The organism is Ruegeria sp. ABM4_193 (genome assembly GCF_056158705.1).
On sequence record NZ_JBSWTT010000003.1, the window covers coordinates 921912 to 979582 of the forward strand.

Consider the following 57671-nt stretch of genomic DNA (forward strand, 5'->3'; position numbering starts at 1 on the left):
TCGTGTTCGCGGTTGCGATCTTGGCACTTGTTCTTGTTCTGCCTTTCATGCGCGCCCCTCAGACCGCCAGCAAGGCGGAACTGCATGAAAGCATGGGAGAGATTTTAGGGAAGGCATTCCGTGATCCTTCCTATGCGCTGATCTTTCTGGGGTTTTTTAGCTGCGGGTATCAGCTTGGGTTTATCACCGCGCATTTCCCGGCATTTGTGACCGAGATGTGCGGCCCGATCCAACCTGGTGGCGTTTTGCATTCCGTTGGCATCACCTCAACCTCAGCGCTTGGGGCCGTGTCGATTTCGCTGATTGGTCTGGCCAATATCGGTGGTACGTTGCTGGCCGGCTGGGCAGGAAATCACTTTCCCAAGAAATACCTGCTGGCTGCAGTGTATACAGGCAGAACATTGGCTGCAGCCTTGTTCATCCTGCTGCCGATCACCCCAATCTCGGTTATTGTGTTTTCTCTGGTGATGGGATCACTTTGGTTGGCCACTGTGCCACTGACCTCGGGCCTTGTAGCGCACCTTTACGGCTTGCGGTATATGGGCACGCTATACGGCATTATCTTTTTCAGCCATCAGCTTGGCAGCTTTCTGGGTGTCTGGCTGGGCGGTCGTATGTATGACCAGTTCGGTGATTACAGCATGGTTTGGTGGATCGGCGTGGCAATTGGCGCGTTCAGCGCGATCGTGCATTTGCCCATCCGTGAGAACCGCACGGCTGTTCCGGCCTGACGCATTTTGTCCTGATCTGCCAACGGAAAGAGAGCCGGGGCAGATCAAGAACCTTTGTGTTTACGCTGACAAGCGACATACGGCTTGTGCGGGATTAGCTAGCCAGCCCTGTCCGGGAACAAGCCCGCTAAACCTTCTGCAGAGGCTTCGCACACGCCACGCTCGGTAATCAGCCCGGTTACCAACCGGTTGGGGGTAACATCAAAGGCAGGATTGCCCCCTTCTGTCCCTACCGGAGTCACGCGAACATCTGTTATGGCCGAATTCTCATCCACGCCAAGGACATGTGTCACTTCCCTTGCGTCGCGTTCCTCAATTGGGATTTCAGCCACACCGTCACGCACCGTCCAGTCAATAGTTGGGGATGGTAAGGCGACGTAAAAGGGCACTCCGTTGTCATGCGCGGCCAAAGCTTTGAGGTAGGTGCCGATCTTGTTGCACACGTCGCCCTGAGCAGTCGTGCGGTCTGTGCCTGTGATGACCAGATCAACCAACCCATGCTGCATCAGGTGCCCCCCGGCATTGTCCACGATGTAGCGATGGGGGATGCCATGCTCTCCCAGTTCCCATGAGGTTAGCGCACCCTGATTGCGGGGCCGGGTTTCATCCACCCAAACATGCAGAGGGATGCCTTCGTTATGCGCATGATACATCGGGCTTGTGGCTGTGCCCCAATCTACCGTCGCCAGCCAACCCGCATTGCAATGGGTCAAAAGCCGTACCGGTTCGCCAGCGGGCTTGCGCGCGGCGATCTCCTTGATCAACGCTAACCCGTGTCGACCAATCGCCGCGTTGATTTCGACATCTTCGTCCGCGATCTCTTGTGCCAAGGCCCAGGCGCGTTCGGCACGATCGGACGCAGCCAGCGGCATCAGAGCCTCTCGGCATCTGTCCAAAGCCCAACGCAGGTTGATTGCGGTGGGCCGCGTTGCGTGCAGAACATCATATGCAGCATCAAACGATGCTTCGGAACTGTCACGGGACATCTGCTCAGCTATGCCAAAAGCGGCCGTCGCGCCGATCAAAGGTGCACCTCTGACCCACATATCCCGAATTGCCGCAGCGAACTCGTCCAGAGTTTTCAGGGTCACGACCCGGAAATCATGCGGCAACCAGCGTTGATCGATGATCCGAACCTCACCCTCCGACTTGTCCCACCAAATCGATCGATAGTGAGTGCCCTGTACTTGCATAATGCAGTCTCCGTGTTCGAATGGTCTGATCAGAATTCAAACACAAGGTGCGTTCTTACGCAGGGCTTGTAAACGGGCGTTTCCAATTTTGCGACAGTATTTTCAACGGTTGCTGGTCGAACTAACCGCGCAGAGCAGCACGAATTTCCCGTTCCAATGCATCCAGAAACCGAGACCGATCAGCTTTACCGAACGGTCGTCCCCCACCACCCGCACCAAGCGGGTTGGCCGCACGCAGGTCTGCCATAAGGTCACGCATCGCCAGTTGCTGACCAATATTTGCGACTGTGAAGGCTTCACCGTTCGGGCGCAGAACCCGCGCGCCTGCCTCGACACATTTGGCAGCCAGAGGGATGTCGGATGTAATCACGACATCTCCGGTGCCGCAGCGCTCGGCAATCCACTTGTCGGCCTCATCAGCGCCTTCCGATACGACGACAACCTGCACCAGCGGATTGGTCGACGGGCGCAGCCCGCCATTGGACACCAGTGCTATGGGCACTTTGTGTCGCGTTGCAACCCGTTCAGCTTCGGCTTTTACAGGACAGGCATCGCCATCGACATAAAGCGTGGTCACGCCTTCTTGGCCTCTTTCCTGGCGGGTTCAGCCGGTTTTTTGCGCACCTTGAACTCTTCAGGGATCGGCATCCGATTGAACGCATCCAGCCCAGCGATCTTGTAAGCCTCTGCCAGTGTCGGATAGTTGAAGGTGTTCTGGACGAAATAATCCACCGTGCCCTTAAGGTTCAACACAGCCTGCGCAATATGGATCAGCTCTGTCGCGCCTTCGCCGACGATCTGCACACCCAAGACCCGGCGGGTTTTGAGCGAGAACAGCATTTTCAGCATCCCGTGCTCCAACCCCATGATATGCCCGCGCGATGTTTCGCGGAACCGGGCGACGCCGACCTCATAGGGTATACCGCGTTCCTGCAGTTCTTCTTCGGACATGCCGCAGGTTGAAATCTCGGGAACCGAGTAGATGCCGTAGGGATACCACGGGCTTTCCGGCAGTGTGGGTGTTTCAAGTGCGTGACAGGCCGCCACGCGTCCTTGTTGCAGAGACGTCGAGGCCAGAGATGGGTGCCCGATCACGTCGCCGGTCGCATAGATATGCGGCACTGCTGTCTGGTATGTCTTACGATCCACCTTGATCCGGTTGCGGTGATCTGTTTCCAACCCAACAGCATCGAGATTGAGTTTTGATGTCGCGCCCATACGCCCGGCCGCAAACAAAAGCATTTCTGCCCGAACATGGCGACCGTTTTCCAATGTCACTTCCACGTGCTCACCAGCATCTTCGATCTTCTCAACAGCAGATCCCAACCGCAGGTCAACGCCGTTTTCACGGATCTGGTGGGTGAAATCGTGAATCAAACGGCTGTCGATGAAGTCCAGAAACGTGTCGCGCGGTTCGATCAATGTCACCCGCACGTCCAGGGCGGAAAACATCGTGGCGTATTCGACCCCGATAACGCCCGCGCCAATGACGACCAGCGACCGCGGGATCTCGGCCATTTCCAGAAACTCGTCCCCGTCAACCACGGTCTTGCCGTTGAAGGGTACGTACTCGGGGCGATAGGTCTTAGTTCCTGTGGCAATCAGAAACTTGTTGGCCGTCACCCGCGTGGTCTCACCGGCATCGGTGGCGACTTCAACCTCATGGGGTCCGACGAACTTGGCCAGACCATCCAATGTATCGACGTGATTGCGGTTGAACTGGTGCTCAAGCACATCGACCTCATGGTCGAGTGTCATATGCAGACGGGCTTTCAGATCTTCGGCGCGGATCTGGTCCTTGACCCGATAGGAACGGCCGTAAAAGCTGCGTTCGCGCCAGCCCGAGAGGTTCAGCACAGTCTCGCGCAAGGTCTTGGACGGGATGGTGCCGGTATGAACCGACACGCCGCCGAAGCGATCCTTGCGGTCGATGACCAGAACGCGACGTTTTAGTTTTCCCGCCTGAATGGCCGCTGACCGACCCGAGGGGCCAGACCCGATGATGATCAGGTCGTAATCGTATTTGCTCATGCCTCAGTCTCCGTACAGCGCTTCAGCATGGAATGTGATGTGGTCTTCCATAAACGTGGAAACGAAGAAGTACGAATGGTCATAGCCGGGCTGGAAGCGATAGGTTGCCTGCTGACGGCGTTCGGCGATGGCTTGGGCCAGCGCTTCGGGGCGCAGCAGGTCCATGAACTGGTCATTAGCGCCCGTGTCGATCAGGATCGGACCGTCGAAGCCTTTGTCCTTCATCAACAACGACGCATCATGCTTGGCCCACAGGGTCTCGTCGTCACCGAGATAAGCGCTCAACTGTTTGCGCCCCCAATCTGCACCCGTAGGGTTCGAAATCGGAGCAAAGGCCGAAACCGAGCGGAACCGGCCGGGCAGGTTCATCGCCAGTGTCAGGGCCCCGTGACCGCCCATGGAATGCCCGGTGATGGCCTGGCGTTCGCTGTCGATTGCGAAGTTTTCAACCAGCAAGGCGGGCAGTTCTTCTGCGATGTAGTCCCACATCTGGAAATGTGGAGCCCATGGATCTTGCGTCGCGTTCACATAGAACCCCGCGCCCTGTCCCAGATCATAGTCTTCATGGTCCGCGACCCCCTCGCCACGCGGGGAAGTATCAGGGAATACGATGGCGATCCCTTGTTCTGCAGCCCAGGCCTGTGCACCCGCTTTGGTCATGGCGTTTTCATGTGTGCAGGTCAGGCCGGACAGATACCACAGGATGGGAACCGGCCCGTCCTTCGCTTCAGCCGGAAGAAAAAGGCCAAAAGTCATGTCGCATTGGCAGACCGAAGAGGCATGGCGGTACACGCCCTGCACTCCACCGAAACAGGCGTTTTCCGAGAGGGTTTCCATCAGGCATCGTCCTTACATTAGAGTCGCGACATGGCTAACGATCCAGAGACGCGGCGTAAAGTCCGCGACCGCTGGTCGCGAGAGTATTTTTCGAAAAGGTGAAGGTCAGAGACCACTCAGCCAAGCGATGACCAAGGGTACAGTTAGGATGCTGGTTGCAGTCGAGAGCAGAATGGCCGCCGAGACCCGCTGTGGCGCGACGCCGTAATGGGCGGCCAGCATGTAAACATTGCCAGCAACAGGCAAAGCGGCTGCCGCGATTGCAACGGTGGCTGGAAAAATATCGATCGGCATCAGCCATAACAGGACAACGGCAACGCAAACCGGGTGTATCACCAGCTTGCAAAAGCTCAACCAAGCGGCGATTTCGATACGTTCGGCCGATTTACCAGCCAGAGACGCCCCTATGGCGAACAAAGCGCCGGGGGTGGCTGCGCCGCCCAGAATAGTCAGAAAGTCGTAGAAAGGCCCGGGCACAGGGAGTTCCAACGACGACCAGACCAACCCGGCCGAGATGGACAAGATCATCGGATTTTTAACCAGCCCAAAACCGATCAGCTTGAACGTGCCCAAGGTAAGCTTACCGTCGCGGCCTCCGTTGATCAGGATTACAATGAGAGAGGAAAATACAACGAGATCCACGGTAAGGACCACCATCACCGGTCCGATGGCGGCTTCGCTGAACAAGAGCGCCAGCATCGGTAGTCCCAAAAAGCCTACGTTGCCAATGGCTGCGCATTGTGCCTCGACTGCTGCTGTTGGAACATCCAGCCCTCGCAGCCAGGCAACGCATGTTGCCAAAACGTAAACAGCAACTGTACCGCTCAGATATCCAAGCACCAGACGAGCATTGAAGATTTCGGCAAACGGCAAGGTGGCCGCAAAGCGAAACAGCATGGCTGAAAGCGCAAAGAAGAAGACAAATTTGGTAAGGTAAGCAGTAGCCTCGGCGGTAAAAAACCGAGTGCGACCCGCCCAATATCCCAGGCCGATAATCGCAAAAAAGGGAAGGGTGCGCAGAAAAACTTCGACCATGGACAAACTCCTAACATGGTTTGTCTGCGCCGCAAGCCTTTGACATCACGGCGCGCGCCCTGGGTTACGGTTTCATGGAGTGCGAAAATCGTTGTATCTGAACTGAACGGTTTATAAACTACAGCAAAGACCAATCCCGGAGATGACATGACCCAAACTGCCACCATCCTGCGCACAGGCCGTAAGTTCGATCAGGTTTTGCGCGGGGCTCGAGAGGTTTTTATGGCAGATGGGTTCGAAGGTGCAAGCGTAGACGACATTGCCCGCGCAGCAGGCGTGTCAAAGGCAACGTTATACAGCTATTTCCCGGACAAGCGCCTGTTGTTCATGGAAGTTGCGCAAACAGAATGTCGTCTGATGTCTGAGCGCATTTTGTCAATGATTGATGAGAGCAAACCTGCGCGCGAGGTGCTGCAGATCGCGGCCACGCAGCTCACTGCTTTTTTTGTATCCGAATTCGCACAACAAGTATTTCGGATCTGCGTAGCCGAACGGGACCGGTTCCCCGAATTGGGCCGCGCCTTTTATGAGGCAGGTCCGCAAAACGGCCAAAGGCAGATGGCAGCGTATCTTGAAAAGGCGGTGGCAAAAGGCGAACTGTGCATCGAAAATGTGAACATCGCGGCGGAACAGTTTTCCGAGCTCTGCAAAGTACGCATCTGGGCGCGTGCTGCATTTGGAATTCAAAACAGCTTTAACCAGAGTGAGATCGATGAGGTCGCGACGCAAGCGGTGGATATGTTCTTGGCCAGCTACGGCTGCGAAAATTCGAAAAAATGATGGCCCGCGGCCCGAACAGGCACGCAGACCATCGCTCACTCACCAAAGCACTCGATACTAATAGGCTTTATTCCAAAAGTCTTTTGAAAGCCTTTACTCGATAAATGTTCGCGCAAGGCGTTCACTTATGGGCTGGGCCAGATAGGCAATAACAGCGCGTTCGCCGGTGGTGACAAACAAGTCTGCCGGCATGCCGGGCACCAGATCCAAGGCCGCTACCTCTTTGGATTGCTGATCATCCAGTTTGACCCGCGCTTTGTAGTAGGCCTCGCCCGTGCGTTCGTCTTCCAGCGCGTCGGCAGAGATATCGACAATGGCTCCTTGCGCTTCGGGAACGTCGGCTTGGGCGAAGGCAGACAAACGGATACGCGTGGCCTGACCGATCTTCAGCTTGTCGATGTCGCCGGGTTTCACGCGCGCTTCGACAATCAAAGCTTGGTCTGCGGGCACGATTTCCATGATGTGTTCACCGGGTCTGATCACCCCTCCTGTGGTCGAAGCGGCAAGGTTCACGACACGGCCACTGACTGGTGCAAGGATTTCGATCCGTTTACGGCGCTCCACGGTCCCTGAGAACTGCGGGCGCAGCAGATCAAGCTGGGCATCGACGACAGCCAGTTCTCCGGCCAGAACTTCATCGCGCAGCTTTTTCTGACTGATTATTGTCAGTTTCAACTCGCTGACCTGGTTTTCTGCTTGGGCTATCTGTGTCCGAAGCGACGCATCGACACCTGAAAGCCGTTCAACCTCGATCTGGCGGGCGCTGACCCGCGTGATTGCAACCAGGCCTTTGTCCAGAAGGGTCTGCAGGTTTTCCAACTCTGCACGTGTGATGGTCATCTGGTTTTGCGTACTGATCCGCTGCTCGTTTAGACCTTCAATCTGATCCCGCAGCGCCGAAATGCGCTGTGCGTTGATCTCCGCTTCGGTCGCGCGGGCGCGGTGTTCGGCGTCAAACAGTTGTTTTTGAGTCAGAAAAGCTGAGGTCCAGTGAAGATGCTTCATATCTTCTTCAAAGTTCTGGAAGGCGGTGGCTTCGTCAAATTGAGTCTGTCCCTGTAGCTGCGCAATCAATCGCGCGCGACGGACAGAAAGTTCGCCGATCTGGCTGCCCAGCACGCTGAGGTCGACGTCAATCTCGGTGCTGTCCAGCCGGATCAGAGGTTGCCCCTGTTCAACGGCCTCACCATCGGCGACCAGAATGGACCGGACGATGCCACCGTCGAGATGCTCAACCGTTTTGCGATCCCCTTCGACCACAAATGACGCAGGGGCCACGACGGCGCCGTCAAGTCTGGATGCGAAGGCCCAGTAGATGCTGCCGCCGACAAACGCGAGCAATGTGAAGAGGCCAAGTAAAACATACAGCCGGATGCCGGGTGTCGCTTCGGTCACGTCAACAACCCGCGCACTGTAAAGGTCTGGTGTTGAGTTGTTTGAAGCATAGGGAACGATACGGGTCATTGTGCGGCTCCTGTAATGCGGGCGTTTTCTGATAGTTGCAGGGTGGGCTTGCCGGAGGTTGCGCGTTGTGCGGGCGATTTGAGAACGTGTTGAGTTTTGACCTTCAAAACGTCACCCTTGTCGCCAAACTGGGCTTGTGATCCGTTGCGAAGAACCATGACCTTGTTGGCTGCCTGCAACGTGGCAGGACGGTGGGTCATGACGATGCTGATTGATCCCCGTGCCTGAGCTGTCAAAATCGCGTCGCGAAGGGCCTTTTCGCCATCTGCATCCAAATCCGAGTTCGGTTCGTCCAGCACCAGGACAAACGGATCACCATAAAGCGCGCGGGCCAGGGCAAGGCGCTGTCGTTGTCCGCCAGACAGGAAGAATCCCTGACCGATGCGTGTTTCATACCCATCTGGCAGGCTGCTGATCAGCTCATGCACTCCGGCCTCGCGCGCGGCGCGCAGAACCTCGGCATCATCGATGGCGACGGCAAAGCGACCTATGTTTTCACGGATCGTGCCGTCAAACAGGTCCACATCCTGCGGCAGATAGCCGATCTGCTTGCCCAGATCCTCATGGTTCCATTTCGACATCGGGCTGCTGTCCAGCAGAACCTCACCCCGTTGCGGGTGCCAGATGCCTGTCAGCATCTTGCCCAGTGTTGTTTTCCCGGAACCGCTGGGGCCGATGATTGCCAGCACATCGCCAGCAGCCAAGCTGAAATCAATGCTGCGCAGAGTGGCATTGACCGCGCGTGGCGGACCCGCTTGCGCAATTCTGACATCCAGAGATTTGAACGCACGAGGCAGGTGTAGATTGGCAGGCGTTTCCGCGAAATCCTCGGTGAGTTTTGTGATTTTGGCGTACGAGCCGCGTGCGGCAAGGAATGTGCGCCATTGCCCAATCAACTGATCGATTGGGGCAAGAGCGCGGGCCAAAACAATGGTCGCCGCGATCATGACGCCAGCTGTGGTTTCACCAGTAATCGCTAGCGCCGCGCCAAGGCCAAGAGCTGCGGATTGCAACCCCATGCGCAAAGTTTTGGACATGACCGAGAAACTGGCGATCCGGTCGGCCACACGGGTCTTCTGACGATGCGCATCGACCTGAAGGGCAGTCCAGCGCCGAACCAGATCGGACTTCATGCCCAGCGCGTGGACCAGTTCGGCATAGCTGTCTCCAGTTCGAAACAGTGCCTCTGCACGGCCGCGCGCTTGCGCTGCCTGCTGCATCGGCTTGTGTGCACGGGCGTTGTTGATCAGAGCCATTACTGTCAGCGTCAGAGCTCCGGCCAGTCCAAGCAGCCCAAGAAGGGGATGCAAGACATACAGGACCAACAGATACAGCGGTATCCACGGTGCATCGAAAAAGGCGGTCAGTGTTGTGCCTGATATGAACTCGCGAAAGCCGTTTACGTCCTCGACCAGATTGTCGCCGGGGGTGGATTCCCCCTGCACACGGCGGTTCATGGCTGCCCCCAGAACGGGCGCTCCGACTTTCATCTCGAACCGGGCAGCCAAGCGGCCCAGGATGCGCATCCGTATCAGATCAAGGCAGGCAATCACCACAAAGACCCCCGCCAGCAGAAGCGACAGGGCGATCAGTGTGTCGGCATTCTGGCTAGTCAGGACACGGTCATAGACCTGCAGCATATAGATCGGTCCGGCCAGCATCAGCAGGTTCAGAAACAGACTAAAAAAGGCAACTGTGACAAATCCTTTGCGTAGCGACCCCCAGGCGGCTTTGACGGGATTGGTTTTCTGCAACATCGTGTTGATCCTTTCCGGTTTGGAAAAACGGGGCGACCACAAGCCGCCCCGCCAACTGTTTGCTTATGCAACGAAATCGTCGTCGTTCAGTTCGGCGACATTGATGCCAACCAGGCGGACCGAACCCTCATCTCCGAAGCTGATTACGGCATCGCCACCGTCCTGAGCCACGTTGACTTGCGCCCCGAAGTCTGGACCGAAGTCACCAAATTGCAGCTGATCCAGACCTACTTCGAAGTCCTCGATGGTGTCGTTGCCGAAGTTCGCGCCAAACTGGAACGTATCCGCCCCGGCGCCGCCGATGAGGACGTCGTTGCCGCCTTCACCATTCAGCAGATCATCACCGTCCGCGCCATTCAGCACATTGGTCTGATCGCTGCCGAAGATCACGTCGCCATCATCGGATCCGACAACGTTTTCAATGGACTGCAGGATGTCGGTTTCGATCTGATTTTCGATGACGTCCTGCCCAATGACACCAGTTCCACCCTGCGCATCCACATCAAGTGTGGCACCTGCATCGACCAGCGTGTCCTGCACGACCGGGCCATTCTGACCGGCAGGTGCGTTGTGCAGATGGATGGCGGAAACGACACCGGGGATCGGCGTGTTCAGGTCGGCTTCGTTCAGGCCCACAACACTCAGGTCGCTGGAATAGCTGACTTCGCCCGTTGCCAGATTTTGAGTGATGACAACAGTTGCCTCGCCCGTCGCTAGGCTGTCCGAAGTTGGCCCAGGCTCCTGTGCCGCGTCCAGACTGCCGCTGAGAGACACTGTGCGAATACCGTTTTCGGTTACATCGCTGTCGACCAGCAACTGTCCGCGGATTTCACCAGCAGGGAAATCGGTCGTGTGGATGTTGTAGTACAGGTTGCCCTGAACCGCTTCCTCTACAAACCAAGCGCCGTCCGGAATGTTTGCTCCGAATTGGTCCGGCGCCGCGACTACCGCATCCGTGATTGACACGTTGAAACCGGTATCGCGTGTGGCGGTGCCGTTACCATTGGCGTCCAGACGAACATTGACTGCGACATCCAGATCCGAAAAGTCTGCGGTGTCGATGCCTTCTCCACCGTCGATGAAGTCATTGCCCAGACCACCGGTCAGAACGTTGTCTGCATCGCCGGCGATCAGAACATCATCGCCTGCGCCACCGTCGATATCGCCATTGGTGGTGCCCAGATCAACAAAGATGTCATCACCGTCGCTCAGTAGAACATTGCCGTTGATCACACCTTCGTCGTCGTTGACGATTGTAACGGTGCCTGCATCAGACGCATCGATGGCATTAACCGTACCACGGATTTCACCTTCATTCAGGATTGCACCCAGCAGATTCAGGCCGCCATCCACGCGGATACCGGCGGCGGCATCCGAACCTTCGGACCCTGCGATCAGACCTTCGTTGACCACAATACCGGCAAAAGAAGCGTCATCCTGGCTGGTGAACAGGCGCAGGCCATCGCCAACCTGATTGCCTTCGGCCGCGTCACCACGACCTTGCAGCGTACCTTCGTTCACAACAACCGCCGATACAACGTCGCCCGACACGTCACCGGTTTGCAAAGACACGGCAGAGCCATTGTTGCCTTCGCCCGCATCCACCAAGCCGGTGTTTGTGAACGCGTAGTTGTCGGCTGTGCCATCCGCATAAACAGTGCCATTGCGCTGATTTCCGGTGCCAATGATTTGGCCTTCGTTGAGCACCTCAAGCCCAACGCCATCGATGTTCAGCGCGCGGCTGTCCGAGGTGACGAGACCGCGGTTAACGAACGATCCGCCGGAATGGTCACCGGTTCCAAAGTAGACGCCGTTCTGACCGCCTGCGAACACACCAGTTTCTTCATTGATCAACCGGCCTTGGAAATTGACATTGTTCACTGCCCGGAACGCGCCAACCGTACCGTTTCCACCTTCGGACGTGACACTCCCGCTGTTGGTGATGGTGCCAGTAAACGAGGCAGGCGCAAAGCCACTGTCCTGACGCACACCTTCCAGACGAATGCCGTCGCCCGCCGTGCCCAGCGCGGCACCCGCGTTGCCACGTCCGGCGATGACGCTTGCGTTCTCGATTTCAATGTCACCATTGCCGTCTTCAGCCAACGACAGAGAGATACCCGCACCGTTGTTGTGCTCGCCTGCATCGATCGCGCCTGTCGCCAGATTGTTAATCGAAAAATCGCGTGCAGTATCATCTGCGTAGACGGTTCCGTTGCGCTGGTCACCGGTGCCAAGGATATCCCCGCCGTTGATCAGATCGACACCAGATCCGTCGATATTAACCGCGCGGCTGCCCGACTGGATGGTGCCAAAGTTCAGTACGTCCAGATCATGTTCACCATTGCCAATGTAAAGGCCGTTGCGAGGGCCTTCGATCACACCGGTTGAGGTGTTCAGGATCTCACCCTCGGCATTTGCACCATCTGCGATGCGAAGACCAGCCGCTGTGCCCTGATTGCTTTCGGTCGAGATCAGGCCGCTGTTAATGATCTCGGTTTCCAGGATGGTGCCTTCAGCGCCGTCGTCGATCCGGATGCCGTCGCCCGCCAGCGGGGTGTTGGCAGCCGCTTGACCGCGACCCTGAATGGTTGCGCCAAAGCCGTTGAACACATCGGTTTGCACGCGGTCACCGGCTTCATCACCGATCTGCAGGGAAATACCTGCGCCCTGGTTGCCTTCGCCAGCATCAATCGTACCGCCGGTGAAGTTCGAGATCGAGATGTCCTCGGCCGTTGCGTTGGTATAGATGGTGCCATTGCGCTGGTCGCCAGTGCCGACGATGTCGCCAAAGTTGCGCACATCTATGCCCTGGCCTTGAATATCAACTGCTCGGCTGTCGGAAGAGATGACAGCACCGCGGAAATTGTCCAGGCTGCCCGAGCTTTCGGCACCAGCAAACTGCACGCCGTTAAACTCACCCGCGATCTCGCCGAAATTGCGAACCGCGGCGCTTCCGGTGACTTGGACACCAGTGGCCAATGCGTCAGGCCCATTGTTCGCTTCAATCCGGCCCGAGCGGAAGTTGAAGACATCGACGTCCTGCCCCTGAGCCTGAACAGCGGCAACAGCGTTATTGGTGACAATCTCGCCAAAGTTCAGCAGGCGCGAAAAATCATTTGCCAGAACAAAGGCGGGTGTGTCGTCCACGACAGTGGATTGAAAGAAGTTGTTGATGAGGGTTTGGCCATCGCGGGATGTCTCTTGCGCCAGGGTTGACGTGGTCAAGAGACGGGCGCGCAGGCTTTCTGCAAATTGGGACAGCATGGATCACTCCGTCATTAGGTTGCGTTTGTGCTGGCGGCCCATCTGTCCGGGCTACCGACGCAACAAAGGACTAGGCCGCCCCGCGCGGCGGCTGAAATTCATGGTTCAAATCGGGTGTATAACCGGCGCGAATACTCACGAATTTCGTGAGGTGGACGCAGGCAGAATCACTATAAACAAGGGGCTTGCGGTAAATCCGGGATCGGGTGGTCATCTATTCGATTTCGAATTCTGACAGATTTGTCAGCGGATGTGATCGGCATCCGGCCTCGATTGACCCCAGCGGCCTTCTGAATCCAGCCACCAGATCGTATCTTGATAGCTGATTAATCCGAGCACTTTACGTCAGAACTGGATGCCCGTTGAACCTCAGAGATCTGGAATATGTCCTTGCCATCGCAAAACACGGGCAGTTCAGTCAGGCCGCTGCCGCATGCAACGTGTCGCAGCCTGCGATGTCGAACCAGATAAAAAAGCTGGAACAGGAACTGGGCGCTGAGTTGTTCCTACGTCTGAACAACGAGGTGCGCCCAACGCTGTGCGGGGAACGCATTGTTGAGATTGCGGACCGTATTCTGAAGGACGCCCAGAAAATCCGCGATACAGCGATCGAATTTCGAGACCCCGAGGCGGTTCCGCTGACCATCGGCATGACGCCGACGCTCGCACCATATCTGACGGGATACTTTTCCGAACTGTTCAGCGTCCTGTTTCCAAGAATGCGCGTCACTCTGGTAGAAGATCTGCCCCAAAATATGCTGCGCATGGTTGAGGATCACGAGCTGGACATGGCGCTGGTGGCCAAGGTCAATAACAGCGCCAATTTAGACTTCACTTCAATCTGGTCCGAGCCACTGTTCTTGGCTTTGCGCCAAGGGCATCCGTTGTCCACGCTTACCTCCATTACTCCTCAAGAGGTGCCGCCGCATGATTTTATCCGTCTGCCGCACAGTTTTGGCTACGATCTTGAGGATCGGCTTCCACAGCAGGACGGGACAACCCGGATCAGTAAGCGTTTTGATCTGACAGCGTTGCGGTTTGAAACGATCTGTCGTCACATTTGCCATTCAGACGATTGCACAATTGTCTCGGCTCTGGCTGCGGAACAGTTCAAACGGGATAATTGGCCGCTACACTTCATTCCATTTGACGCACCGGGACATTTACGAGATCTTGGTGCAGCCACGCGCCCCAATTGCCCAAGAAAACCCATGCTGGCGCGGATTGGGGCCTATATCCTTGAAAACCCGCCCGTGGGCGTGATCCCGACCTTTAAGCCCGATGCATCGTCCAAAGGCAAAACCAAACTTGCAAAACCACTGCCCGAGAAAGCCTGACAGAGACGCGAATTGCCCCTGATAGGCGGTACAATCTGTTGACGCAAGGCAAAGGGCGGCTCTATCGGTTGGCGTATCGAAATCCGCAGGAATCTGCCTGCGGCTCTCAGAGCGATGGGGCACGGCATGAGCAACATGGAAATTCGCCACGAAGGCATGCGTATCGGGGGACAGGTGGTTTTCACTGATGACGTCGTGCCCGTACACTACCCTTACACAAATGACGTGATTGGCACTGTCCCCGCCGGTACTGCTGAACATGCGCGGAACGCATTTGAGATCGCGGCGAGCTATAAGCCCAACCTGACGCGGTATGAGCGCAGCCAAATCCTGCGCCGAGCCGGCGAGTTGATCGGAGAGAAGCGCGATTATCTGGCCAAGTGGTTGACGCTTGAGTTGGGTATCTGCCTTCAGCATTCGATCTATGAAACCAAACGCGCGCAAGACGTGTTTCAATTCGCCGCCGCCGAAGCCCTGAAAGACGATGGTGAGGTATTTTCCTGCGATCTGACCCATAACGGGAAGGCTCGGAAGATCTTTACCAAGCGCGAGCCCGTCAAGGCGATCAGCGCGATTACACCGTTCAACCATCCTCTGAATATGGTCAGTCACAAGATTGCGCCTTCGATTGCGACCAATAACTGTATGGTTTGCAAGCCGACTGAACTGACGCCACTGACAGCACTGACACTGGCCGATATTCTATACGAGGCGGGCCTGCCCCCCGAGATGTTCCAGATCGTGACAGGTTGGCCACAGGACATTGGCGACGAAATGATCACCAATGATAATATCGACATCATCACCTTCACCGGTGGTGTTCCTGTTGGGAAGCTCATTGCATCAAAAGCAGGTTATAGACGACTGGCGCTTGAATTGGGCGGGAACGACCCGCTGATCGTATTGAATGATCTGAACGACGCGGATCTAGAGCGCGCCGCGACAATTGCCGTTGCCGGGGCCACTGGGAACTCTGGCCAGCGCTGTACCGCGATCAAACGTATTTTGGTGCAACACAGCGTGGCCGATCGCTTTGTTCCAATGGTGTTGGAAAAGGCAAAGGCCATCCGGTTCGGTGACCCTCAGGACCCCGAAACTGAACTCGGTTGCGTCATTCATGCTGACGCGGCAGAGCTGTTTGAAAACCGCGTGATGAAGGCGGCAGAGCAGGGGGCGGAAATCCTTTACCATCCCGGTCGGCAGGGCGCATTGCTGCCGCCGATTGTCGTCGACAAAGTGCCTCATTACAGTGAGTTGGTCATGGAAGAAACCTTCGGCCCGATTATTCCGATTGTGCGCGTGCCCGACGATGACACTGCGGTTATGCAGATATCAAACAGCACCGCTTTTGGCTTGTCGTCAGGTGTATGCACCAATGATCTGAACCGGGCCATCGCATACATCAATGGTCTGGATGTGGGCACCTGCAACATTTGGGAGCAACCCGGCTATCGGATCGAAATGTCACCCTTCGGAGGGATCAAGGACAGCGGTAACGGAGTAAAAGAAGGCGTGATTGACGCAATGAAGTTTTTCACCAACGTCAAAACCTATTCGCTGCCCTGGCCTCAGTAGGTTGTGCGCATTTGGTAGCCTTGGTGAAAGGTCATACGCACGAAAGTCACAGGGTCTTTGCGGAACCAAGTTGTGCGTTCCAACTGAAACAGGGGTGTTCCAGGAGGGACTGAAAGGAAGTCCTGCAAGGGTGCAGTGGCCGGAACAGCGGAAAACGCGATCTCGGCGTTTGAAAAAGGCACCTCGGACAACAGCCATTCGTTTGGGCCGGTGGTCAGAAAATCTTCGTTCACGACCTGAGGCACAGCTTCGATGTTGATCCAACGCTCTTCAAATTGGAAAGGGCGGTTGTCGGCGTGGTGCATGCATTGCAGATGCACGACTTGGGTGCCTTCGGGAATGCTCAACTTGGCCTGAAGCCAAGCGGGGCAATCAATCACGCTTCTGCTGACAAGCGCATAGCGATATTCGGCGTTCATCTCTTCGATGGTTTGGCGCACCACTGTGATCGGCAGTTTGGCTTGCTTTACAGGCGTGGTCACGACACGCGTGCCCCCCTTGCGCTTTCGGGTCACGATACCTTGTTCTGCCAACTCGCGCAGGGCGCGGTTAACCGTAGCCCGCGCAACGCCAAATTCGGCCGCCAGTTCCAGTTCCGTTGGCAACAGACTGCCCTGCGGCCAGACGCGGGTTTGAATTCGGTTGATGACCTCATCCCGAATATCCTGAAAGCCGACATGTTTTTGATCGGTCACGCTGTGGTTTTTCCGTTAAGCATATTCATAAACTTGTTATGAGCGTTTTTGGTGTGCTGCGTAAAGGGCAGAGCGACCCGTTACAGTTTTGCAAGAAGATCCGCCATGGTTCGTTGATAATTTGATACGATCTGATCCCGTGCAACGTGGCGACCCCCTCGCACCTGATGGCGGCCCGCCGACCACACATCGGTGACAACCTCGTCCTTTGCTGAAAACACCAGCCCATCAAACAATTGTTCAGATGTCAGTGCACAAAGCGCTGGGTTCTGGCAGTCGATGGCTATCAGGTCGGCCAGTTTGCCTTTGGCTATCACACCGGCATCGCGGCCCAGAGCCTGTGCTCCGCCTTTGGCTGCGCCACAATACAGCGTCTGTCCCACAGACCCTTCTCCGACCACCATCACGTTGCGCGCCAAATCCCGCAGACGCTGTGAATATTCTAACGTCCTCAGTTCCTCGGTCAGCGAAATCAGGACGTTTGAATCCGACCCTACGCCAAACGACCCGCCTGCGTTTAAAAATGTGGGGCCATTGAATGGGCCGTCCCCCAGGTTGGCCTCGGTCACAGGGCACAGTCCCGCGACGGCACCGCTGGCGGCCATGGCCTGTGTTTCGTCTTCGGTCATATGCGTGGCGTGAATCAGGCACCAGTTGGCATCGACATGGACATTGTCCAACAGCCACTCAACCGGACGGGCGCCCAGGCCGGCCATCACCTCGGACACCTCCTTGGGTTGTTCGGCGATGTGGATATGAACAGGACCTTCGCCATGCGTCGCTAAAATCCGCGCCAGATCGCCAGGACAGGTCGCGCGCAATGAATGCGGCGCGATGCCGACCCGGCAGTCTTCGGGCAAATTTCCGAGCGCGTCCTTGGCCTGATCCACCAACATGCAGAAACGATCCACATCGTTACCGAACCGAGCTTGCCCCGTCTCCAGAGGTTTTTTGCCCACCCCGGCATAGGAATACAGCACAGGAAGATGGGTCAGTCCTATCCCTGTCTCGACAGCGGCTGCCATGATCCGGTCAGACAACTCGGCCAGTCGGTCATAGTGCGCGCCATCTGGTTGGTGATGCAGATAGTGGAATTCTCCAACTGAGGCGTATCCGGCCTCTTGCATCTCCATATACACCAAGCTGGCGATCTTCTGGTTCTGGTCTGGTGTAAGGTGCGTCGTAAAGCGGTACATCAGATCACGCCATGTCCAGAAGTTGTCGCGACCTGCCATGCGGTATTCGGTCATTCCGGCCATGGCGCGTTGAAATGCATGGCTGTGCAAGTTGGCCAGGGCAGGCAGCAAAGTATCCACAGACACATCATCGGTCTGGGCCGATGTCTCGGCGTGCAAGGCTGCGATTCTGCCGCCTTCAATCTCGACCCGCAGGTTATTTGCCCATCCCGTACTCAACAGAGCGCGTTTCGCAAAGATCGCCATGAATTTCACCTCATTTTATGGATAGACATAATACATATAGAAATGTACGAGAAAAGAGAGAACTGCAAGGAGGCGCAGAGTCGGATGCACTCGCAAGATCGGGTTTTTTCAGATCTGAACGCGGCAACAATGATCGCGGGATCTAACGCCTATGGGCTGATCGAAGATGCGGCGATTGCAGTCGAAGACGGCCGTATTGCCTGGGTGGGTCCTCGGGTTGAACTGCCCAGCAAATTTGCCGCGCTGCCCCGAACCGACCTTGAAGGTCGTCTGGTGACGCCCGCGCTGATCGATTGCCACACCCATGTGGTGCATGGTGGCCACCGCGCCGTCGAGTTTGAGATGCGATTGAACGGTGCAAGCTATGAAGAAGTGGCGCGCGCGGGTGGGGGTATTATCTCGACGGTAAAAGCCACGCGTAACGCCAGCATTGATGATCTTATTGCGCAGGCGTTGCCTCGCGTGGACGCAATGCTGGCCGAGGGTGTATCGGTGATCGAAGTCAAATCCGGCTATGGTTTGGATCGCGATACGGAATTGAACATGCTGCGCGCTGCCCGCGCGTTGCCGGATCATCGCCCGGTACGTGTCGTAACCAGTTTTCTGGGCGCACATGCAGTGCCCGAGGAGTACAAAGACCGGCCCGCAGCCTACATTGCAGAGGTCTGCATTCCAACCCTGCGCGCAGCCCATGAAGAGGGTCTGCTGGACGCGGTGGATGCCTTTTGCGAAGGTATCGCATTCCTTCCCGATCAACTTGTTCCGTTGTTTGATGTGGCGAAAGAACTTGGCCTGCCGGTCAAATGCCATGCCGAGCAATTGTCCAATCTCGGGGGCGCAAAACTGGCGGCCTCGTACAGCGCATTGTCTGCCGATCACATCGAGTATTTGGATGAAGAAGGCGTTCAGGCCATGGCCGACGCCGGTACTGTCGGGGTAATCCTGCCGGGGGCCTTTTACACCCTGCGCGAAACGCAGGCCCCGCCAATAGATCTGTTGCGCAAACATGGTGTGCCAATGGCGCTTGCCACCGATTGCAACCCCGGATCAGCTCCGGTCACATCACTGTTGCTGACCATGAACATGGGCTGCACCCTGTTTCGCATGACGCCCGAAGAGGCTCTGGCCGGGGTCACCGCCCATGCGGCGCGCGCGTTGGGTCTGCAGGATTGTGGGCGGATCGTCGCTGGATTGCGCGCGGACTTGGCTGTGTGGGACATCACCCATCCGGCGGAACTGGCCTATCGCGTTGGCTTCAATCCCCTTCACACCCAAATACTCGGAGGCGTAATTTGACGACCCTCACGCTCATCCCCGGCGCTGTTACTCTGCTGCAGCTGGAACAGGCTTTCCGAGAAGAATGTGCCGTGCGGCTGGATCCGGTTTGCCGGCCCGGTATCGACGCGGCGCATGCCCGTATTGCCGATGCAGCGGCGGGCGCCGCTGCGGTTTACGGGGTCAATACCGGTTTTGGCAAGCTGGCCAGCGTCAAGATCGCGGCCGAGGACACCGCGACGCTGCAACGCAATCTAATTCTGTCCCATTGCTGTGGTGTTGGTCCCGCCATTCCACGCGCGGTTGCGCGGCTGATGATGGTGCTGAAACTGCTCAGCCTCGGACGCGGTGCCTCTGGCGTGCGGCTGGAGCTGATCGACCTGCTTGAGGCTATGCTGGACAAAGGTGTGACCCCGCTGATCCCCGCACAAGGATCGGTTGGTGCGTCAGGCGATCTGGCACCGCTGTCGCATATGGCCGCCGTTATGATGGGCGAGGGAGAGGCCGAATTCGGCGGAAGTGTTATGCCCGGTGGTGAGGCGTTGGCGGCGGCGGGTTTAACACCCGTTGAGTTGGGCCCCAAGGAAGGGCTGGCACTAATCAACGGCACTCAGTTCTCGACGGCTTTCGCACTGGCAGGGCTGTTTGGTGCGTGGCAAGCGGCGCAGAGCGCATTGGTCACTTCGGCTCTCACCACAGATGCAATCATGGGATCTACCGCGCCATTGCAGCCGGAGATCCACACATTGCGCGGTCATCGCGGCCAGATCGAGGCAGGCGTAACGATGCGTGCCATTCTGGCAGGCTCGGTAATCCGAGAAAGCCATCGAGAAGGTGACACCCGCGTACAGGACCCGTATTGCATCCGCTGCCAACCTCAGGTGGTAGGTGCCGCCATGGATGTGTTGCGCCAAGCAGCAACCACGCTTGAGATTGAAGCGAACGCAGCCACCGACAATCCTTTGGTTCTGTCCGAGGCCGAGCTGATCGTCTCGGGTGGAAATTTCCACGCCGAGCCGGTGGGATTCGCGGCGGATATGATCGCACTTGCCGTGGCTGAAATCGGGGCGATTGCGCAACGCCGTATTGCGCTGATCGTCGATCCAGCGCTCAGCTTTGATTTGCCGCCTTTCCTGACGCCAAATCCCGGCCTGAACTCGGGCTATATGATAGCTGAAGTGACAACCGCCGCGTTGATGAGCGAGAACAAGCACTTAGCCAATCCCTGCGTGACAGATTCAACGCCCACATCGGCCAATCAAGAAGATCACGTCTCGATGGCCGCCCATGGTGCGCGGCGATTGGGACAGATGGTCACCAATCTGGAACGTATTCTGGGGGTCGAATTGCTTTGCGCGACGCAAGGTGTCGAGTTCCGAGCGCCATTGCCCACAAGCGAAACGCTACAAGGCGTGATGGCGCGCCTGCGGGCGGTCGTTCCAGCCTTGGGCGATGATCGATATATGGCGACCGAGATCGAAGCAGCCTCGGCCCTGATTGCAAGTGGCGAGATCGCCCATGGCACAGGTGTCGCGATGCCGGAGCTTGGCGCGTGAGCGGCCCGGTCGAAGTCACGCGGGGCGATGGCCCTATCGTTCTGGGCCTGCCACATACCGGCACCGATGTGCCCGCCTCGATCGAAGCCAAGTTGAATGCACGGGGCAGGGAGTTGGCGGATACGGATTGGCATATCCACACGCTTTACGAGGGGCTCCTGCCCGGTGCGACCACTGTGCGGGCAACTTTTCATCGTTATGTGATTGATGCAAATCGCGACCCGGGCGGCGTATCGCTTTATCCCGGTCAAAACACGACGACCTTGGTGCCGCTTACAGATTTTGACGGGCAAAACATCTGGGATATCCCGCCAGCAGAGAAGGATATTGTCGAAAGACGTGAGGCGTTTCACGCGCCTTATCATGCCGCGCTGCTGGCCGAGCTTGAGCGGGTCAAGGCGATCCACGGGATAGCCATTTTGTATGATTGCCACTCGATCCGCAGCCACATTCCGTTTCTCTTCGATGGCATTCTGCCTGATCTGAACATCGGAACAAACAATGGCGTGACGTGCGCGTCAGTTATTGAAGCCATCTCACATGAGTTCGCGTCATCCTCACCTTATAGCACCATTTTGAATGGCCGTTTCAAAGGCGGATGGACAACTCGGCATTATGGCCGCCCTACCGAGGGCTTCCACGCCATTCAGATGGAACTGGCGCAGTCCACCTACCTGAGCGCTGAAACTGCGCCTTGGGCATATGATACCACCAAAGCCAACCGGCTGCGCCGATGGCTCAAAGATATACTGGACGCCATCCAGGATACCGCATTGGAGATTGCTGCATGACCGATCCTCGCAAAAACACCCGCGACGTCTATCCGCCCACAGGGCCGGAACTGAATGCCAAAAGCTGGATGACAGAAGCGCCGATGCGGATGCTGATGAACAACCTGCACCCTGATGTAGCCGAGAACCCGCATGAACTGGTGGTCTATGGCGGCATCGGGCGCGCGGCGCGGACGTGGAAGGATTTTGACACCATCGTCGCCAGCCTCAAGGATCTGGAAGAGGATGAGACGCTGGTGGTGCAATCCGGCAAGCCGGTGGCCATTGTGCGCACGCACACGGATGCGCCTCGGGTGCTGATCGCGAACTCAAACCTTGTGCCGCATTGGGCCAATTGGGATCACTTCAACGAGCTCGATAAGAAGGGTCTGATGATGTATGGCCAGATGACCGCTGGCTCGTGGATCTATATCGGAACGCAAGGCATCGTGCAGGGAACTTATGAGACCTTTGCCGAAGCCGGGCGTCAGCACTATGACGGCGATCTGACCGGCAAGTGGATTCTGACTGGTGGTCTGGGCGGCATGGGAGGCGCGCAGCCTCTGGCTGCTGTCTTTGCCGGGGCCTGCTGTCTGGCGGTTGAATGCAACCCCGACAGCATCGACTTCCGCCTGCGGACCAAATACCTGGATGAAAAGGCCGAAACGCTGGACGATGCGCTTGCCATGATCGACCGCTGGACAAAAGCGGGCGAGGCCAAGTCCGTCGGCCTTTTAGGCAATGCGGCTGAAATTTTCCCCGAGATTTACCGGCGGATGCAGGCAGGTGGGATGCGCCCCGATATCGTTACCGACCAGACCAGCGCCCATGATCCGCTCAATGGCTATCTGCCTTCGGGCTGGACCTTGGCAGAAGCAGCCGCCAAGCGTGAAAGCGATCCCAAGGCCGTTGAGAAAGCCGCGCGCGCCTCGATGAAGCAGCACGTCGCTGCAATGGTCGATTTCTGGAACGCGGGCGTACCGACGCTGGACTATGGCAACAACATCCGGCAGGTGGCGCAGGATGAAGGGCTGGAAAACGCCTTTGCCTTCCCGGGCTTTGTGCCCGCCTATATCCGTCCGCTTTTCTGCCGCGGCATAGGCCCGTTCCGTTGGTGCGCGCTTTCGGGCGATCCTGAAGACATCTACAAGACCGATGCCAAGATGAAGGAGCTTTTCCCCGAGAACACCCATCTTCACAATTGGCTCGACATGGCGCAAGAGCGCATCGCGTTTCAGGGACTGCCCGCGCGCATCTGTTGGATCGGGTTGGGCGAACGCCATAAGGCTGGGTTGGCATTTAACGAGATGGTCAGAACCGGCGAATTGAAAGCACCTGTTGTCATCGGCCGAGACCATTTGGACAGCGGCTCGGTCGCTTCGCCCAACCGCGAAACCGAGGCAATGAAAGATGGCTCTGACGCTGTCAGCGATTGGCCTTTGCTGAACGCTCTGGTCAATACCGCGTCAGGTGCCACTTGGGTGTCGCTGCATCACGGCGGCGGTGTTGGCATGGGCTTCTCTCAGCACGCAGGTGTTGTCATTTGCGCCGACGGCACGGATGCAGCAGCCAAGCGGTTGGAGCGAGTGCTTTGGAACGACCCGGCCTCGGGCGTCTGGCGTCACGCGGATGCCGGTTATGAGGATGCCAAGGCCTGCGCACGTGAACATGGGCTGCGTTTGCCGGGCATTCTGGGCTGAATTGCTCATCCATCTTTGAATTTGTCTCCATGGCTTAGCGCTAACGCCGAAATTTCCGGTTTCGAACCGGGTGGCTTTCGGCTAGGGCTAAGCCGTTAAGCGGCCCGCAAGGCTTACGACAACTGACAAAGGTGGCTCGCCCGTTGCTCGATATTACACATGTCCGCTCGGTTCTTTCGGACGTCTATGACCTCGCCCCATCGGCCACGCTGGCCAATGAGATGAATGACACGTTTGCCCGTATGGACCGCGTGGTCAGCCCACCGGACTGGGCGATCTATGCGCCCTATGTGCGGGCCATCAACGCGCTCAAGAAAGAACGTAACGCTGTGATCCTTGGGCACAATTACATGACGCCCGAGATCTTCCATGGTGTGTCTGATTTCGTCGGTGACAGTTTGCAATTGGCGATCAAAGCCAGCGAGGTGGAAGAGGATGTGATCGTCCAGGCCGGTGTACATTTTATGGCCGAGACGTCGAAAATCCTGAGCCCTCAGAAAACCGTTCTAATGCCCGATATGGAGGCTGGCTGTTCGCTGGCAGAATCGATCACCGCGGACGGAATCGAAGAGATGCGGGCCAAGTATCCCGGTGCACCGGTTGTGTCTTATGTGAACACCACAGCCGAGGTCAAAGCGGGTTCCGACATTTGCTGCACATCATCCAACGCGTTGCAGATCGTGAACGCGATGGAAAGCGACACGGTTATTATGACGCCGGATCAATATTTGGCGCAGAATGTCGCAAATCAAAGCCACAAGAACGTGGTTTATTGGCCTGGGTCCTGCATCGTGCATGAACAATACACAGCTCAAGACCTGCGGGATTTCCGCGAATGGAATCCAGGCACACGGCTGATCGCTCATCCCGAATGCCCGCCAGATGTGGTGGCCGAAGCGGATTATTCGGGTTCGACCAGCGGTATTATCAAATACGTGCATGACGAGAAGCCCGAAAAGGCAATGCTGATCACCGAATGCTCGATGGCGTCGAATATTGCCGACGAGCTGCCCGAGGTCGATTTTGTGGGCCCCTGCAACATGTGCCCGTACATGAAGAAGATCACGCTGGAAAAAATCCTCTATGCCCTGCACACGATGGAAGGTCAGGTCGAAGTTGCAGAAGATGTGGCGGAAAAGGCACGCAAATCCGTTCAGGCCATGATCGATTTGTCCCGCAAGCTGGGCATCTGATTTCAAATGACCGACGTTACCACGGATCGGGTCATCATTGTCGGGGCCGGTATCGGCGCGCTTTATGCGGCGTTGAAGCTGGCACCGCGCCCGGTGGTGGTGATCTCGCCTGATCCGTTGGGGCAGGGGGCAAGCTCAGCCTGGGCGCAAGGGGGTGTCGCGGCGGCGATGGATTTGGCGGACAGCCCGGAGAGTCACGCCGTCGATACCGTGAATGCCGGTGCAGGCACCGTCGAGCCTGATGTGGCCGACCTGGTCACTCGCGAAGCACGAAAATACATCCTTGACTTGACCGAGATTGGCACGCCCTTCGACCGCACTGAAGATGGTGGTTACGTTCTTTCGCGAGAAGCCGCGCATAGTTACGCCCGTGTTGTGCGCGTGAAAGGCGATCAGGCGGGCAGTGAAATCATGGCTGCCCTGATCGAGCGCGTGCGCGAGACTTCTTCGGTTCAGATATTGGAAGGCGTCCTTGCGGTGGCTTTGGACGTGGACAAGGGCAAAGTCTCGGGGGTGGTGCTGCAGGAGGCAAGACAGACTGGCTCTGCACCCATTACTTTACGTGGACCTGCGGTGCTGCTGGCGGGTGGCGGCTCGGGCGGGCTTTATGCGCTGACCACAAACCCGGCACGCATTCAGGGGCAGGTTATTGGCATGGCCGCACGCGCCGGGGCGCTTATTGCTGATGCCGAGTTTGTTCAGTTTCACCCAACAGCTATGGATGTGGGCGAAGATCCTGCGCCTTTGGCCACCGAAGCGCTGCGTGGGGAAGGCGCAATCCTGATCAACAAGCAAGGCAAGCGGTTCATGCAGGCCGTTCACCCGGACGCCGAACTGGCCCCGCGCGACGTCGTGGCGCGTGCGATCTTTGCCGAAGTGCAGGCAGGCAATCGACCTATGCTGGACACACGCGACGCCTTAGGTGCGCGGATCCATGAGCTGTTTCCTGCGGTCGCAGCCTCCTGCTTGCGCAACGGGATTGACCCTGCAAGGGACCCGATCCCTGTCGCCCCGGCAGCGCATTATCATATGGGCGGCATTGCCACGGATACATATGGTCGGGCCAACCTGGACAAGTTGTGGGTCTGTGGTGAGGCGTCTTCGACGGGTCTGCACGGGGCCAACCGTCTGGCATCAAACGGGTTGCTCGAAGCGCTGGTCTTTGCCCGCATATGTGCCGAGAGCATAGCAAAGTCGCTGCCCGCCGGTGCAAATACCGACCCGATAAACTTGCAGTTCGCTCCCTGCGAGGCATCTGATACGGCGCAAGCAGTTCAAGAGTTGCGCGATGCCATGACCCGTGATGTAGGTGTCGTCCGGGAACGTTCAGGGCTGACCCGCGTATTGAAAACCATAGCCGAGTTAGAGGCGCGTCATGGTGATTGCCCCTCGTTCAGGAACATGTGCGCGACGGCGACGCTGATTGCGGCCTCAGCTTTGCAGCGCGAAGAGAGTCGCGGGGCGCATGAACGCTCTGACTTCCCTGATACCGGTGGCCAACCCGGTGAACGCTCCAAAATGTATCTCTCTGAGGCCCTGCGCATTCGGGCCGAAGCCTGCAAGGAACTGACATGACATTTGCAACCCTGCCAGATCTGATCCTTGAACCTGTGATCCGCGCCGCGCTGATGGAGGATTTGGGAAGCTACGGCGACGTGACCACCCGAACCGTGATCCCGCAGGAGACCACATATACGGCCCGGCTGAACGCACGCGAAGATGCTGTCGTGTCGGGTATGCAGGTCGCCGAAATCGCGTTCCGCCTTGTGGACCCCGCGCTTGAGGTTGAAGTGCTGGTCAAAGACGGCGCGCCCTGTCGTCGTGGTGACACGCTGATGACCATTAAGGGATCTGCTGCCTCAATCCTGTCGGGTGAGCGGGTCGCTCTGAACTTTGCCGGTCGCCTGACCGGCATTGCCACCAAGACCGCCGCATTTGTGGAGCAGACCAAGGGCACCAACTGTCGTATTACCTGCACGCGCAAGACTACGCCTGGCCTGCGTATCGTTGAAAAGCAGGCCGTGTTGCATGGAGGCGGTTACAATCACCGCTATTCCCTGTCCGACGCGATCCTGATCAAGGACAATCATATCGCTGCTGCGGGCGGTATTCGTCAGGTATTGGAAGCAGCCAAGGCCCAGGCCAGCCACATGATGGCGGTCGAGATCGAAGTTGACCGTCTGGACCAGTTGGCAGAGGTCCTGAAAGTTGGCGGAGCCTCGGTCGTGTTGCTGGACAATATGGACAACGACATGCTGCGCGAAGCTGTTGCCATGGTAGATGGTCAGATGAAAACCGAAGCCAGCGGGAACGTAACCCTTGATCGCGTGGCGTCCATCGCAGCAACCGGCGTGGACTATATCTCGTCCGGTGCCTTGACGCATTCCGCGCGTACTGTGGATCTGGGGCTGGATTTCTGAAGGCGCGGCATTTCCGCTTGATTTGGGTTCGTTTGCGCCAACACGGTTGCGCAATTCAGTTTTATCAATAATAAATCTGCAGCAACGCAAGCTGCAGGAAGTTTTATAGATAAAATGATCATCCCTCATTCCGGCTGGACCCGAAAGTCTGCGCAAGCTGTTCACGATCTTCCCTTGATGGATCTTCTGTTCCGGGCACAAACCGTGCACCGTGAGAACTTTGATCCCAACAAGGTCCAGACCTCGAAGCTGCTGTCGATCAAGACCGGTGGGTGTGCCGAGGACTGCGCTTATTGCTCGCAATCGGCCCGCAACGGGTCGACCCTGCCAGCGTCAAAACTGATTGAAGTTCAGCGTGTTCTGGCCGAGGCCAAGAAAGCCAAGGATGGCGGCGCAACCCGGTTCTGTATGGGTGCTGCCTGGCGCGAACCCAAACAACGTGACATGCCTGCTCTGGTTGCCATGGTTGAAGGCGTCAAGGCGATGGGTATGGAAACCTGCATGACGTTGGGCATGCTGGATGACACTCAGGTGGTTCAGCTGCGCGACGCCGGGTTGGACTATTACAACCACAACATCGACACCTCCGAACGTTATTACTCCGAAGTGATCACCACCCGAACATTCTCGGATCGGATCGACACGATGAACCGTGTGCAGGAAGCCGGTATCAAGGTCTGCTCGGGCGGTATTCTGGGTATGGGCGAACATACCGGCGATCGTATCGACATGCTTCTGACACTTGCCAACATGACCCCTCCGCCGGATTCGGTGCCAATCAACATGCTAATGCCGCAGGCGGATACACCATTGGCCGATGCAGAGCCGATTGATCCTATCGACTTTGTGCGGATCATCGCAACCGCACGTATCCTGATGCCGAAATCCTATGTTCGCCTGTCCGCCGGGCGCAGTGACATGAGCGATGAGATGCAGGCGATGTGCTTCTTCGCCGGTGCGAACTCGATCTTTGTGGGCGAAACGCTCCTGACTGCGGAAAACCCCGAGGAAGACACCGACTCGGTCCTGTTCGCGAAACTTGGCATTCAGGCCGAAACGGCGGAAGAGCATAAACGCACGGAAGCTGCCGAATGAAAGCAGTCGATCGGCTGGAATCCATGCTTGATGCGCTTGAAGCCCGGCACCGCCGCCGGGATTTGATCCCTGCGCGCGGGTTGGATTTTGCGTCGAACGACTATCTGGGGCTGGCCGGATCAAATCTGTTGAAAGATGCCGCACAGGCCGCCTTGGCGCGCGGGGTGCCGGTTGGTTCAGGCGGCTCGCGCTTGCTGCGGGGTAATCACCCTGAACACGAGGCGCTGGAACAGGAAGCCGCCGCGTTCTTTGGATCTGAAGCCGCGCTTTTCATGGGTGGAGGGTTTCAGGCCAATCAGGCGATCTTTTCCGCCCTGCCGGCGGCTGGAGATCTGGTGCTTTATGACGCTTTGGTTCATGCCAGTGCCCATGAAGGGATGCGTGCCAGCCGCGCGGATCTGCGTGCCTTCCGCCACAATGATGTAGAAGATGCGCGCAAGGCTTTAACCGAATGGCGGTCAACGGGTGGTGCGGGCCACATCTGGATTGCTGTGGAAAGCGTGTATTCCATGGAAGGTGATCTTGCTCCGTTGGAGGACCTTTCGTCTCTGGCCCGTGAGTCCGGCGCCGTTCTCGTCGTGGATGAAGCGCACGCCACTGGCATTTTCGGCCTAAACGGCAAAGGTTTGGCGCATGACCTGAGTGCGGATCTACTGACCCTGCACACCTGCGGTAAGGGTCTGGGCGTTGCGGGCGGTCTGATCTGCGGGCCGCGTGTGATGATTGAAACGCTGATCAACCGGGCACGCCCTTTTATCTTCGCAACCGCGCCCTCACCTTTAAACGCTGCTCTGGTGCGGGCCACTTTGCAAGAGTTGGCCGCCAATGATCGTTTGGTTGCTGCTGCACGCGAACGCGTTGGCCATGCGCATGATGTAGCTCGGGAGGTGGGATTGCCGGTTTCGACGCTCACCAGCCAGATCATCCCGGTTATTTTGGGTGACGAGGCCAGAACGATGGCGACAGCCTCTGCCTTGCAGCAACAGGGCTTTGACATCCGAGGCATCCGTCCCCCCACCGTTCCCAAGGGAACGTCCAGACTGCGTGTGTCGATCACCGGAAATGTCGCCCACGAAGACATCTCGGCACTGTTTGCAACCATAGCCAGCTATCAATCGGAGGCCGCATGAGCGCGCTGATCGTTGCCGGAACCGACACAGGCGTCGGGAAAACCGTTTTTTCCGCTGGTCTGGCGGCGGCTCTGAATGCCCGGTATTGGAAACCCGTTCAGTCGGGCCTGGAAGATGCGACGGACACAGAAACCGTTCTAAAATTGTCGGGCGCCGAAGTGCTGCCCGAGGCGTATCGCCTGAACATGCCCGCCTCACCCCATCTGTCTGCCGAAGACATGGGTGTTGAGATTGATCTGTCGCGCCTTGCTGTGCCGCAAGTTGACGGGCCGTTGGTCGTTGAGGGGGCAGGGGGCCTGATGGTTCCGCTAAACCGCCAAAGCTATTACCTGGACCTGATAGCGCAATGGCAAGCTCCGGTGGTGTTGGTCGCACGCACGGCGCTGGGAACGATTAACCACACCACATTGTCCTTAATGGCCCTGCGTGGCAGGGGATGTGAGGTCGTGGGTGTTGCCTTTGTCGGTGAGGCTGAGCCGGATGTTGAACAAACTATCGTTGAGATGAGTAATGTTCGTCACCTTGGGCGGCTTCCGATGCTCAGCGATTTGACACAGCAAAGCCTGGCAGATGCCTTTTCGGCGATAGACGTTGCCACCATTCGGAGGTTCGTGTGACCCCGCTCGAGTTTGACGCCCTCCACCTGTGGCACCCTTACACCAACGTGGCCAACCCCGGTGCGATGCACCTGATCGACCGGGCCGAAGGCGTTTATCTGTACCGTGAAGACGGCGTGAAGATGATCGACGCCATGTCCTCGTGGTGGTGTGCAATCCATGGTCACAAACACCCTGCAATCACATCTGCGATGCAGAAACAGCTGGAGAAGATGCCCCATGTGATGTTCGGGGGGCTGACACACCAACCGGCCGTAGATCTGGGGCGCAGGATGGTCGACATGCTGCCCGAGGGACTGGACCGCATTTTCTACTGTGACAGTGGCTCGGTCTCGGTCGAAGTGTCGATGAAGATGGCGGTGCAATACCAAATGGCCCATGGCCGCACCGGTAAATTCGAGTTCGCCACCATTCGGGGCGGCTATCACGGCGATACCTGGAAGGCGATGAGCGTCTGCGACCCGGTCACTGGTATGCACGGGTTGTTCCGCGGGGCTTTGTCGATCCAGCACTTCCTGCCGCGCCCTCATGTGCGGCTGGGTGACGAATGGCCCGCAGATTCTGCGCAGAACGGGTTGGAGCCGCTGGAACGGTTGCTTGCCGAAAAAGGCGACCAACTGGCGGCCCTGATCCTTGAGCCTGTGGTTCAAGGCACAGGTGGCATGTATTTCTATCACCCTCAATGGCTGCGCGCGGCCCGCGCTTTGTGCGACGCCCATGACGTGCTGATTATCTTCGATGAGATTGCAACCGGCTTTGGCCGTACCGGCAAGTTGTTCGCCATCGATCACGCTGACGTCAAACCCGATATTCTGTGCTTGGGCAAAGCGCTGACCGGTGGACATATCTCGTTCGCGGCAACGGTTACCAGCGAGCAGGTGGCTTATGGCATCGGCAACAGCGAAGCGGGCGTGTTCATGCACGGCCCGACTTACATGGCCAATCCGCTGGCTTGCGTTGCGGGATCGGCCAGCCTCGGTCTACTGGCCGAGGGAAATTGGGAACGCCAGGTGTCTGATATCGAGGCCCAGATGCGCACCGAACTGGAGCCAGCCCGCGGTTTGCCTGGCGTAGCGGATGTCAGAGTCCTTGGTGCCATCGGCGTCATCGAAATGAAGGATACCGTTGATCCTTCTGTCGCCCACCAGCTGGCGCCAAAGACCGGAGTGTGGCTGCGCCCCTTCGCGCGCAACATCTATTGTATGCCCCCTTACGTCATCTCTCCTGATGAGCTCAGCCAGGTCACGAGCGCAATGGTCGGGCTGGCCGGGGGGCAGGGATGAAGCACAGGTGGCTGGAGCAATCAGACGACGGCGCTCTGATCCTTGTGTTCGGGGGTTGGGCGCTTGGTGCTGCACCGTTCCAGGGTCTGACCGGTGAGGCGTCTGTTTTGCTGATTGATGACTATACCCGGCTTGATGATCCCTTGCCTGATTTGACAGGTTTTGACCGTGTCGACATGCTCGCGTTTTCCTTTGGCGTCGCATCCGCTGCGCATTGGTTGGCCAACACTTCGTTTCGTCCCGACCGGCTGGTTGCGGTCAGCGGCACGTTGCACCCGTCTTGTCCTGACCGCGGAATAGCGCCCGACATGATCCGGGCTACAGCAGATCAGCTTACGACCTCCAGCTTTGCCAAATTTTGCCGCCGCGCTGGCTTGCGCGGCGACGCTCCGGAACTGGACATTACCGCCGCACAAAAAGAGCTGCATTCGGTGATTCAACGCGGACCGGCATCGGACCCTGGGTTTGATCTGGTGTGGATACCCGAGCGTGACCGCGTCATTCCGACGAAGGCGCAAGAGGCGGCCTGGGCTCATTCGTCCGGCGATGTCAGATCCATCGCCGGGCCCCATGTGCCTTTCCAAGCGGGTCAGACCTGGGCGGAGTGGCTGTCATGACCTTGCAATTGGCGGATAAGGTGCAACGAAGTTTCAGCAGAAGCTTCGAAACCTATCACGACACAGCCAGTCAACAGGCTTGGGTTGCGGAGAAACTGGTTTCTGAACTCTGCCGTGCCGGTGCTCCGGCTCAGTTTCACACAACGTTTGAAATGGGATGTGGTACCGGGCACCTGACCAGAATGCTGCGGCAAAACTTCGATCTTCCCGATTTCATCGTGAACGACATCGCGCCACAAGCCCAAGTGACGGCAGAGGCCGAAGCAGCAGCATTCATCTCAGGCGACGTGCGCTCGGTGCAATGGCCCGATCAGATTGATCTAGTCGCCTCGTCCTCGATGATCCAGTGGATGGAAGACCCGGCCGGATTGTTGCAGCAGGCAGTCGATGCCTTGGCCCCCGGTGGTTGGTTGGCCATTTCAGGATTTGGACCGCAGCAATATCAAGAGTTGTCCCGCATCGGATCAACTGCACATGCACCCGGCCTTTGCGAAGCCCGTTCATTAGTCGCAACTGTCGAAGGGTCGATGCAGGTTCTGGCCGCTGGAGAATGCATCCGGCCATCTTTCTTCAAAACGCCAAGGGACGTTTTAAAATATCTGCGCAGAACCGGGGTGAATGGGCGTGCAAAAGGGACATGGACCAAGTCCACTCTGGCCCGGTTTGAAGAAGACTATGTGCGAAATTTTGGAACGGCCAACGGGGTGTCTTTGACATATCACCCGATTTGGATTGTCGCTCAAAAGCGATAGGCACCTATTCGGCGACAACAAGATCAATTTCGTTTGCAGACAACATCTGGCGGATATCCTCTGACGGACGGGTGTCCGTAAAGAACAGATTGATCTGTCTGGCAGAGTCCAAAGTGACCGGCGCGCGCTTACCCAGCTTTTCTCCGTCAGCTACCACGATGCGAACCTGGGCATTCTGAGCGGCGATACGCGCCAGGTTGGCCTCCTGCAGGTCATGAAGCATAAAGCCGGACTCGGCATTGACCGCCCCAACCGACAGAACAGCAAACCGGACGTTCAGACGTTTGATTAGGTCCTGTGCCTCAACGCCAAACGCGCCGCCGTCATGGGGGCGCAGTTCACCGCCTGCCATAAACACCCGGTTATTGTTCCGGGACGCCAGAGTCTGGGCAACAAAAACCGAATTCGTCACCACAAACAGGTTGTTATGGTCACACAGAGCCTGCGCCACATAAGCTGTTGTCGAGCCAATATCCAGAAAGACCGAGTCTCCGTCGCTGATGACTTCGGCCACTGCTTTGGCCAGCTTTTCTTTTGCATCAACCTTTTTGTCTAGCCGACTTTCCAGCGACGGCTCCAGGATGTCCTCCAACAGATGGACGCCACCATGAACCTTACGCACAATGCCGCGTTCTTCTAGATTGCGTACATTGCGCCGAATGGTCTCCAGCGTAACGCCCAGCTCATTCGCCAGGATGCTTACGCGACAGGATCCGCCTGTGCGAAACAGCGCGCGCAGAATCTCTTCTTCTCGTTGGTTGGTGGTTTTAAGGTTCATGTTTTTCGCTCTGATAGTCCCGTCATACGGGTAGTTTAGGGATACCACAACACCCACAGAAAGCAACATTACACCAAAAGCAAGCTGAATATTTGAGCTCGAAATTAAAAATATGTGGCTTTACTTGGTTTTTATTGACACAAAACCCCACAGTGTGCTCGTCTGTCTTCAATACCACCGATTCATCAAAAAAATCACGACAGGGAGATGGTGTTATGAAATGCAAACTGGGACTTTCGGTACTTGCTGTTGCGGCTGCTACGTCAGCCTGGGCGGTGGAATCCACTGATCCGATCAAGCTTACGCTGCACGACTGGTCCGGTCAGCTGATCAATACCAAGATCATGGGTTCGATCCTTGAAGTAGCGGGCTACAACGTCGAATACGTTCAGGCTGACTACATTGCCCAATTCGCTGGCCTGAAAACGGGCGACCTGCATCTGGCAATGGAAATCTGGGAGACAACCGGCCGCGAGGCATTGGACGAAGCGACGGCTTCGGGCAATGTCGTAAATGTCGGGGAAACCGGTCTGATGGCCATCGAAGAGTGGTGGTATCCCAGCTACATGAAAGAGCGTTGCCCGGGGCTGCCGAATTGGGAAGCTCTGCGCGATTGCGCGGAAGAATTCTCGACCGCTGAAACCGCACCAAGCGGCCGCTATGTCGGTGGGCCCGTGACCTGGGGCGGCTTCGACGAAGAGCGTGTCGAAGCTCTGGAGTTGGATTTCGAGGTGGTACATGCGGGTACCGATGCAGCTTTGTTTGCCGAGCTTGAATCTGCCTATCAACGGCAAGATCCGATCGTTCTGTGGGTTTACGTACCCCATTGGGCGCCGGCCAAGTATGAGGGTGAATTCGTAGAATTCCCGTCATTTTCAGCCGAATGCTATAGCGACCCTTCGGTTGGTGTGAATCCCAACATGGCTTATGACTGCGGCAAGCCGCGTGGGCCAATCTGGAAGGCTGCCTGGTCCGGCTTGCAGGAGAAATGGCCCGGTGCTTATGACATAATCGAGGCGTACAACATCAACAATGACGAAATGAGTGCGATGGTCGGCAAGGCCGATCTGGACGGCGTGGAAATTGACAGTGTTGTTTCAGAGTGGATGGAGACCAACAAAGACCGCTGGTCGGGTTGGATCTCAAAATAATCCACTGGCCAGAGCGGCCCTTTCGCTCTCTCGGACCGCTCTGGCCTTTTTTGCAAACTTACCGGACCACACCGATGCCCCCCAAGACGAAACTGTCCTGCCGCAACGTTTGGAAACTATACGGGCCAAACGCTGAAGCGCTGTTGAAGCAAAACCCCAACCCGTCGGCGGATGACATCCGTGATGCAGGTTTGATTGGGGCCGTGCGCAACGCCAATATCGACATCGCGGAAGGCGAGATCTTTATCATTATGGGGCTGTCCGGGTCGGGAAAATCGACTTTGGTTCGTTGCCTGTCGCGCTTGATTGAACCCACTGGTGGTGAGGTCATTTTTGACGACGCTGATCTGTTACGTGCAAACGACAAAGAACTGATTGAAATTCGACGCCACAAGATGGGCATGGTGTTCCAGCATTTTGCATTGCTGCCACATCTGACCGTCTTGCAGAATGTGATGTTCCCTCTGACCATTCAGGCCACACCAAAAGCCGAGGCCGAAACGAAGGCTCGCGAAGTGGTGGAACTGGTTGGTCTGAAAGGGCGCGAGGATTACTATCCGCGTGAGCTGTCCGGCGGCCAGCAACAGCGTGTGGGTATCGCCCGTTCGCTGGTGACCGAACCCGATCTGTGGTTTCTGGATGAGCCGTTTTCGGCCCTCGACCCCCTGATTCGGCGCGAGATGCAGGACGAGTTTCTGCGGCTTCAGGAACGCCTGCACAAGACCATCGTCTTCATCACGCACGACTTTGAAGAGGCTGTCCGCCTGGCAGACCGCATCGCCATCATGAAAGATGGCGAAGTGATTCAGATCGCCACTCCGGAAGAGCTGGTGATGCACCCTGCCACGGAATATGTGGCTGAGTTCACAAGACATATCCCGCGATCGAAGGTTCTGACCGTCGGCGGCGTCATGACCCCCGGCGCCGCAGGTGAAGGAGAGCCAATTGCGCAATCTGCCCGCGTTTCTGACGTGGCCGAACGCATCATCGCCGCCGATGCGCCGATCCCTGTTGTGGATGCAGAGGGGCAACCCGTGGGAGCGATTGATCGCAAAGCTGTTGCGCATGTACTATTCGGCGACGGAGATGCGGCATGATCCGGTTGAACCGGGCGCAGGCCATTGCTCTGGCCCTTGTTCTGATCACAATCGTGCTTGGGTACTATGGCCGCGATCTGGGCAAAGCGCTGGATGCGCGTTGGCTGACCAAGTTCCCCTCGGCCTGGGTGATCCCGTTCAAGACCTATATTTCCTCGGCGATGACGTGGCTGATCGAGGACGCTGCCATCGGGCCCGTCTCGTTCACCGATGTCACCCGCGCCATCGCGTGGATGATTGAACAACCTTATAATCTGGTGCTTGCCTTATTGGCGGACGGGTTTGTCAGCGGTCAGGGCAATGACGCGCAGGTCATCCTGCCTGCGATCAGCTGGATCGTTGTGATTACCGCTGTCATCGCTTTGGGGCAATACTGTCGTGACTGGGCACTTGCCGCATTGGTCGGGGCCTGTTTCATCTATCTCGCTGTCTTCGGGCAATGGGAAAGCGCGATGGTGACGCTGGCCTCGGTCCTGATCGCGGTGCCGATTGGAGCGGGCGGAGGGCTGCTGTTAGGCATCCTCGCCTATCGCCATCCGCTGTTCGAAAAGATCATCTCGCCCATTCTGGACCTGATGCAGACGATCCCGATCTTTGCCTATCTGGTGCCGATCCTGTTCATGTTTGGCTTTGGTCCGATCTCGGCTTTGGTTGCCACGATTATCTACGCTACGCCGCCAATGGTGCGGATCACCACGCTGGCGCTCAAGGGCGTGGACCCCGAGATCCTCGATTTTGGTCGCATGGCCGGCACAACCCAGCGGCAGTTGATGTGGCGGGTGCTGGTGCCCTCGGCCAGCCACAGCCTGATGGTGGGCGTCAATCAGGTGATCATGCTGACGCTGAACATGGTAATCATCGCCTCGATGATCGGGGCCGGAGGGCTGGGGTTTGACGTCCTCGCTGCACTGCGCCGTTTGGACATTGGCGCGGGGTTCGAGGCCGGGATTGCCATTGTAGTATTGGCCATCGCTGTCGATCGTCTCAGCCAGGCTTTTGCCGAACGCATGGGGCAGGTGCATCACGAACAACCGGGCTCGTGGGTTGCGCGCCATCGCCGGACAGTTTTGGTGTTGATCCTGTTGGTTGTGACCTGGGTGCTGGGCCAGTTCTCGCCGCTGCTGTTGGAGTATCCCGACAGCCAGACAATCACCACGGGCGCGTTCTGGGACAACACCGTCGAGTATCTGAACGTCAACTATTTCGACGTGTTCGAGGCGATCAAAGTCTTCTTCCTCACGTGGTTCATGATCCCGATAAAGACGGTTTTGCTGGGCATCCCGTGGCCGTGGGCCATTGCAATGCTGATCCTGTTGGGCTGGCACGCGGGCGGCTGGCGTCTGGCAACGCTGTGCGGAGGAATGGCCTCATTAATCCTTGTGTCGGGCCTGTGGTCCAAAGCGATGGTGACGGTCTATCTGTGCGGAGCCTCGGTCATTCTGGCGACGCTGATCGGGGTGCCTCTGGGTGTGCTGGCGGCACTGAACAAACGCGCCGGAGCGGTGATCAACCTACTGATCGACACGCTGCAAACCCTGCCCAGCTTTGTTTACCTGATCCCCGTTGTGATGTTGTTCCGGGTAGGAGATTTCACTGCGCTAATCGCAATCGTCCTTTATGCGCTGGCCCCAGCCGTGCGCTATGCGGCACATGGTGTGCGCTCGGTCAGTGAGGAACTGATTGAGGCCGGTTTGGTTTCCGGCTGCACCCGTACGCAATTGTTGCGCCATATCCGCCTGCCCATGGCGCTGCCTGAGATTCTGCTGGGCATCAACCAAACCATCATGTTGGCCCTGTCGATGCTGGTCATCACTGCACTCGTCGGTACGCGCGATCTGGGGCAAGAGGTCTATATCGCCCTGACCAAGGCAGATACGGGCAGGGGTCTGGTCGCGGGTTTGGCCATCGCGTTCATTGCCATCATTGCCGACCGCCTGATCAATGCAGGTGCCCGTCAGGCCCGCATCCGCTTTGGACTGGAGAGTTAAGATGAGCCAATCCGATTTGATGACCCGCATCCGCGCCCTGCCGATCTGGCAAAGTGAGATCGAGGCCGCGCCTCTGACCGGCGGTATCACCAATGTGAACTACAAAGTCACCGACAGCAGCGGATCTTATGTGGTGCGTGTGGGGGACGATATCCCGCTGCATCAAGTCATGCGGTTCAACGAACTGGCCGCCAGCAAGGCCGCCCATGCGGCGGGTTTGTCGCCGGCGGTTGTACACTCGTCAGGCGATCTGACGGTGCTAGAGTTCATCGAAAGCCGCACACTTACCGAGGAAGATGTCCGCAACCCGGATATGCTGCCGCGCGTGCTGGAATTGGTGAAGGCGTGCCATACCGAGGTACCGAAGCACCTGCGGGGTCCATCGCTGGTGTTCTGGGTCTTCCACGTCATCCGCGACTATGCCGCCACACTCATCGAACGCGGCAGTGCCCATTCAGCGCTGATCCCTGACCTGATCAACGCAGGCGCTACGTTGGAACGCGAGGCCGGGCCGTATGACATGGTGTTTGGCCATAACGATCTGCTCTGTGGCAACTTTCTGAATGACGGCAATCGCCTTTGGCTGATCGATTTCGACTATGCCGGGTTCAATTCGCCGCTTTTCGATTTGGGTGGGCTGGCTTCAAACAATGGTCTTTCCCCCGAACAGGAAGACTGGGTGCTTGAGACCTATTTCCACGCTCCCGTCACCGACGATCTGCGCCATCGTTATACGGCGATGAAATGCGCCTCGCTTCTGCGGGAAACCATGTGGAGCATGGTGTCCGAGATCACCTCGGACATCGAATTCGACTACGCAGCCTATACGGCCGAAAACCTCGCGCGGTTTCGCGCAGCCCTTTCCGATTTCAAAAATACCTGAGGACAGACATGACCGACCTTCCGAAAACAGCCAAAGCCGTCATTATCGGCGGCGGGATCATCGGCTGCTCGACCGCCTACCACCTGGCCAAACTGGGCTGGACCGACACGGTGCTGTTGGAGCGCAAAAAGCTAACCTCGGGCACCACCTTCCACGCGGCAGGACTGGTAGGGCAGCTGCGTTCGAACGCGAATATTACGCAACTGCTGGGTTACTCGGTTGATCTGTATAACAAGATCGAAGAGAAAACTGGGCTTGGTACCGGCTGGAAGATGAACGGAGGACTGCGTCTGGCCTGTAACGAGGAACGCTGGACCGAGGTGAAACGTCAGGCCACCACCGCGCATTCCTTTGGTCTGGATATGCAGTTGCTGACGCCGTCTGAGGCGCAGGAACTGTGGCCGCTGATGGACGTCTCGGACGTGATCGGCGCGGCTTATCTGCCAACCGATGGACAGGCGAATCCCTCGGATATCACTCAGGCACTGGCCAAAGGCGCACGTATGGCCGGTGCAAAGATTTTCGAGGACACAAAAGTCACCGATATCGAAATCGAAGACGGCAAGATCCGTGCGGTGATCACGGAACATGGCCGGATCGAATGCGAAAAGGTAATCTGCTGCGCCGGTCAGTGGACCCGCACCTTTGCCAGGCGCTTTGGTGTCAACGTGCCGCTGGTGCCGATGGAGCATCAGTATATGGTCACCGAACCTTTTGATGTCCCTTCGAACCTGCCGACGCTGCGCGATCCGGATCGCCTGACCTACTACAAGGAAGAGGTCGGCGGGCTGGTCATGGGCGGCTATGAGCCGAACCCAATTCCTTGGGCGACTAAAGGGATTCCGCAAGGGTTCCACTACACGTTGCTCGACAGCAATTTCGACCATTTCGAACAGCTGATGGAGTTAGCGCTGGGGCGTGTTCCTGCGCTGGAAAACGCCGGCGTCAAGACGCTGACCAACGGGCCGGAAAGCTTCACGCCGGACGGCAACTTCATCATCGGCGAAGCGCCAGAGTTGAACAACTTCTTCGTCGGCGCAGGCTTCAATGCCTTCGGCATTGCCGCTGGTGGCGGGGCGGGCATGGCGCTGGCTGAATGGGTCCACAAGGGAGAACCCCCCTTTGATCTGTGGTCCGCCGATATTCGCCGCTTTGGCCGCTCGCATTTCGATACTGATTGGGTACGCACCCGGACCGTCGAAGCCTATGGCAAACATTACACAATGGGCTGGCCGCATGAGGAGCACGACTCGGGTCGCCCCTGCCGCAAGTCACCGCTCTATGACACGCTGAAATCGCAGGGCGCATGTTTTGGTGAGAAACTGGGTTGGGAACGCCCGAACTGGTACGCGGATGCGTCGCTGGGAGAGACCGCCAAAGATGAATACAGCTTTGGTCGCCAAAATTGGTTCGATGCGGTGGGCCGCGAACATAAGGCCGCGCGTGAGGCGGCGGTGCTGTTTGACCAGACCTCATTTGCCAAATTCGCGCTGAAAGGCCCCGATGCGCTGGCGGCGATGAATTGGATCTGCGCCAATGATGTCGACAAGCCGGTCGGCGCGTTGGTCTATACTCAGATGCTGAACGACAAGGGCGGAATCGAATGTGACCTGACCGTTGGTCGAGTGGCACATGACGAATTCTACATCGTCACTGGCACTGGCTTTGCCACCCATGATTTCGACTGGATCAACCGCAATATCCCGGAAGGCATGAACTGCCAGCTGTTCGACATCACCTCATCGAACGCGGTGCTGTCGCTGATGGGACCAAAGGCGCGGGATATTCTGGCGGCGGTGACGCGAGATGATGTTTCGAATGACGGGTTTAAATTTGGATCGATCCGCACAATCGGCATCGCCGGTTGCCCGGTCAAGGCGCTGCGCGTCACCTATGTGGGTGAGCTGGGCTGGGAACTGCATCTTCCCGTGGAATATGCCCAAACCGTCTATGCCGCGTTGATGGAGGCGGGCGCACCTCATGGTCTGGTGAATGCAGGATACCGCTCTATTGAATCGCTGCGGCTTGAGAAGGGCTACCGCGCATGGGGCTCGGATATCGGGCCGGATCATACACCGTTCGAAAGCGGGCTGGGCTGGGCCGTCAAGCTGCGCAAGGATGTTGACTTCAAAGGCCGTGCCGCATCCGAAAAGCAAAAAGCAGGAGGCGTCAAAAAGATGCTGGCCTGTTTCACGGTTGACCCCGACATCGTCCTGTTGGGGCGGGAAACAATCTATCGAAACGGTGAAAGGGTCGGTTGGCTGACCTCAGGTGGTTATGGCTATACCATCGGGAAATCGATTGGATACGGTTATATTCGCAACCCCGAAGGCGTTGATCCAGAATATGTCACGTCCGGAGAGTATGAATTGGACGTAGCCACCACAAGAGTACCCTGTCAGGTGACTTTGCAGCCACTTTACGACCCCAAAATGGAACGCGTGAAGGTCTGAAGCCCCGAACGTGATCCGTAATCTATGCGGTAAGCAAAAGCCAGTGGCGGGGCACATCCGTGCCCCGCTTGGTGATTGGCTTGCAGCGGAAAAATGGCGTGAAGACAGCCCGAAAAGGACGCCCGGACCGCTTAAAATGGCTGATACTGATCGTGCCATGTTCCCCATTGCACCCGATGAAAACCGTCGTCAGAAACAACGCAGAAACAACCGTCTGAAAGGATTGAAATGGTCGTCGCACATACGCTGAAGGAACATGCCATTCAGATGGCTGACATTGCGTCGTCGTCTGCGATGCGGTTTTTCCGTGGATCTCTGGGTGTCGAGTTCAAACTGGATGAAAGCCCTGTGACGCAAGCTGACAAAGCGGTTGAAGCCGAGGTTCGGTCCTACCTGAACCAGCACTTTCCCGAGCATGGGGTCTTTGGCGAAGAACACGGGCAAGAGGCAGGTGATGGTCGGCACATGTGGGTCATTGACCCAATCGACGGAACCCGGTCATTTCTGTCCGGGCATCCTTTGTTCGGGTTCCTGTTGGCACATCTGGTTGATGGGCAGCCTCAGTTTGGCTTGGTCGGAATGCCCGCTTTGAATGAGGTGTATGTGGGTGTCATTGGTGAAGGGGCCGCTCTGAACGGTGAACCCATACGGACCTCGCAACAAAAGCGTTTGGATCAATCTATTCTATACGTAAACGAGGGGGACAAGATCCATCGCGATCACCTGGACCTATTCAACCGTTTGATGCAGGTCGGGCAGACGCGTCGGTTTGCCTATGACTGTTATCCGCATGCGTTGCTGGCCGCAGGGCATGTGGACGCTGTAGTGGATTATGACCTGCAACCCTATGACTACTTGGCGGTTGCGCCGCTTGTTGCGGCAGCTGGTGGTGTGATGACCGATTGGCAGGGCAGGGCGTTGACACTGGAGTCAGATGGCGCGGTCGTATCGGCGGCAACCCCTGATCTGCATGCAGATCTTCTGAAACTTATCAACACATAGTCAGTAAAAAGAAGGCCCGGCACTGTGGCCGGGCCCTTCCGTTTTTTGCTTATTCGGCAGCGATGGCTTGTTCAGAGCCAGCGGGTTTCGCAATCGGGCTCCATTCCAGATCACCTGTGTAACGCCAAGCCAGATCACCATTTTCATCCATTGCGATCAGGTGAAGCCAGCGGTTGTCAAACAGGGCTTTGACATTCGCATGCCGTTTCAGAATGTCGTTCATGGCTTCACGCGGCGCTTCGATTACAACGGACAGGCGCAGAGGATCATGCTGGAACGCTTCGCCATCATGGACCGATTGCCAAGGCAGACCTGGGCGCAAAGCACCTCCGTTCCCCTCGACAACACCAATCCCGCCGACCACGTTGTGCAGCAGCTTGTTGCCACCGCCAAACAAGCCCGGCGCGACGGACGACCCGTAATACTGCAGGCTGATCCAGCTTGCCACAACCACCGGGGCGGTCATGATCAACTCAAGCACGCCAAACCCATCATCCGAACGCCAGTCATAGCTATGCAGAAAGGACTGTCCGGCCAATCCGGTCCCATCGGTCCGGCTGCGTGGGGCAGCTATAAAGGCCCGACAGCCTGCCAAACCCCATTCAGGCCGAAGTTCGGCCCAATCCTTGGCACGGCGGGCGATATCGTCACCTCCGTTGGCACGAGGCAACCGGGCCGAACGCTCGGCGCGCGCCAGGCGTCCGGCTTCATTCAGCCAGGTTTTCAATTTGGCGATCTGCGGGGCCCACAATCCTGCCGGATGGTCCTGATCAAACAGGGTGACGTCATCCGTCGTCGTATTGTGCAGCGCTGGAAGGAACAGCGTGTCAGCGGGGATGTCGATCCCTTTGCCCCGCAGACCCTCGCGCACCTGGTTGTCGTTCAGGAGGCTGGCCAGAAGCCGGGCGCTGACGTCCCCTGCATGACCACCGCAGGCACCGCACTGCAACGCGCTTTCATGGGGGTTGTTGGTGACGTCCGCCCCATGTCCTGCCAGCATCACGATACGAGCAAAATTCCCTGTCAGAGACATAGCGCCCAGGATGGCCTTGGCGGTATCGATGCGCGTGGTCAGATCCATCGAAGGATCCAGCTTGGGTGCAGGATCAAACTTGGTTCCCTTGCCACTGGCTGCCAGCGAGTCCCGAAGCAATTTACCTGCGTAGATCGGCCCGGTCGCTTCGACAAAGGCAAAGGATGATACAGCGGCCAGCTTGAAACGCCCCCAAGCACGTTTCGCGCGGGCCGTGTAGCGCCGGTCGAGATCGGACAATGTGTCTTCTGCTGCTTTAGATGTGACATTGGGGTTCAGAAGAACGGGCCCCCGCAGCTCGGTAACGTCTGATCCTGCGCATTTATGCGCGCTGGCCAACCCAAAGAACCCGGCAAAGCCTATGGTTTCAATGCCTGCATCCTGTGCTTCCAGCGCCCTGCGGAAGACCTCGGACCGGACGTCAATACAGAATGCGGCCTGAACCATGGGGCGGCCTTCGGTTGTTCTTGGCTGAGATCCGGACAAAGACTGCCCCAACTTGCGCTGTTGTGCCCGTTCAGCAGCATCTTGCAGAATGGCGTCAATCACCATGTCACGGGACGGTGTGATCGGCGTTTCGTGTGCTGCGATGGTTTCCGACCAACGTGACGTGATCTGATCGCGGTACTGGTGGAACAGCGCCTCTTCAAACACCATCCGAATGGCAAGTAATTCAGCCGTTGTTGTGTCGGTCTGTCCCTGAAGCTCGGCCTGCCACAACAAGTAGCGCGCATATTGTGCCCAACCGCCCAACGTGATCAGCCAGCGATGAAAGGTTGTTCCGGCCGCCTCTGGCGTCACGCCCAGCGTTTCCGCGGCCCGTCCGATGGCCCGCCATTGAGACCGGTTGGTGGCCGCCACAAATGCGCCAAAGCCCTTCAACCCGTTGATTTCCGGCGTAAGGTCACGCGAGGCGAACTCCCGCCATGCACTGAATGCACCGCCGGCACGACTGGGCTGCCACAGGGCCTGGCCTTCGTCGAAATGACTTGCGGCCCAAGCTCCGATACGTTCTTCGATCAAACCCGGCCAGTCGATGCCCGACACGTCGGCGGCGAGATCCGCAACTGTTGGCAACGGGGCAAGAGGTGCCGCGTTCTTGGTCAAAGCAACGGTCACATCTTCCAGCCTTGGCGGATCAAAGCGGCTTTCGACATGAGAAATTGCCTCGACCAGATCACCGTCAACCATCTCGCCGGTCTTCAGCTTTTCGGCCATGGCTTGCCGGTCAGGTGTGATGCGTACACCAGCAACTCGACCAAGGCGCGCGGCTGTCACCGCGAGGGTGTCTTCAGTCTGCCCCAGGAAGGGGTTTACGGCGACGTTTGCCGCCAGCGGAAACAAAGGAGGGATCTGACGCACAGCGTCATTTGCAATCGCGACCAGTTCCAAAAGCGGAGCAGGATAGCTTTCGTGTTTCATATACATGTCTGATCCCCTTTTCATACAGACCGCCGCGTGGACCATCCGTCCAGCAGCCGATCAAAGATTGCGTTGGCATAAAGCCCGTTGGACAGATGCACCCGGATACCAGCCGCTGCCGGATGAGACGCCCAAAGCGGGAAGGTTGACTGAGCCAGTGCCACTGCACCAAAGCTGAAGAGCGCCAGAACGATCAGTGCCCATTCCAATGGTCCCGCAGAAGGTGTGGCTGGCAAAGTCCCGGCGCTCAGATGCTGCGCTGCAATTTGCAGAACGAAGTAGCTGACAGATGTTGCTCCGGCATAGATGACGGTGCGGCGGGTCAGGGCTCCGGGGGCTGCATCGGCAAATCCCTGCGCCAGCAGATAAGCGACGCCGAAGATCAGGATGACGCCCAGCGCAATGGCCTGAACCGATTTCCCATCGATCCCGAAAACCGAAGCGACCACACCGTAGATCAGAATGCCGGTTGCGAAAGCCAGCAATACGTTGCGTGCGCTTGGCACAGCCACTGGCCCCGGCCGGCGGATCGCCGCAACGTTGCGCACGGCTTCACCGGCGCTAAGGAAGGCATGCGCTTTATAAAGTGAGTGCGCCACGATGTGCAGCAGCGCCAACGGGAACAGTGCCAGCCCGCATTGCATGATCATGAACGCCATCTGAGCGATTGTGGACCATGCCAGAGACGTCTTTACCGCTGGTTGTGTCAGCATCACCAGCCCGCCAAACAGTGCAGTGAACCCGCCCAGCATGACCAGCAAGGCCATGATGCCCGGTGCGACCAGCATCACATCGGCAAAGCGGATCAACAGGAACCCACCGGCATTAATCACACCGGCGTGCAGCAGTGCAGAAACCGGCGTCGGTGCTTCCATAACCTCGGTCAGCCAGCCATGAACAGGGAACTGAGCTGACGCCAGCACGGCGGCCACTGCGATCAACAGGGCCGCTACAATTGTCACCATGGTTGGCTGTGCGGATGACAGGATCGTGGCGATATCGGTTGTTCCGTAGCCGATGATCAACAGGACTACGGCCAGCGCAAGTGCGGCCTCGCTTAGCCGCGCCACAACCGCCTTTTTGCGCGCTGCACGCTGTGCCGTTGTGCGTTCCGGGTAGAACAGCAGCAGTTGATGCAGCGCCAGGCTTGTTGCGATCCAGGCTGCAAGAAGTTGAGTGAGGTTGCCGGACATGACCAGCAAAAGTACGGAAGCAAGCGCAACGGACATCCATCCGGTGAAGGCGCCCTGTTTCTGTTCCCCATCCATGTAAGTCGCTGAATAACGCAGGACGATCCAGCCAATAAAGCTGACCAGAACCAGCATCGTGGCGCTTACCGCGTCCAACCGTACTGACAGTCCGACGCCCCAGAACCCGATCAGTGCCGATGTTCCGGATCCATTCGCAATCAGCAACACTGCAGATAGCGCAGACACAGCAAAAGCTGCCAACGCAGCCCATTCTGCGATTTTAGGTAAGTTGCCCGGGCGCATCCCCGGATGACGGCTGCAATAAAAAGCCGACCCTAAAAAGATCAGCGGACTCAGGAGGGGTAGAAGCAAATAGCTCATGCGTGTGTCCCTTGACGTTCGATACTGACTCGAATTGTTCAAGGAGACATATTTCGCGTGCCATCATATGAAAAATACATTGTTTGATTAAATACGTTCGGTTAAATAGAACGATATGCCGCTTAACTATCATCATCTCCGCTATTTCTGGGCGGTTGCCCATGACGGCAATCTGACCAGGACTGCACAACGTTTGAATCTGTCACAGTCCGCCTTGTCCGTGCAGATAAAGGAATTGGAAGATCGCCTTGGCCATCCCCTGTTTGAGCGCAGAGGCCGCAAGCTGCACCTGACCGAAGCCGGACATATCGCGCTGGACCACGCAGATGCGATTTTTGCGACAGGCCAGGAACTTGTGGCAACCTTGCAAGATGCTGGAAACACGCGGCAGGCGCTGAGGGTGGGGGCGCAGTCCACCCTGTCGCGGAACTTTCAGATTCGCTTTTTGCGGCCCATATTGGCGCGTGTTGATGTCGAGGTCATCTTGAGGTTTGGCAGTCCAAGTGAGTTGCTGGAGGGGCTTGAAACGTTGAATTTCGACTTGGTCCTCATGAACCACGAACCCGCGAGTGACAGCCTGACCAGCTTTGTCACTCATCATCTGGCCGAACAACCGGTGAGTATCGTTGGAACCCCGGATCGCCTTGATCCGACGCGCCCGATACGGGATCTGTTGGAAGAACAACCTTTCATCCTGCCCACAACCAACAACAGTGTTCGTACTGCGTTTGACGCTATGGCCAGCCGCATGTCGGTACGGCCTCAGGTAGCTGCCGAGGTGGACGATATGGCCATGATGCGGCTTTTGGCGCGCGAGGATATCGGCTTGGCTCTGGTGGCTCCGATCGTTGTTCAGGATGAGCTGAACTCGGGCCGTTTGGTCGAGGCAAATGAGCATCCGAAGATCAAGGAAAACTTCCACGCAATTACGTTCAAGCGCCGGTTCCCTAATCCCTTGGTGCAGGAGCTTTTGTCACACGGACCAGACACGTAGGCCAAAATCTGACGTCAATCACCGCGCGCGGATTTGAACAGATATAGGAACACAAAAAGAGACCCGATCGACGTTGTTACGATACCTACGGGCAGTTCTTGAGGGGCCAAAAGCAGGCGGGACAGAATATCCGACATCGTCAGCAGGATCGCCCCGACGATAGCTGAGGTAATCAACAGGTTTCTGTGCAGCGTGCCGGCAATGCCCCGTGCAATATGAGGGACCATTAACCCGACAAAACCAATAACGCCGGCCACGGAAACAAAGCTCGCCGTCGCCAATGCCGCGACAAAGAACATACTAAATCGCAAGCCCTGAACGGGTATGCCAAGAGAGGACGCCGTGAAATCTCCGGTTAAAAGGGCATCCAGCCAGCGACTGCGGTAAAGAGCATAACTCAGGATCAGAGCCAGTCCGGTCAGAACCAGTGGGAATGTCTCCCACCGTGCAAGGCCCAACCCGCCAAGCATCCAGAAGATGACCGAATGCGCCGCGCGATTGTCGCCGGAAAAAATCAAATAGTTTGTGATGGCCGAGAACAGAAAGGACACGGCTAAACCGGCTAGAATCAGTTTTTCCGGCGCACTTGTGCGCAGACCCTGAACCAGCGCCAGAACAATGCCCGAAGCAATCAAACCCCCGCAAAATGCCGCCAAGGGCAGGGTCCAGATGCCCAGTACATCACCCGTGACGGTGATCACCAAAACCGCCCCGGCAGCCGCGCCAGACGACAGGCCAAACAAGAATGGATCGGCCAGGTCGTTGCGCGTGGTTGTTTGCAAAACCACACCAACAACCCCCAATCCTGCCCCGATGACCGCGGCAAACAAGGCGCGGGGAAGGCGCAAGTCGAAAACAATCCGGTGAAGCGGGGACATGTCGCCATCGATCAGGCCTGTTCCTAGACCAATCGCGGCGACCACGTCCCGCACAGGAATATTTGTTGTTCCATAAACGATGGACAGCAGCAAAAGGGCGATCAGAACGATCGCCCCCAGCAAGATCGAACGGCCCAAATGGGCCATATCAGTTGGTCTCCGGGTGCATTGCCTTGACCATCTTTTCGATGGCCTCAATGTTTGCCGGGCCGGGTGTCAGCTCTTCGTAGCGCAGGCCGATCCAGCGCTCGTTCTTGACTGCATCGGTTTGAGACATGACGGGATGATCTTTCAGGAACTGGAAGGTGTCTTCTGCACCGTTTCCTGTCTGATAGTCCAGCAGAACCAGGAATTCCGGGTTTGCAGCAGCCACGGTTTCCCACGACGTGCGACCCCAGCTGGTGTCCATGTCATGGGTCACATTCTCTCCGCCTGCAGCGGCGATCATCGCGTCCGGTATCGCAAATTTGCCAGCGGTAAACGGCGCATCTGCCGGCCCGTCCAACAGGAAGACACGTGGTTTGGGCAGATCAGCTGTTTTGGCTTCGATAGCGGCCAGTTGGTCTTTCCAGCCCGAAACAAGCTCTTGCGCCTTGGCTTCGACGCCCATGACCTGACCCAAGCGCAGAACGTCGCCAAACAGCAGGTCCATGCTGGCCTCTGGGCGGTCTTTGTTCAGATGTACGCAGCTTTCGGTCAGAACCATGGTCTTGATGCCGAAGGGTGAAAGGGTGTCCGGAGTAACCTCGCCACCCGGCTGCATACCGTAATACCACCCTGCAAAGAACATGTCGGGTTCTACTGCGATGAGGTTCTCAACAGTAGGGTATTTTGGTGCAAGCTCTGGGATATCACCGCGCTGTGCATCAAAATCAGGGCTCGTCTTGTACCAGCCCGTGATGCCGGTCAGGCCCACGATCTTGTCTTGCAGGCCCAATGCGAACGCCATGTCGGTCATGTTCATGTCGTGGACAACGATCCGCTCGGGCGCGGTTTCAAAAACCAGCGGTTCGCCGCAATTGTCCACTGTGATGGCTTCGGCGGCCGCGCCGCTTGCCAGGCCAGTGAACAGAGCCGCAGGCCAAAGTTTCTGCATCATTGTAAGCTCCTGTTATGATGACAGTTTTCTTTTTCGGATATCCAGCGCAGGGATCATGCGGCCTTCATGCTGAAAGCATAGATAATCCACACCAAAGGTGTCGCGGACACGTTCTGAGGTCAGCACGTCGCTGACCGGGCCATAGCCCGTCAGGCGTGTGGATTTCATCAAAGCCACATGCGTGGCGAATTCCGGGATCATGACCAGATCGTGGACGATCATGACCACCGTGACGCCCAGCTCGGCCACCAAGGACAACATGTGCCCCTTGGCGTCTGGATCCAGGTGATTGGTCGGTTCGTCCAGAAACAACAGGGATGGGTTTTGTGCCAAAGCGCGCGCGATGTGAGCGCGCTGTCGCTCGCCACCCGATAGCTGGCTCATCGGCTTGCGGGAAAGATGAGACAATCCGGTTGTTTCCAGAACTCGATCAAGATCTACCTTATGCTCGGTTGCCGATTTATCCGCCTGAATCGGGATTTGCCCAAGCGCAACATAGTCTCGCAAACGCAACCGACCGTCTGGCATTTCTTGCTGGCCTACGACCGCGATGGTTCGGGCACGCTCATGCGCGGACAGGGTGCGCAAGCTTTTGCCTCTTATAAGCACATCACCCAGAGCAATACGTTCTATTCCGCAAAGCAACTTGAGCAGTGTTGTTTTTCCCGCGCCATTCGGTCCCGCAATTGCCAGAATCGAGCCCTCCTCCAAGCCGAAGGACACGTCCTGCAAAAGGACATCGCCGTTCAAAGCGTAATATTCGAGACCCTCGACCGACAGAAAACTCATGACACCCTCTCGGTTGGCAGGGCCGGTATTCGAGACAAGGTCTTGGTGAATAACGCGGGCGGGCGTTCGGTTGCACTTGTCCAGCCATCGGAACTAAGGCGGTATTGTCCGGCGAATTCCACCACTGCGTCCAGATCCAATTCCGTGTCGATGTCTCCAAACAGATACTGCGCCTTGCCCGGTGCCTGAAGGCCAATGGTGGTTGGTCGGGAACAACCCGCCATGCAATCAACTGTTCGAATTGCAAATCCTTCGGGCAATGTTTGCGTCAGTGCGCCAGTCACTTGATCGGTGGACATGGCACCTGTGCAGGTCGCACACACAAGAATGAAATGATCAGCGGTTTTCGTCATTACTTGTAGCGCTTACTGCGGGTTGGACTGAGATGCAATGTTATAACGTAACGTGTCTCTGAATTAACGGCACAACAGGATGCCTCAGCACTGTAGGTATTGAAGAAGAGCTTATTTCTGTAAGTCACCTTTAACACTGTCCGCTCCGCTTGAAACCAAGCGCGGACAGAAGGTGCTACCAATGTAAACACGCGAAAAACGTGCCATCAAAGCCTCCTTCCAGGACGCCCCGCCCCGGGTTGGTTGAACATCGGATGGCAGGTCTCCTGACTTGCGGGTCAAGGCTCGGCCCACCTTCCCAACCCTTTCGGGGTCAGTGGCGTAATGGCGTCGCTCTCCGCTTACAGTTGCGGGGGCAGTCACGGACTTGGCAAATAACTGTACCGCACCGTATTCCCATTTTCATCCCTTACGGAACCATCCCGCTCAGCTAGTCTCGTGGTGCTGGACTTGTCAAGCAAGAGAATGAGTGGCGTTTGACGAAATCACTTGGGCTCAGCCCAGTTGTCTGTCGGTCATTGTCAACCCGGTCTACCTCAGTAGTCGGAAACCAATAGGAAATCTGGCGCGACATCTTCCTCGATCTTTGAAAATCGAGGGATCGGATCTTCGAACACATTATCCGTGCGATCGTCGTTCACGGTCGAAACCTCGCCAATAAGGCAATCACCTTGCTCGGCCCAGAACGCGTGCCAAACTCCGGGCATCAGGGTTACGCTTTGTCCCGGTTTCAGGCGTAGATGCTCACCTGGTTGCAACGTGACCGGGCAGGCATCGCTGGGCACTGTGACAGGCGTATGCCGGTCGATGCCGCCCTCTGGGTCCGATGCATAAATCTCCATCACCAGATCGCCGCCGCCTCGGTTGATGATGTCCTCTGCCTTGACGATGTGACGATGCATCGGAGACAGTTGTTTGTCTTTCGAGATCAGCAATTTTTCGGCATACAGCATCCCGCGCCCGGACTTCAGATCATTCACCTCGCCGTTGCGCAGCGTGAAAAGAAACAGGCCCAGTTCATCGAACCGGCCCTGAGCGTAGTCGGTGATGTCCCACCCTAACCCGCGGCTGCGGATCGTGTGCGCCACCGGGCTGCGCAATTGTTCAGGTGACCAATCTGCAAAAGGCGGCAGTACAGCGCCAAACGATTGAATGAACGCCTGCGCTTCGGACTTGATGCGATTTATGTCGGATCGTTTCATCGGATTTTCCAAGAATTATAGCTCATGGGCCCACGGCGGCTCCGCCCCGGCACGCGATACGGTTACAGCTGCAACTTCGGCGCCCAGTTCCATGGCCGCGCGCAAGGAGTTGGCAGTTAAGTTGCGTACAGCGGGTTTTGTCAGATGCCCGGCGCGGCTGAGACCGATGAGCACACCGGCATTGAACGTGTCCCCCGCACCGATCGTATCCACGACTTGCACCGGTTTTACCGGCACCGTCACTTGCGATCCATCCGCCAGATACCCGTTTGCGCCATCGCCGCCCCGGGTCACGATCAGCGCTGATGGTCCGGCTTGCAACAACAAGGCTGCTTTGGCTGCTTCGGGTTCCGCACCGGGAATGATCCAGTCCAAATCCTCGTCCGACACTTTGACGATATCGGACAGCGCGATCATGCGGTTCAAGCGCGTTCGAAAGCGGGTTTGATCCTGAATAAAACCCGGACGAATGTTGGGATCCAACATGACAGGGCGGTCGCTTCCGTGTTGAGCCAACAAAGATGCATAGGCATCTGCACATGGCTCACACGCCAAGCTTATACCCCCAAGATACAAAGCCGAGATGGCAGGGAGTTGGTCTGGCATATCTTCGGGTGCCAACATACGGCCAGCCGTGTTTTCATCAACGAAACTGTAGGTTGCGTGCCCATCTTCAAGTTGTACAAACGCAAGAGTAGTGGGGCGATCCGAGACAATTACATGCGAAACGTCAACGTGACTTGCCTTTAGCGCGTTGATCAGTTGCTGACCAAACATATCCGTAGAAACACCGGTCAACATCCCCACGGACTCACCCAAGCGCCCCATGGCAACAGCGGTATTCAGGATCGCGCCACCCGTATGGGGCACAAAGCCGCGTGCGCCGGACACTGTCGGCTCGGCAATCATGTCAATCAGGGCTTCCCCACAGCACAGGATCATTCCAACGTCCTTTCCCAGAGCCTCAAGCGCACGAGTTGTTCATCGCTTTAGTGCGTTTTTGCAAAAATTGTTCGCCCCGATGATGCCGAACTCGGCCTGTTCTGAGACGTAAAGGTTCAAGGATTTACGAAGCTCGCTGAAACGCCCGCCGCCATTAAATGCGTCCTTGAAGTCCTGATCAAACAGCCAGCGGTTTTTCTCGGCGACCCCGCCGACAAGAAACACTCCACCAGCAGGCATAAGCGTGACAGCCATATCACCCATAAGCGCGCCTAGATGCGTTGTGAACATCTGCGCAGTTTTGACTGCGATGGGGTCCGAAGCATCGCGGGCTTCCGTCAAAATGTCTTTGGCCGAACGAAACGATGACCGCCCGGTGCCTGCTGCCAACCCGACCGCCTGATACAGGATTGGAAGGCCAGTTCCGCTCAGAAACATCTCTGCTTCCAAAGCAAGGCTATCGCCAAAGAAACAGTCAGGAGCAATGTGACGGGCGGCTTCAAAGACGTCGACCTCGTCCCGGTGACGCGGGTACAGCCCAACATGCCCACCTTCGCCGGAAACTGTGTGATAGTGACCTTCGGAAAACAGCAATGCTCCGACGCCAAGTCCGGTGCCGGGGCCAACCACCAAACGCGTGCCTGCTGGTGGTTTCGCCTGACCTTGCAAAACCGAAACTTCGTTCTGTGTGACGTCAGCAACTGACCAAGCCGCAGCCGTAAAGTCATTGATAACAAAAGTATGTTCCGCCCCGGTCGCCTGCGCCAGTTCCAACTCAGACAAGTCCAAATTGGCGTTTGTAAGGCGGATGACGCCGTCTCTGACAGGACCAGCCCCAGCGGCAACAACCGCCTGAGGATTTGTGCCAACCTCATCGCGCAACGCGTGAAATGCGTTCAGCAGGTCATCCAGAGTTCCAGTTGGGTGCTTGCGCAGGTCTGTCAGTTCGCCGTTTGTCACAACGCCCAGACGTGTATTTGTTCCACCGATGTCCGCAACCAAATTCCAGTGCTCATGCACAGATCCGGATGGTTGCGCTAACGGCTGAGAGACGTTCTGCCCCTCTGAAAGGGCGGATTTAAGCGCCACGAACGACGCTTTGGGCGTTCTTTCCAGAGTTTCAAAATCCACGTCCACCAGTCCAAACCTTTTCTCGTATCCGAAGGCCCATTCGTAATTGTCCAGCAGAGACCAGACAAAATAGCCTTTAACCGGAACACCTTGTGCCAAAGCGTCCTGCACGGCTGCAAGGTGTGTATCAAGATATTCGATACGGTCCTCATCCCGCACGCGCTCTGCGCTCGCCATTCCGTTTTCGGTGATATAGATTGGTAGCCCGCCCGTATAGTCCTTCTGTGTGCGAACCAGAAAACGGTTTAGGGCAGAAGGGTCTATTTCCCAACCCATTTGCGTTTTTGGCAATGGTCCTGGAACATCCGTCAAGCTGGGCCATGCGGAATCGTTCGAGGCAATCAGCTTTCGCGTGTAGTAGTTCAATCCGCACCAATCGACCGGTGTGCCAATTGTCTCGAAATCATCCTGCCAGCCAGAGGGCAAGTGCGGCTCAAGGCCGTCCAGCACCAATTGAGGATACTCTTTCCTGAAAACACCACCAAGAAAGAACCGATTGTAAATCGCGTCATACCGGTCCGCTGCAAGTCGCGCTTCGACGCTGTCATCGGCGGGTTCTGCCCACTCAAGGTTGAACACCGCACCAAGGTTGCTCATGCCAAGGCTGCGCATGGCTTGAATGGCGCGTCCATGAGCAAGCAAAACGTGATGCATTGCGCGGGCCGTGGCGCGAATATCGCGCAAACCGGGCGCAAGATGGCCCTCGAAATGGCTGAGCCAACTGACACACCATGGCTCGTTGATTGGGGCCGCACTGAACATCCTGTCACCGATGCGGCCCATGATGATTTCGGTGAAGTCTGCGAACCATCCCGCGATGTCTCGGTTGCACCAGCCCCCCTGATCCGCAAGGGCGGAGGGCAGTTCCCAGTGATACAGCGTCACACACGGGCGGATTCCGCGGGCCAGCAGCGCGTCTGCCAGCCGGTCATAGTAATCCAGCCCGGCTTGATTGATCTGGCCGCGACCTTCCGGCATGACACGCGCCCAACTGGTTGAGAACCGATAACAGTCAAAACCGGCCTCGCGCACCAGATCGAAATCCTGCTCGAACCGGTTCAGGTGGTCGCAGGCCAGATCGCCGTTTTCCTCACGCACCACATTGCCGGGCGAGGCCGCAAATGTATCCCAGTGCGTTCGCCCGGCACCACCCTGTGCATGCCCTTCGATTTGATAAGCCGAGGTTGCGACCCCGAAAAGGAAATCTTTTGGGAAGTCAGCGCGAGAATGTTTCATGATTACGTCCTGTTGGGCGCAGGGCCAGTCGAGCGGCCAACAACCAGTTCGGCCTCAAGTAATTTGGTATTGGGCGGACCATCCGGAGACTTGATCCGATCAATCAGCATCTCTGCGGCCATTTCCCCGGCTTGGCGGACAGATGATCGGGTCGCTGTGAAAATCGGGATGTCTTGCCCGTTCTTCAGATACGAAAGGTCATCGTCATGTGCGATGACCGAAACGTCGCGCCCCATAACTAAGCCTGCTTCGTCAATCGCGCGTCTGACCCCGATGGCGGAAATCATCGAGGATGCCAAAATAGCTGTTGGAGGGTCATCAAGCTGCAACATGCCGTGCGTTTCCCGATGCCCGAAAACCTCGGTCATCTCGGCGCTGCGCATCAGGTCAGGGTCTGCGATTATACCGCCTTGCTCCAGCGCCGCCAGATACCCCGCACGTCTGCGCTGTGCAAAATCCATCTCCTCCAGCCCGTTGATAAGGGCGATCCTGCGGTGTCCAAGATCAATCAAAAACCGGGTCGCCCGCAAAAACGAGCTTTTGTTGTTTACATCTATCCAGTCGTAAGGCGTATCCGCGCCCGTTGAACGCCCATGCACGATGAACGGCACTCTCATACGTTTGAGGACCTCGATCCGAGCTTCGTTCACTTTTGGACCTTGCAGCACAATACCATCAACGGCCCCTCGCTGAAAAAGGCTGCGATAGGCTTCTTCGATCGAGGTATCGTCAGCGTTGGTGAACATCATGTCGTACCCATGTTCCGCATATTTCTTTGCTGCTCCGGCGACAAAATCTCCGAAGATCGGGTTCACCATTTCATGTTGCGACGAACTGGGGATCACATGTCCGATAACCATGGATCGACCGGTTGCCAGCCCCTTTGCTCGGCTGTTGGGACGATACCCATGTTTCTGAGCGGCGGCTTGCACACGTACACGCGTTCCCTCGCTGACCTCGGGATAGCCGTTCAGCGCACGGCTTACCGTTGTTTGCGAAAGACCCAGAATTTCTGAGAGCTGCTTTAGGTTCATTATGCTATTCAAAGCGCCTTCAATTGTGTGCACGCACTTGTTGTGTGGGCAATTTAAGCGTCCGTCAACTTGTTTTGCCGCAAATGCCAGATTTATTAATATTGCTGGATCGGGAAAGCGAATTATTGACAGAGAGAAAATGTTAGCGGATAACACATCGCATCCAAAGCGCTTTGAAACTGAGTCTGCAAGCGCGCGAAAACTAGGGAGGAGGATGAGATGAGACACTCGCTTTTTGCAGGTGCGGCGGTGTTCGCCCTGATGGCTGGGTCTGTTCAGGCGGAAGGTGAATTGATCCACGCCGTAGGTGAGGGCAGCTTTGACTGGGACGGGTTTCAGGCTTTTGCCGATGCAAACGATCTGTCCGGGGAAAGCCTGACCATTTTTGGTCCTTGGCTGGCGGGTGAAGGCAAATCCTTTGAGAACCTTGTTGCGTATTTCGACGAGGCAACAGGCGCGAGTTCCAGCTATGTGGGTTCAGATTCGCTTGAGCAGCAAATCCTCATTGACGCGGCAGCAGGCTCGGCGCCGAACCTGACGGTATTTCCACAGCCCGGTCTGGCGGCAAATCTTGCGAAGCAGGGGTATCTGACACCGCTGGCCGAAGGATCGGCTGACTGGATCAAAGATAACTTTGCCGCAGGTCAGTCCTGGGTCGATCTGGGCACCTTCGAGAACGATCAAGGCGCTGCCGAGTTCTATGGTTTCTTCTTCAACGTGAACGTGAAATCTCTGGTCTGGTACATCCCGGAGAATTTTGAAGACTTCGGGTACGACGTGCCTCAGACCATGGAAGAGTTCAAAGCGCTGATGGACCAGATGGTCGAAGATGGCGAAACCCCCTTGTGCGTTGGTTTGGCATCGGGTGGTGCAACCGGATGGCCTGCAACCGACTGGGTAGAGGATCTGATGCTGCGCACTCAGCCGCCGGAAGTTTATGACCAGTGGGTGTCGAATGAGATGAAGTTTGACGATCCTCGGGTGATCGCTGCAATTGAGGAATATGGCAGCTTTACCCGCAACGATGACTATGTTGTCGGGGATGCTGACGACACCGCCGCGATTGACTTCCGCGACAGCCCCAAGGGTTTGTTCGACAGTCCTCCGGCCTGCATGATGCACCGCCAAGCGTCGTTTATTCCGGCGTACTTCCCTGAGGGCACCGAATTGGGCGTTGATGCCGATTTCTTCTATTTCCCGGCTTATGCTGAAAAGGATCTGGGTACTCCGGTACTTGGGGCGGGCACGCTGTTTACTGTCACCAACCCGAACCCTGCTGCCGAAGCGTTCATGGAGTTCCTCAAGACACCTTTTGCGCATGAGATCATGATGTCGCAAGACGGCTTCCTGACGCCTCACCTGGGTGCTAACCCTGAAAACTATTCCAACGACACCCAGCGTGGGCAGGGTGAAATCCTGACCAATGCCACCACTTTCCGCTTTGACGGGTCTGACCTGATGCCAGGTGCCGTTGGGGCGGGTACGTTCTGGACCGGGATGGTGGATTATTCGTCGGGTGCAAAAGACGCAGCCACCGTGGCCAGCGAAATCCAGTCGTCCTGGGACGCGGCCAAGTGATCAACCGCTGGGGCGGTCTTAGGATCGCCCCGCTTGCCAAACGGATGAGCGCACCATGACACCGGCACTTCAAGGCCTGCTGACGATCGCCATCGGCGTGTCGGGTTGTGTGGGCTATTTCTACCTCTCCAACCAGTTTCTGGACAAAGTCCTGTTCCCGCCGCGCGGGCCGAATGCGGGGCGCAACATCAACCGGGCCAACATGATCCGGCCATGGCTGTTTCTGTTCCCTGCGCTTGCTGCGCTGGGGCTGTATCTGGCCTATCCGGTTGTTGAAACGCTGCGCCTGTCACTCACGGAGCGTGTGCCCGGCGGCGGGTACAAGTGGGTTGGTTTGGACAATTACTCGCAAATGGCGGCTGAGCCCAAATTTTGGGAGGCCATGCGCAACAACATGTTCTGGCTGATTGTTGTGCCGGCCATGTCCACGGCCTTTGGTCTGCTTGTCGCGCAATTAACCGACCGCATCCGCTGGGGTAACTTCGCCAAATCTCTGATCTTCATGCCG

At 57.1% G+C, this 57671-nt stretch carries 47 protein-coding genes, 1 pseudogene and 1 riboswitch (2 of these 49 cut by a window edge); of the genes and pseudogenes, 26 read left to right on the forward strand and 22 right to left on the reverse strand.

Translation table 11 applies throughout. The features are described from left to right. On the forward strand, window positions 1–731 hold the 3' portion of the coding sequence (locus ACXADZ_RS22410) for an MFS transporter (RefSeq protein WP_171185379.1). 505 nt of this gene lie to the left of the window's left edge; 731 of the gene's 1236 nt are visible here — the last part of the coding sequence; the start codon falls outside the window, past its left edge; the stop codon is at window positions 729–731. Window positions 732–829: 98 nt separating this feature from the next. Here the strand turns inward: ACXADZ_RS22410 and mtnA are convergent, their stop codons facing one another. The 5 genes from mtnA to ACXADZ_RS22435 form a co-directional block, all read right to left on the reverse strand. Beyond that, window positions 830–1924, reverse strand: a complete 1095-nt coding sequence (mtnA, locus tag ACXADZ_RS22415) for an S-methyl-5-thioribose-1-phosphate isomerase (RefSeq protein WP_475200053.1) — start codon at window positions 1922–1924, stop codon at window positions 830–832. A gap of 121 nt (window positions 1925–2045) precedes the next feature. Further along, the gene (locus ACXADZ_RS22420; protein WP_475200054.1) at window positions 2046–2501 is read right to left on the reverse strand and encodes a YaiI/YqxD family protein; all 456 of its coding nucleotides are present in this window, start codon (window positions 2499–2501) and stop codon (window positions 2046–2048) included. After that, complete coding sequence (gene sthA / locus ACXADZ_RS22425; protein ID WP_475200056.1) at window positions 2498–3955, reverse strand: Si-specific NAD(P)(+) transhydrogenase; 1458 nt, start codon at window positions 3953–3955, stop codon at window positions 2498–2500. Before sthA ends, ACXADZ_RS22420 begins: the two co-directional genes overlap by 4 nt. Window positions 3956–3958: 3 nt before the next feature. Then, window positions 3959–4792, reverse strand: a complete 834-nt coding sequence (gene fghA / locus ACXADZ_RS22430) for an S-formylglutathione hydrolase (RefSeq protein WP_171094884.1) — start codon at window positions 4790–4792, stop codon at window positions 3959–3961. Between the two features lie 105 nt (window positions 4793–4897). After that, window positions 4898–5827: an AEC family transporter gene (locus ACXADZ_RS22435; protein WP_475200058.1), complete on the reverse strand. Its 930-nt coding sequence runs from the start codon at window positions 5825–5827 to the stop codon at window positions 4898–4900. A 147-nt stretch (window positions 5828–5974) separates the two neighbouring features. Here ACXADZ_RS22435 and ACXADZ_RS22440 point away from each other — a divergent pair, with 147 nt between their 5' ends. After that, the gene (locus tag ACXADZ_RS22440) at window positions 5975–6607 is read left to right on the forward strand and encodes a TetR/AcrR family transcriptional regulator (RefSeq protein ID WP_475200060.1); all 633 of its coding nucleotides are present in this window, start codon (window positions 5975–5977) and stop codon (window positions 6605–6607) included. Between the two features lie 93 nt (window positions 6608–6700). Here ACXADZ_RS22440 and ACXADZ_RS22445 read toward each other — a convergent pair whose 3' ends face one another. The 3 genes from ACXADZ_RS22445 to ACXADZ_RS22455 form a co-directional block, all read right to left on the reverse strand. Continuing rightward, window positions 6701–8071, reverse strand: coding sequence for an HlyD family type I secretion periplasmic adaptor subunit (locus tag ACXADZ_RS22445; RefSeq protein WP_475200062.1), 1371 nt, complete (start codon window positions 8069–8071; stop codon window positions 6701–6703). Further along, entirely contained in the window at window positions 8068–9828 is a 1761-nt protein-coding gene (locus ACXADZ_RS22450; RefSeq protein ID WP_475200065.1) for a type I secretion system permease/ATPase, read from the reverse strand. The genes ACXADZ_RS22445 and ACXADZ_RS22450 overlap by 4 nt, the downstream gene beginning before the upstream one ends. Before the next feature lie 63 nt (window positions 9829–9891). Then, window positions 9892–13092, reverse strand: coding sequence for a beta strand repeat-containing protein (locus ACXADZ_RS22455; protein ID WP_475200066.1), 3201 nt, complete (start codon window positions 13090–13092; stop codon window positions 9892–9894). A 362-nt stretch (window positions 13093–13454) separates the two neighbouring features. On the opposite strand from ACXADZ_RS22455, the gene ACXADZ_RS22460 reads away from it, so the two are divergent. Both ACXADZ_RS22460 and phnY read left to right on the forward strand, forming a co-directional pair. Beyond that, window positions 13455–14429 (forward strand): LysR family transcriptional regulator, encoded by a 975-nt coding sequence (locus ACXADZ_RS22460; protein ID WP_475200068.1) that lies wholly within the window; start codon window positions 13455–13457, stop codon window positions 14427–14429. Between the two features lie 126 nt (window positions 14430–14555). Beyond that, on the forward strand, window positions 14556–16004 hold the full coding sequence (gene phnY / locus ACXADZ_RS22465) for a phosphonoacetaldehyde dehydrogenase (protein ID WP_475200070.1): 1449 nt from the start codon (window positions 14556–14558) through the stop codon (window positions 16002–16004). Here the strand turns inward: phnY and ACXADZ_RS22470 are convergent. After that, complete coding sequence (locus ACXADZ_RS22470; RefSeq protein WP_171671243.1) at window positions 15998–16699, reverse strand: GntR family transcriptional regulator; 702 nt, start codon at window positions 16697–16699, stop codon at window positions 15998–16000. The genes phnY and ACXADZ_RS22470 overlap by 7 nt on opposite strands. Window positions 16700–16779: 80 nt before the next feature. Further along, window positions 16780–18141, reverse strand: a complete 1362-nt coding sequence (locus tag ACXADZ_RS22475) for a formimidoylglutamate deiminase (RefSeq protein ID WP_475200073.1) — start codon at window positions 18139–18141, stop codon at window positions 16780–16782. Window positions 18142–18225: 84 nt separating this feature from the next. Between ACXADZ_RS22475 and hutI the strand changes: the two genes are divergently transcribed. From hutI to ACXADZ_RS22540, 13 genes are all read left to right on the forward strand, one after another. Further along, the gene (gene hutI, locus ACXADZ_RS22480; RefSeq protein ID WP_475200074.1) at window positions 18226–19437 is read left to right on the forward strand and encodes an imidazolonepropionase; all 1212 of its coding nucleotides are present in this window, start codon (window positions 18226–18228) and stop codon (window positions 19435–19437) included. Then, window positions 19434–20972 (forward strand): histidine ammonia-lyase, encoded by a 1539-nt coding sequence (gene hutH, locus ACXADZ_RS22485; RefSeq protein WP_475200075.1) that lies wholly within the window; start codon window positions 19434–19436, stop codon window positions 20970–20972. Before hutI ends, hutH begins: the two co-directional genes overlap by 4 nt. Then, window positions 20969–21763, forward strand: coding sequence for an N-formylglutamate deformylase (hutG, locus tag ACXADZ_RS22490; RefSeq protein WP_475200077.1), 795 nt, complete (start codon window positions 20969–20971; stop codon window positions 21761–21763). Before hutH ends, hutG begins: the two co-directional genes overlap by 4 nt. Then, window positions 21760–23442: a urocanate hydratase gene (gene hutU, locus ACXADZ_RS22495; RefSeq protein ID WP_475200079.1), complete on the forward strand. Its 1683-nt coding sequence runs from the start codon at window positions 21760–21762 to the stop codon at window positions 23440–23442. Before hutG ends, hutU begins: the two co-directional genes overlap by 4 nt. 143 nt (window positions 23443–23585) lie before the next feature. Next, window positions 23586–24635, forward strand: a complete 1050-nt coding sequence (nadA, locus tag ACXADZ_RS22500; protein ID WP_171185413.1) for a quinolinate synthase NadA — start codon at window positions 23586–23588, stop codon at window positions 24633–24635. Window positions 24636–24641: 6 nt separating this feature from the next. Beyond that, window positions 24642–26210: an L-aspartate oxidase gene (locus ACXADZ_RS22505; protein ID WP_475200080.1), complete on the forward strand. Its 1569-nt coding sequence runs from the start codon at window positions 24642–24644 to the stop codon at window positions 26208–26210. Further along, entirely contained in the window at window positions 26207–27055 is an 849-nt protein-coding gene (gene nadC, locus ACXADZ_RS22510; RefSeq protein ID WP_475200082.1) for a carboxylating nicotinate-nucleotide diphosphorylase, read from the forward strand. The genes ACXADZ_RS22505 and nadC overlap by 4 nt, the downstream gene beginning before the upstream one ends. Window positions 27056–27169: 114 nt before the next feature. Then, entirely contained in the window at window positions 27170–28150 is a 981-nt protein-coding gene (gene bioB / locus ACXADZ_RS22515; protein WP_171671222.1) for a biotin synthase BioB, read from the forward strand. Next, window positions 28147–29280, forward strand: coding sequence for an 8-amino-7-oxononanoate synthase (locus ACXADZ_RS22520; RefSeq protein ID WP_475200084.1), 1134 nt, complete (start codon window positions 28147–28149; stop codon window positions 29278–29280). The genes bioB and ACXADZ_RS22520 overlap by 4 nt, the downstream gene beginning before the upstream one ends. Beyond that, on the forward strand, window positions 29277–29897 hold the full coding sequence (gene bioD / locus ACXADZ_RS22525) for a dethiobiotin synthase (protein WP_475200085.1): 621 nt from the start codon (window positions 29277–29279) through the stop codon (window positions 29895–29897). The genes ACXADZ_RS22520 and bioD overlap by 4 nt, the downstream gene beginning before the upstream one ends. After that, the gene (gene bioA, locus ACXADZ_RS22530) at window positions 29894–31180 is read left to right on the forward strand and encodes an adenosylmethionine--8-amino-7-oxononanoate transaminase (protein ID WP_475200087.1); all 1287 of its coding nucleotides are present in this window, start codon (window positions 29894–29896) and stop codon (window positions 31178–31180) included. The genes bioD and bioA overlap by 4 nt, the downstream gene beginning before the upstream one ends. Continuing rightward, a complete protein-coding gene (locus tag ACXADZ_RS22535) occupies window positions 31177–31797 on the forward strand; it encodes a pimeloyl-ACP methyl esterase BioG family protein (protein ID WP_475200089.1) in 621 nt (206 codons plus the stop codon). Before bioA ends, ACXADZ_RS22535 begins: the two co-directional genes overlap by 4 nt. Beyond that, on the forward strand, window positions 31794–32549 hold the full coding sequence (locus tag ACXADZ_RS22540) for a methyltransferase domain-containing protein (protein WP_475200091.1): 756 nt from the start codon (window positions 31794–31796) through the stop codon (window positions 32547–32549). The genes ACXADZ_RS22535 and ACXADZ_RS22540 overlap by 4 nt, the downstream gene beginning before the upstream one ends. A 4-nt stretch (window positions 32550–32553) precedes the next feature. Here ACXADZ_RS22540 and ACXADZ_RS22545 read toward each other — a convergent pair whose 3' ends face one another. Continuing rightward, complete coding sequence (locus ACXADZ_RS22545; protein ID WP_171094839.1) at window positions 32554–33327, reverse strand: DeoR/GlpR family DNA-binding transcription regulator; 774 nt, start codon at window positions 33325–33327, stop codon at window positions 32554–32556. A gap of 215 nt (window positions 33328–33542) precedes the next feature. Between ACXADZ_RS22545 and ACXADZ_RS22550 the strand changes: the two genes are divergently transcribed. From ACXADZ_RS22550 to ACXADZ_RS22575, 6 genes are all read left to right on the forward strand, one after another. Next, a complete protein-coding gene (locus ACXADZ_RS22550) occupies window positions 33543–34478 on the forward strand; it encodes an ABC transporter substrate-binding protein (protein ID WP_475200092.1) in 936 nt (311 codons plus the stop codon). Between the two features lie 74 nt (window positions 34479–34552). After that, the gene (locus ACXADZ_RS22555) at window positions 34553–35575 is read left to right on the forward strand and encodes a quaternary amine ABC transporter ATP-binding protein (RefSeq protein WP_171671207.1); all 1023 of its coding nucleotides are present in this window, start codon (window positions 34553–34555) and stop codon (window positions 35573–35575) included. Next, a complete protein-coding gene (locus tag ACXADZ_RS22560; RefSeq protein WP_475200093.1) occupies window positions 35572–37563 on the forward strand; it encodes an ABC transporter permease in 1992 nt (663 codons plus the stop codon). The genes ACXADZ_RS22555 and ACXADZ_RS22560 overlap by 4 nt, the downstream gene beginning before the upstream one ends. Window position 37564: 1 nt before the next feature. Next, window positions 37565–38446, forward strand: coding sequence for a phosphotransferase (locus ACXADZ_RS22565; protein WP_475200095.1), 882 nt, complete (start codon window positions 37565–37567; stop codon window positions 38444–38446). 8 nt (window positions 38447–38454) lie between these two features. Next, entirely contained in the window at window positions 38455–40899 is a 2445-nt protein-coding gene (locus ACXADZ_RS22570) for a GcvT family protein (protein ID WP_475200097.1), read from the forward strand. Between the two features lie 228 nt (window positions 40900–41127). Further along, window positions 41128–41901 carry an inositol monophosphatase family protein gene (locus ACXADZ_RS22575; protein WP_475200100.1) on the forward strand — a complete coding sequence of 258 codons (774 nt, stop codon included), beginning with the start codon at window positions 41128–41130 and terminating at the stop codon, window positions 41899–41901. A 49-nt stretch (window positions 41902–41950) separates the two neighbouring features. On the opposite strand, the gene ACXADZ_RS22580 is transcribed toward ACXADZ_RS22575, so the two are convergent. Continuing rightward, a complete protein-coding gene (locus ACXADZ_RS22580; RefSeq protein WP_475200103.1) occupies window positions 41951–44362 on the reverse strand; it encodes a YbcC family protein in 2412 nt (803 codons plus the stop codon). Window positions 44363–44376: 14 nt separating this feature from the next. Continuing rightward, window positions 44377–45927, reverse strand: coding sequence for a proton-conducting transporter transmembrane domain-containing protein (locus ACXADZ_RS22585; RefSeq protein WP_475200104.1), 1551 nt, complete (start codon window positions 45925–45927; stop codon window positions 44377–44379). Between the two features lie 115 nt (window positions 45928–46042). Here ACXADZ_RS22585 and ACXADZ_RS22590 point away from each other — a divergent pair, with 115 nt between their 5' ends. Beyond that, a complete protein-coding gene (locus ACXADZ_RS22590) occupies window positions 46043–46921 on the forward strand; it encodes a LysR family transcriptional regulator (RefSeq protein WP_475200105.1) in 879 nt (292 codons plus the stop codon). 14 nt (window positions 46922–46935) lie between these two features. On the opposite strand, the gene ACXADZ_RS22595 is transcribed toward ACXADZ_RS22590, so the two are convergent. The 9 genes and pseudogenes from ACXADZ_RS22595 to ACXADZ_RS22635 all read right to left on the reverse strand — a co-directional run bounded on the left by ACXADZ_RS22595 (window position 46936) and on the right by ACXADZ_RS22635 (window position 55585). Continuing rightward, a complete protein-coding gene (locus ACXADZ_RS22595) occupies window positions 46936–47946 on the reverse strand; it encodes a FecCD family ABC transporter permease (RefSeq protein WP_171094819.1) in 1011 nt (336 codons plus the stop codon). 1 nt (window position 47947) lies between these two features. After that, complete coding sequence (locus tag ACXADZ_RS22600; RefSeq protein ID WP_475200107.1) at window positions 47948–48898, reverse strand: ABC transporter substrate-binding protein; 951 nt, start codon at window positions 48896–48898, stop codon at window positions 47948–47950. Window positions 48899–48910: 12 nt separating this feature from the next. Next, on the reverse strand, window positions 48911–49687 hold the full coding sequence (locus tag ACXADZ_RS22605; RefSeq protein ID WP_171094817.1) for an ABC transporter ATP-binding protein: 777 nt from the start codon (window positions 49685–49687) through the stop codon (window positions 48911–48913). Then, window positions 49684–50040, reverse strand: coding sequence for a DUF1636 family protein (locus ACXADZ_RS22610; protein ID WP_475200109.1), 357 nt, complete (start codon window positions 50038–50040; stop codon window positions 49684–49686). Before ACXADZ_RS22610 ends, ACXADZ_RS22605 begins: the two co-directional genes overlap by 4 nt. 239 nt (window positions 50041–50279) lie before the next feature. Then, a riboswitch (cobalamin riboswitch) is annotated at window positions 50280–50477 on the reverse strand. 99 nt (window positions 50478–50576) lie between these two features. After that, window positions 50577–51242 carry a D-lyxose/D-mannose family sugar isomerase gene (locus ACXADZ_RS22615; protein WP_475200110.1) on the reverse strand — a complete coding sequence of 222 codons (666 nt, stop codon included), beginning with the start codon at window positions 51240–51242 and terminating at the stop codon, window positions 50577–50579. A gap of 15 nt (window positions 51243–51257) precedes the next feature. After that, window positions 51258–52184: a carbohydrate kinase family protein gene (locus ACXADZ_RS22620; RefSeq protein ID WP_475200111.1), complete on the reverse strand. Its 927-nt coding sequence runs from the start codon at window positions 52182–52184 to the stop codon at window positions 51258–51260. Window positions 52185–52223: 39 nt separating this feature from the next. Continuing rightward, a complete protein-coding gene (locus ACXADZ_RS22625) occupies window positions 52224–53273 on the reverse strand; it encodes a glucokinase (RefSeq protein ID WP_475200151.1) in 1050 nt (349 codons plus the stop codon). Continuing rightward, window positions 53250–54551: pseudogene (locus ACXADZ_RS22630) on the reverse strand (GH1 family beta-glucosidase); the annotation flags it as partial. The pseudogene ACXADZ_RS22630 and the gene ACXADZ_RS22625, both read right to left, overlap by 24 nt. 2 nt (window positions 54552–54553) lie before the next feature. Continuing rightward, the gene (locus ACXADZ_RS22635; protein ID WP_171094807.1) at window positions 54554–55585 is read right to left on the reverse strand and encodes a LacI family DNA-binding transcriptional regulator; all 1032 of its coding nucleotides are present in this window, start codon (window positions 55583–55585) and stop codon (window positions 54554–54556) included. Window positions 55586–55804: 219 nt separating this feature from the next. On the opposite strand from ACXADZ_RS22635, the gene ACXADZ_RS22640 reads away from it, so the two are divergent. Both ACXADZ_RS22640 and ACXADZ_RS22645 read left to right on the forward strand, forming a co-directional pair. Then, window positions 55805–57163: an ABC transporter substrate-binding protein gene (locus ACXADZ_RS22640; RefSeq protein WP_475200113.1), complete on the forward strand. Its 1359-nt coding sequence runs from the start codon at window positions 55805–55807 to the stop codon at window positions 57161–57163. A 55-nt stretch (window positions 57164–57218) separates the two neighbouring features. Continuing rightward, on the forward strand, window positions 57219–57671 hold the 5' portion of the coding sequence (locus ACXADZ_RS22645; RefSeq protein WP_171185461.1) for a carbohydrate ABC transporter permease. The gene runs 555 nt beyond the window's last position; 453 of the gene's 1008 nt are visible here — the first part of the coding sequence; it begins with the start codon at window positions 57219–57221; its stop codon lies off the right edge, out of view.

Excerpts from the sequence above, each read along its gene's own strand:
- ACXADZ_RS22615 (WP_475200110.1), bottom strand. The coding sequence starts at position 51,242 with ATGAAACGATCCGACATAAATCGCATCAAGTCCGAAGCGCAGGCGTTC.
- bioD (WP_475200085.1), top strand. The coding sequence starts at position 29,277 with ATGAGCGCGCTGATCGTTGCCGGAACCGACACAGGCGTCGGGAAAACC.
- ACXADZ_RS22555 (WP_171671207.1), top strand. The coding sequence starts at position 34,553 with ATGCCCCCCAAGACGAAACTGTCCTGCCGCAACGTTTGGAAACTATAC.
- ACXADZ_RS22570 (WP_475200097.1), top strand. The coding sequence starts at position 38,455 with ATGACCGACCTTCCGAAAACAGCCAAAGCCGTCATTATCGGCGGCGGG.
- ACXADZ_RS22635 (WP_171094807.1), bottom strand. The coding sequence starts at position 55,585 with ATGAACCTAAAGCAGCTCTCAGAAATTCTGGGTCTTTCGCAAACAACG.
- hutU (WP_475200079.1), top strand. The coding sequence starts at position 21,760 with ATGACCGATCCTCGCAAAAACACCCGCGACGTCTATCCGCCCACAGGG.
- ACXADZ_RS22435 (WP_475200058.1), bottom strand. The coding sequence starts at position 5,827 with ATGGTCGAAGTTTTTCTGCGCACCCTTCCCTTTTTTGCGATTATCGGC.
- ACXADZ_RS22445 (WP_475200062.1), bottom strand. The coding sequence starts at position 8,071 with ATGACCCGTATCGTTCCCTATGCTTCAAACAACTCAACACCAGACCTT.
- ACXADZ_RS22520 (WP_475200084.1), top strand. The coding sequence starts at position 28,147 with ATGAAAGCAGTCGATCGGCTGGAATCCATGCTTGATGCGCTTGAAGCC.
- ACXADZ_RS22605 (WP_171094817.1), bottom strand. The coding sequence starts at position 49,687 with ATGAGTTTTCTGTCGGTCGAGGGTCTCGAATATTACGCTTTGAACGGC.
- bioB (WP_171671222.1), top strand. The coding sequence starts at position 27,170 with ATGATCATCCCTCATTCCGGCTGGACCCGAAAGTCTGCGCAAGCTGTT.
- ACXADZ_RS22585 (WP_475200104.1), bottom strand. The coding sequence starts at position 45,927 with ATGAGCTATTTGCTTCTACCCCTCCTGAGTCCGCTGATCTTTTTAGGG.
- ACXADZ_RS22620 (WP_475200111.1), bottom strand. The coding sequence starts at position 52,184 with ATGATCCTGTGCTGTGGGGAAGCCCTGATTGACATGATTGCCGAGCCG.
- ACXADZ_RS22505 (WP_475200080.1), top strand. The coding sequence starts at position 24,642 with ATGACCGACGTTACCACGGATCGGGTCATCATTGTCGGGGCCGGTATC.
- ACXADZ_RS22440 (WP_475200060.1), top strand. The coding sequence starts at position 5,975 with ATGACCCAAACTGCCACCATCCTGCGCACAGGCCGTAAGTTCGATCAG.
- ACXADZ_RS22600 (WP_475200107.1), bottom strand. The coding sequence starts at position 48,898 with ATGATGCAGAAACTTTGGCCTGCGGCTCTGTTCACTGGCCTGGCAAGC.
- ACXADZ_RS22610 (WP_475200109.1), bottom strand. The coding sequence starts at position 50,040 with ATGACGAAAACCGCTGATCATTTCATTCTTGTGTGTGCGACCTGCACA.
- ACXADZ_RS22545 (WP_171094839.1), bottom strand. The coding sequence starts at position 33,327 with ATGAACCTTAAAACCACCAACCAACGAGAAGAAGAGATTCTGCGCGCG.
- ACXADZ_RS22580 (WP_475200103.1), bottom strand. The coding sequence starts at position 44,362 with ATGTATATGAAACACGAAAGCTATCCTGCTCCGCTTTTGGAACTGGTC.
- ACXADZ_RS22565 (WP_475200095.1), top strand. The coding sequence starts at position 37,565 with ATGAGCCAATCCGATTTGATGACCCGCATCCGCGCCCTGCCGATCTGG.
- ACXADZ_RS22640 (WP_475200113.1), top strand. The coding sequence starts at position 55,805 with ATGAGACACTCGCTTTTTGCAGGTGCGGCGGTGTTCGCCCTGATGGCT.
- ACXADZ_RS22595 (WP_171094819.1), bottom strand. The coding sequence starts at position 47,946 with ATGGCCCATTTGGGCCGTTCGATCTTGCTGGGGGCGATCGTTCTGATC.
- hutI (WP_475200074.1), top strand. The coding sequence starts at position 18,226 with ATGCACTCGCAAGATCGGGTTTTTTCAGATCTGAACGCGGCAACAATG.
- ACXADZ_RS22540 (WP_475200091.1), top strand. The coding sequence starts at position 31,794 with ATGACCTTGCAATTGGCGGATAAGGTGCAACGAAGTTTCAGCAGAAGC.
- mtnA (WP_475200053.1), bottom strand. The coding sequence starts at position 1,924 with ATGCAAGTACAGGGCACTCACTATCGATCGATTTGGTGGGACAAGTCG.
- ACXADZ_RS22575 (WP_475200100.1), top strand. The coding sequence starts at position 41,128 with ATGGTCGTCGCACATACGCTGAAGGAACATGCCATTCAGATGGCTGAC.
- ACXADZ_RS22590 (WP_475200105.1), top strand. The coding sequence starts at position 46,043 with ATGCCGCTTAACTATCATCATCTCCGCTATTTCTGGGCGGTTGCCCAT.
- fghA (WP_171094884.1), bottom strand. The coding sequence starts at position 4,792 with ATGGAAACCCTCTCGGAAAACGCCTGTTTCGGTGGAGTGCAGGGCGTG.
- nadC (WP_475200082.1), top strand. The coding sequence starts at position 26,207 with ATGACATTTGCAACCCTGCCAGATCTGATCCTTGAACCTGTGATCCGC.
- ACXADZ_RS22455 (WP_475200066.1), bottom strand. The coding sequence starts at position 13,092 with ATGCTGTCCCAATTTGCAGAAAGCCTGCGCGCCCGTCTCTTGACCACG.
- ACXADZ_RS22535 (WP_475200089.1), top strand. The coding sequence starts at position 31,177 with ATGAAGCACAGGTGGCTGGAGCAATCAGACGACGGCGCTCTGATCCTT.
- ACXADZ_RS22560 (WP_475200093.1), top strand. The coding sequence starts at position 35,572 with ATGATCCGGTTGAACCGGGCGCAGGCCATTGCTCTGGCCCTTGTTCTG.
- sthA (WP_475200056.1), bottom strand. The coding sequence starts at position 3,955 with ATGAGCAAATACGATTACGACCTGATCATCATCGGGTCTGGCCCCTCG.
- ACXADZ_RS22475 (WP_475200073.1), bottom strand. The coding sequence starts at position 18,141 with ATGGCGATCTTTGCGAAACGCGCTCTGTTGAGTACGGGATGGGCAAAT.
- ACXADZ_RS22550 (WP_475200092.1), top strand. The coding sequence starts at position 33,543 with ATGAAATGCAAACTGGGACTTTCGGTACTTGCTGTTGCGGCTGCTACG.
- ACXADZ_RS22450 (WP_475200065.1), bottom strand. The coding sequence starts at position 9,828 with ATGTTGCAGAAAACCAATCCCGTCAAAGCCGCCTGGGGGTCGCTACGC.
- phnY (WP_475200070.1), top strand. The coding sequence starts at position 14,556 with ATGAGCAACATGGAAATTCGCCACGAAGGCATGCGTATCGGGGGACAG.